56 protein-coding genes (2 of these 56 cut by a window edge) are annotated in these 57,671 nt (G+C 44.3%); 33 read left to right on the top strand and 23 right to left on the bottom strand.

Going from position 1 to position 57,671, the window contains the following annotated elements; genetic code table 11:
* A protein-coding gene (locus tag EBO34_RS01395) for an ABC transporter ATP-binding protein (RefSeq protein WP_122896175.1) crosses the window boundary here: on the bottom strand, positions 1 to 807 show its 5' portion. 69 nt of this gene lie to the left of the window's left edge; the window shows 807 of its 876 coding nt (coding positions 1-807); the start codon lies at positions 805 to 807; the stop codon falls past the left edge of the window.
* Entirely contained in the window at positions 797 to 1,192 is a 396-nt protein-coding gene (locus EBO34_RS01400) for a GntR family transcriptional regulator (protein WP_122896176.1), read from the bottom strand. Before EBO34_RS01400 ends, EBO34_RS01395 begins: the two co-directional genes overlap by 11 nt.
* Positions 1,193 to 1,414: 222 nt before the next feature.
* Here EBO34_RS01400 and EBO34_RS01405 point away from each other — a divergent pair, with 222 nt between their 5' ends.
* Positions 1,415 to 2,302 (top strand): NAD-dependent epimerase/dehydratase family protein, encoded by an 888-nt coding sequence (locus EBO34_RS01405; RefSeq protein ID WP_122896177.1) that lies wholly within the window; start codon positions 1,415 to 1,417, stop codon positions 2,300 to 2,302.
* Positions 2,303 to 2,342: 40 nt separating this feature from the next.
* On the opposite strand, the gene EBO34_RS01410 is transcribed toward EBO34_RS01405, so the two are convergent.
* Positions 2,343 to 2,792: a GNAT family N-acetyltransferase gene (locus EBO34_RS01410; RefSeq protein ID WP_122896178.1), complete on the bottom strand. Its 450-nt coding sequence runs from the start codon at positions 2,790 to 2,792 to the stop codon at positions 2,343 to 2,345.
* A 401-nt stretch (positions 2,793 to 3,193) separates the two neighbouring features.
* Here EBO34_RS01410 and EBO34_RS01415 point away from each other — a divergent pair, with 401 nt between their 5' ends.
* Complete coding sequence (locus tag EBO34_RS01415; protein ID WP_122896179.1) at positions 3,194 to 4,246, top strand: N-acetylmuramoyl-L-alanine amidase; 1,053 nt, start codon at positions 3,194 to 3,196, stop codon at positions 4,244 to 4,246.
* Positions 4,247 to 4,308: 62 nt separating this feature from the next.
* On the opposite strand, the gene EBO34_RS21180 is transcribed toward EBO34_RS01415, so the two are convergent.
* The 4 genes from EBO34_RS21180 to EBO34_RS01430 all read right to left on the bottom strand — a co-directional run bounded on the left by EBO34_RS21180 (position 4,309) and on the right by EBO34_RS01430 (position 7,799).
* Entirely contained in the window at positions 4,309 to 4,506 is a 198-nt protein-coding gene (locus tag EBO34_RS21180; RefSeq protein ID WP_429699410.1) for a transposase, read from the bottom strand.
* Between the two features lie 767 nt (positions 4,507 to 5,273).
* Positions 5,274 to 5,396, bottom strand: coding sequence for a cytochrome bd oxidase small subunit CydS family protein (cydS, locus tag EBO34_RS21020; RefSeq protein WP_272873317.1), 123 nt, complete (start codon positions 5,394 to 5,396; stop codon positions 5,274 to 5,276).
* A gap of 13 nt (positions 5,397 to 5,409) precedes the next feature.
* Positions 5,410 to 6,423: a cytochrome d ubiquinol oxidase subunit II gene (locus EBO34_RS01425; protein ID WP_122896181.1), complete on the bottom strand. Its 1,014-nt coding sequence runs from the start codon at positions 6,421 to 6,423 to the stop codon at positions 5,410 to 5,412.
* 14 nt (positions 6,424 to 6,437) lie between these two features.
* Positions 6,438 to 7,799 (bottom strand): cytochrome ubiquinol oxidase subunit I, encoded by a 1,362-nt coding sequence (locus EBO34_RS01430; protein WP_122896182.1) that lies wholly within the window; start codon positions 7,797 to 7,799, stop codon positions 6,438 to 6,440.
* 322 nt (positions 7,800 to 8,121) lie between these two features.
* Between EBO34_RS01430 and EBO34_RS01435 the strand changes: the two genes are divergently transcribed.
* Together EBO34_RS01435 and EBO34_RS01440 are read left to right on the top strand one after the other, a co-directional pair.
* On the top strand, positions 8,122 to 8,616 hold the full coding sequence (locus EBO34_RS01435; RefSeq protein WP_122896183.1) for a carboxymuconolactone decarboxylase family protein: 495 nt from the start codon (positions 8,122 to 8,124) through the stop codon (positions 8,614 to 8,616).
* Positions 8,617 to 8,660: 44 nt separating this feature from the next.
* Positions 8,661 to 9,290 (top strand): response regulator transcription factor, encoded by a 630-nt coding sequence (locus tag EBO34_RS01440; RefSeq protein ID WP_122896184.1) that lies wholly within the window; start codon positions 8,661 to 8,663, stop codon positions 9,288 to 9,290.
* A 372-nt stretch (positions 9,291 to 9,662) separates the two neighbouring features.
* Here the strand turns inward: EBO34_RS01440 and EBO34_RS01445 are convergent, their stop codons facing one another.
* Positions 9,663 to 10,463 carry a hypothetical protein gene (locus EBO34_RS01445; protein ID WP_122896185.1) on the bottom strand — a complete coding sequence of 267 codons (801 nt, stop codon included), beginning with the start codon at positions 10,461 to 10,463 and terminating at the stop codon, positions 9,663 to 9,665.
* Positions 10,456 to 10,995: an RNA polymerase sigma factor gene (locus EBO34_RS01450; protein WP_122896186.1), complete on the bottom strand. Its 540-nt coding sequence runs from the start codon at positions 10,993 to 10,995 to the stop codon at positions 10,456 to 10,458. Before EBO34_RS01450 ends, EBO34_RS01445 begins: the two co-directional genes overlap by 8 nt.
* A 742-nt stretch (positions 10,996 to 11,737) precedes the next feature.
* Between EBO34_RS01450 and EBO34_RS01455 the strand changes: the two genes are divergently transcribed.
* Both EBO34_RS01455 and EBO34_RS01460 read left to right on the top strand, forming a co-directional pair.
* The gene (locus EBO34_RS01455; protein WP_122896187.1) at positions 11,738 to 13,504 is read left to right on the top strand and encodes an ABC transporter ATP-binding protein; all 1,767 of its coding nucleotides are present in this window, start codon (positions 11,738 to 11,740) and stop codon (positions 13,502 to 13,504) included.
* Positions 13,501 to 15,513 (top strand): ABC transporter ATP-binding protein, encoded by a 2,013-nt coding sequence (locus tag EBO34_RS01460; RefSeq protein WP_122896188.1) that lies wholly within the window; start codon positions 13,501 to 13,503, stop codon positions 15,511 to 15,513. The genes EBO34_RS01455 and EBO34_RS01460 overlap by 4 nt, the downstream gene beginning before the upstream one ends.
* A gap of 139 nt (positions 15,514 to 15,652) precedes the next feature.
* Here EBO34_RS01460 and EBO34_RS01465 read toward each other — a convergent pair whose 3' ends face one another.
* Positions 15,653 to 16,276, bottom strand: a complete 624-nt coding sequence (locus EBO34_RS01465) for an NAD(P)-dependent oxidoreductase (RefSeq protein WP_122896189.1) — start codon at positions 16,274 to 16,276, stop codon at positions 15,653 to 15,655.
* Between the two features lie 156 nt (positions 16,277 to 16,432).
* On the opposite strand from EBO34_RS01465, the gene EBO34_RS01470 reads away from it, so the two are divergent.
* On the top strand, positions 16,433 to 17,167 hold the full coding sequence (locus tag EBO34_RS01470; protein ID WP_122896190.1) for an urease accessory protein UreH domain-containing protein: 735 nt from the start codon (positions 16,433 to 16,435) through the stop codon (positions 17,165 to 17,167).
* Positions 17,168 to 17,429: 262 nt separating this feature from the next.
* Here EBO34_RS01470 and EBO34_RS01475 read toward each other — a convergent pair whose 3' ends face one another.
* Positions 17,430 to 17,960, bottom strand: coding sequence for a transcription repressor NadR (locus EBO34_RS01475; RefSeq protein ID WP_183163662.1), 531 nt, complete (start codon positions 17,958 to 17,960; stop codon positions 17,430 to 17,432).
* Positions 17,905 to 19,098 carry a cysteine desulfurase family protein gene (locus EBO34_RS01480; protein WP_122896192.1) on the bottom strand — a complete coding sequence of 398 codons (1,194 nt, stop codon included), beginning with the start codon at positions 19,096 to 19,098 and terminating at the stop codon, positions 17,905 to 17,907. The genes EBO34_RS01475 and EBO34_RS01480 overlap by 56 nt, the downstream gene beginning before the upstream one ends.
* A gap of 97 nt (positions 19,099 to 19,195) precedes the next feature.
* Here EBO34_RS01480 and nadB point away from each other — a divergent pair, with 97 nt between their 5' ends.
* From nadB to EBO34_RS01545, 13 genes are all read left to right on the top strand, one after another.
* On the top strand, positions 19,196 to 20,779 hold the full coding sequence (gene nadB, locus EBO34_RS01485) for an L-aspartate oxidase (protein ID WP_183163663.1): 1,584 nt from the start codon (positions 19,196 to 19,198) through the stop codon (positions 20,777 to 20,779).
* Positions 20,748 to 21,599, top strand: a complete 852-nt coding sequence (gene nadC, locus EBO34_RS01490; RefSeq protein WP_122896194.1) for a carboxylating nicotinate-nucleotide diphosphorylase — start codon at positions 20,748 to 20,750, stop codon at positions 21,597 to 21,599. The genes nadB and nadC overlap by 32 nt, the downstream gene beginning before the upstream one ends.
* Complete coding sequence (nadA, locus tag EBO34_RS01495) at positions 21,596 to 22,705, top strand: quinolinate synthase NadA (protein ID WP_122896195.1); 1,110 nt, start codon at positions 21,596 to 21,598, stop codon at positions 22,703 to 22,705. Before nadC ends, nadA begins: the two co-directional genes overlap by 4 nt.
* A gap of 445 nt (positions 22,706 to 23,150) precedes the next feature.
* On the top strand, positions 23,151 to 24,302 hold the full coding sequence (locus EBO34_RS01500) for an acyl-CoA dehydrogenase family protein (RefSeq protein ID WP_122896196.1): 1,152 nt from the start codon (positions 23,151 to 23,153) through the stop codon (positions 24,300 to 24,302).
* Positions 24,303 to 24,329: 27 nt separating this feature from the next.
* Positions 24,330 to 25,688: an acetyl-CoA carboxylase biotin carboxylase subunit gene (locus EBO34_RS01505; protein ID WP_122896197.1), complete on the top strand. Its 1,359-nt coding sequence runs from the start codon at positions 24,330 to 24,332 to the stop codon at positions 25,686 to 25,688.
* A gap of 19 nt (positions 25,689 to 25,707) precedes the next feature.
* Positions 25,708 to 25,920 (top strand): acetyl-CoA carboxylase biotin carboxyl carrier protein subunit, encoded by a 213-nt coding sequence (locus EBO34_RS01510; RefSeq protein ID WP_122896198.1) that lies wholly within the window; start codon positions 25,708 to 25,710, stop codon positions 25,918 to 25,920.
* A gap of 260 nt (positions 25,921 to 26,180) precedes the next feature.
* Positions 26,181 to 27,098: a hydroxymethylglutaryl-CoA lyase gene (locus EBO34_RS01515; protein ID WP_122896199.1), complete on the top strand. Its 918-nt coding sequence runs from the start codon at positions 26,181 to 26,183 to the stop codon at positions 27,096 to 27,098.
* 18 nt (positions 27,099 to 27,116) lie between these two features.
* The gene (locus EBO34_RS01520) at positions 27,117 to 27,896 is read left to right on the top strand and encodes an enoyl-CoA hydratase-related protein (RefSeq protein ID WP_122896200.1); all 780 of its coding nucleotides are present in this window, start codon (positions 27,117 to 27,119) and stop codon (positions 27,894 to 27,896) included.
* Between the two features lie 22 nt (positions 27,897 to 27,918).
* Complete coding sequence (locus EBO34_RS01525) at positions 27,919 to 29,448, top strand: acyl-CoA carboxylase subunit beta (RefSeq protein ID WP_122896201.1); 1,530 nt, start codon at positions 27,919 to 27,921, stop codon at positions 29,446 to 29,448.
* Positions 29,449 to 29,585: 137 nt separating this feature from the next.
* Positions 29,586 to 30,278 (top strand): CoA transferase subunit A, encoded by a 693-nt coding sequence (locus tag EBO34_RS01530; RefSeq protein ID WP_122896202.1) that lies wholly within the window; start codon positions 29,586 to 29,588, stop codon positions 30,276 to 30,278.
* Positions 30,279 to 30,296: 18 nt separating this feature from the next.
* Positions 30,297 to 30,968, top strand: a complete 672-nt coding sequence (locus EBO34_RS01535; RefSeq protein ID WP_122896203.1) for a CoA transferase subunit B — start codon at positions 30,297 to 30,299, stop codon at positions 30,966 to 30,968.
* Between the two features lie 469 nt (positions 30,969 to 31,437).
* Complete coding sequence (locus EBO34_RS01540; protein WP_122896204.1) at positions 31,438 to 31,626, top strand: alpha/beta-type small acid-soluble spore protein; 189 nt, start codon at positions 31,438 to 31,440, stop codon at positions 31,624 to 31,626.
* A gap of 69 nt (positions 31,627 to 31,695) precedes the next feature.
* On the top strand, positions 31,696 to 31,974 hold the full coding sequence (locus tag EBO34_RS01545; protein WP_122896205.1) for a hypothetical protein: 279 nt from the start codon (positions 31,696 to 31,698) through the stop codon (positions 31,972 to 31,974).
* A 35-nt stretch (positions 31,975 to 32,009) separates the two neighbouring features.
* On the opposite strand, the gene EBO34_RS01550 is transcribed toward EBO34_RS01545, so the two are convergent.
* The 8 genes from EBO34_RS01550 to EBO34_RS01585 all read right to left on the bottom strand — a co-directional run bounded on the left by EBO34_RS01550 (position 32,010) and on the right by EBO34_RS01585 (position 40,455).
* A complete protein-coding gene (locus tag EBO34_RS01550) occupies positions 32,010 to 33,101 on the bottom strand; it encodes an ABC transporter ATP-binding protein (RefSeq protein WP_122896206.1) in 1,092 nt (363 codons plus the stop codon).
* 300 nt (positions 33,102 to 33,401) lie between these two features.
* Complete coding sequence (locus tag EBO34_RS01555; protein ID WP_122896207.1) at positions 33,402 to 34,304, bottom strand: PucR family transcriptional regulator; 903 nt, start codon at positions 34,302 to 34,304, stop codon at positions 33,402 to 33,404.
* Between the two features lie 104 nt (positions 34,305 to 34,408).
* Positions 34,409 to 34,594, bottom strand: coding sequence for a hypothetical protein (locus EBO34_RS01560; protein WP_122896208.1), 186 nt, complete (start codon positions 34,592 to 34,594; stop codon positions 34,409 to 34,411).
* A 248-nt stretch (positions 34,595 to 34,842) separates the two neighbouring features.
* Positions 34,843 to 35,067, bottom strand: coding sequence for a DUF5342 family protein (locus EBO34_RS01565; RefSeq protein ID WP_122896209.1), 225 nt, complete (start codon positions 35,065 to 35,067; stop codon positions 34,843 to 34,845).
* A gap of 374 nt (positions 35,068 to 35,441) precedes the next feature.
* Positions 35,442 to 36,506 (bottom strand): YheC/YheD family protein, encoded by a 1,065-nt coding sequence (locus tag EBO34_RS01570; protein WP_183163664.1) that lies wholly within the window; start codon positions 36,504 to 36,506, stop codon positions 35,442 to 35,444.
* 107 nt (positions 36,507 to 36,613) lie between these two features.
* Positions 36,614 to 37,981, bottom strand: coding sequence for a YheC/YheD family endospore coat-associated protein (locus tag EBO34_RS01575; RefSeq protein WP_122896211.1), 1,368 nt, complete (start codon positions 37,979 to 37,981; stop codon positions 36,614 to 36,616).
* Complete coding sequence (locus EBO34_RS01580; protein ID WP_122896212.1) at positions 37,974 to 39,065, bottom strand: YheC/YheD family endospore coat-associated protein; 1,092 nt, start codon at positions 39,063 to 39,065, stop codon at positions 37,974 to 37,976. The genes EBO34_RS01575 and EBO34_RS01580 overlap by 8 nt, the downstream gene beginning before the upstream one ends.
* A 19-nt stretch (positions 39,066 to 39,084) precedes the next feature.
* Positions 39,085 to 40,455, bottom strand: a complete 1,371-nt coding sequence (locus tag EBO34_RS01585; protein WP_183163665.1) for a YheC/YheD family endospore coat-associated protein — start codon at positions 40,453 to 40,455, stop codon at positions 39,085 to 39,087.
* Positions 40,456 to 40,723: 268 nt separating this feature from the next.
* Between EBO34_RS01585 and EBO34_RS01590 the strand changes: the two genes are divergently transcribed.
* From EBO34_RS01590 to EBO34_RS01600, 3 genes are all read left to right on the top strand, one after another.
* Positions 40,724 to 41,863, top strand: a complete 1,140-nt coding sequence (locus EBO34_RS01590) for a DUF445 domain-containing protein (RefSeq protein WP_183163666.1) — start codon at positions 40,724 to 40,726, stop codon at positions 41,861 to 41,863.
* Positions 41,864 to 41,997: 134 nt separating this feature from the next.
* Complete coding sequence (locus tag EBO34_RS01595) at positions 41,998 to 42,360, top strand: YlbF/YmcA family competence regulator (RefSeq protein ID WP_122896215.1); 363 nt, start codon at positions 41,998 to 42,000, stop codon at positions 42,358 to 42,360.
* Positions 42,361 to 42,842: 482 nt separating this feature from the next.
* A complete protein-coding gene (locus tag EBO34_RS01600; RefSeq protein WP_122896216.1) occupies positions 42,843 to 43,688 on the top strand; it encodes a Cof-type HAD-IIB family hydrolase in 846 nt (281 codons plus the stop codon).
* A 103-nt stretch (positions 43,689 to 43,791) separates the two neighbouring features.
* Here EBO34_RS01600 and EBO34_RS01605 read toward each other — a convergent pair whose 3' ends face one another.
* Positions 43,792 to 43,977 (bottom strand): YhzD family protein, encoded by a 186-nt coding sequence (locus EBO34_RS01605; protein WP_122896217.1) that lies wholly within the window; start codon positions 43,975 to 43,977, stop codon positions 43,792 to 43,794.
* A gap of 329 nt (positions 43,978 to 44,306) precedes the next feature.
* Between EBO34_RS01605 and EBO34_RS01610 the strand changes: the two genes are divergently transcribed.
* From EBO34_RS01610 to yhaM, 9 genes are all read left to right on the top strand, one after another.
* The gene (locus tag EBO34_RS01610) at positions 44,307 to 45,206 is read left to right on the top strand and encodes an ABC transporter ATP-binding protein (protein ID WP_122898436.1); all 900 of its coding nucleotides are present in this window, start codon (positions 44,307 to 44,309) and stop codon (positions 45,204 to 45,206) included.
* Positions 45,199 to 46,449, top strand: a complete 1,251-nt coding sequence (locus EBO34_RS01615; protein ID WP_122896218.1) for an ABC transporter permease — start codon at positions 45,199 to 45,201, stop codon at positions 46,447 to 46,449. The genes EBO34_RS01610 and EBO34_RS01615 overlap by 8 nt, the downstream gene beginning before the upstream one ends.
* A 63-nt stretch (positions 46,450 to 46,512) precedes the next feature.
* Positions 46,513 to 46,818 (top strand): hypothetical protein, encoded by a 306-nt coding sequence (locus EBO34_RS01620; RefSeq protein WP_346725788.1) that lies wholly within the window; start codon positions 46,513 to 46,515, stop codon positions 46,816 to 46,818.
* A 182-nt stretch (positions 46,819 to 47,000) separates the two neighbouring features.
* Positions 47,001 to 48,236, top strand: a complete 1,236-nt coding sequence (locus EBO34_RS01625) for a metallophosphoesterase family protein (protein WP_122896219.1) — start codon at positions 47,001 to 47,003, stop codon at positions 48,234 to 48,236.
* Entirely contained in the window at positions 48,237 to 51,245 is a 3,009-nt protein-coding gene (locus EBO34_RS01630; protein WP_122896220.1) for an ATP-binding protein, read from the top strand. It begins immediately after the preceding gene.
* Positions 51,246 to 51,656: 411 nt separating this feature from the next.
* A complete protein-coding gene (locus EBO34_RS01635) occupies positions 51,657 to 52,328 on the top strand; it encodes a response regulator transcription factor (RefSeq protein ID WP_122896221.1) in 672 nt (223 codons plus the stop codon).
* Positions 52,325 to 53,674: a sensor histidine kinase gene (locus EBO34_RS01640; RefSeq protein ID WP_122896222.1), complete on the top strand. Its 1,350-nt coding sequence runs from the start codon at positions 52,325 to 52,327 to the stop codon at positions 53,672 to 53,674. The genes EBO34_RS01635 and EBO34_RS01640 overlap by 4 nt, the downstream gene beginning before the upstream one ends.
* 37 nt (positions 53,675 to 53,711) lie before the next feature.
* Positions 53,712 to 54,932 (top strand): MFS transporter, encoded by a 1,221-nt coding sequence (locus EBO34_RS01645; RefSeq protein ID WP_122896223.1) that lies wholly within the window; start codon positions 53,712 to 53,714, stop codon positions 54,930 to 54,932.
* Positions 54,933 to 55,052: 120 nt separating this feature from the next.
* Entirely contained in the window at positions 55,053 to 56,012 is a 960-nt protein-coding gene (yhaM, locus tag EBO34_RS01650) for a 3'-5' exoribonuclease YhaM (RefSeq protein ID WP_122898440.1), read from the top strand.
* Positions 56,013 to 56,432: 420 nt separating this feature from the next.
* Here the strand turns inward: yhaM and EBO34_RS01655 are convergent, their stop codons facing one another.
* A complete protein-coding gene (locus tag EBO34_RS01655) occupies positions 56,433 to 56,780 on the bottom strand; it encodes a hypothetical protein (RefSeq protein WP_142996761.1) in 348 nt (115 codons plus the stop codon).
* Between the two features lie 135 nt (positions 56,781 to 56,915).
* Between EBO34_RS01655 and EBO34_RS01660 the strand changes: the two genes are divergently transcribed.
* Entirely contained in the window at positions 56,916 to 57,188 is a 273-nt protein-coding gene (locus EBO34_RS01660; protein WP_122896225.1) for a sporulation YhaL family protein, read from the top strand.
* A gap of 318 nt (positions 57,189 to 57,506) precedes the next feature.
* On the opposite strand, the gene EBO34_RS01670 is transcribed toward EBO34_RS01660, so the two are convergent.
* On the bottom strand, positions 57,507 to 57,671 hold the 3' portion of the coding sequence (locus EBO34_RS01670; protein ID WP_122898442.1) for a GntR family transcriptional regulator. The gene runs 555 nt beyond the window's last position; only the last 165 of its 720 coding nucleotides appear in the window; the start codon falls outside the window, past its right edge — the gene reads right to left on this strand; its stop codon occupies positions 57,507 to 57,509.

The following is a 57,671-nucleotide window of genomic DNA, read 5'->3' on the forward strand; positions in this document are numbered from 1 at the left end:
ATAGAGAAGAGGTTTCTCATCTAAAATCACCGCTTCAGCATCGGATCCGTTCTTTTCAATGATAATGGTATATACTCGGCCGGTTTGATTTAGGATACTCACTTTACTTTTAATCTTTTCAGGCATGTAATCGGAGAAAACAACCTGAACTTTTTTGTACATGCTTTTCATTTCATCCAGCTCGTAGTGACTGTCTACTTTTCCATCTTTAATCATAATGATGTCATTTGCCATGAATTCCAGTTCATCAAGCCTGTGAGACGAGATAATAACTGACACGTCGCTGAGGGCAACTTCTTCCACAAGGATTTTAAGTACTTTCCGTTTTACGATGACGTCAAGACCATCTGTTGGTTCATCCAAAATGATGTAACGGGCCCGTGTTGAAAAAGCGACCACAAGGGAGAAGAGAGCTTTCATTCCTTTTGAATAATTGCCGATCTTTTTCGTTTCAGGAAGGGAAAAGCGTTCCATCAATTCGTTAAAATAGTCATTGTCAAACCGGGGATAGACAGCTTTATATAACCTTACGAGCTCCTTCGTGGAATAGTTCTTCAAAGCTTCGGACGAATCAGGAACAAAAATAACGTCCTGCTTTGTTTCGGGGTTTTTAAAAATACTCTTGTCGCCGATTTTCACATCACCCCGGGTTGGATCGAGAATGCCTGTCATCGTCCGTAAAAGGGTGGTCTTACCTGCTCCATTACGCCCTACAATGCCGACAATACTGCCTGGTTCAATATTGAATGTAATGTCTTTAAGTATCTCATTCTGATGAATTCGTTTAGAAAGATTTTCAACTCTCACGGTTTTCTCCCCCAATTTCCTGATAAAACTCTTCAATCCACGATTCAACTTGTTCTTTTTCTATGCCAACGTAGTGGCTGTCGATAACGGCTTGTTTTAATGCCTGTTTGATTGCTTCTGACTTCCGTGGGTCGTGGGTGAAATGAAAATCCTCTGAAATGAACGTTCCCCTGCCGCGAATGGTCATAATCACCCCTTGTCTTTCCAGCTCTTTGTAAGCTTTACTTACGGTATTCGGGTTGATCACAATCTGAGAGCTCAGTTCTCTTACAGAGGGAAGCTTTTCTTCCGGCTTCAAAAGGCCCTTCGCACACATCTCTTTAACCTGATGGATGATTTGTTCGTATAAAGGGACGTTCTTTTTAGGATCAATATTAAAATACATTAATTCACCACCTTGATTGTTTCATTCTGTGTGATGTGTGTATTACATTTGTTAGTACACTTGTAGTTTATCGGGATTGCCAGCGGTTGTCAAACTTTACCTTGAACATTTTTACAAGGAGTGTTGGGAATTGTCCTCAAAAGCTAAGATTACGGGCATTAGAAGGAAAAGGCCGTGTGAGTATAGAAACAGCATTAGGGGAAGAAAAAGGAGGAAATGGCGATGTCGAGAAAAATACTTGTTTTAGGCGGCACACGATTTTTTGGGAAAAGACTTGTGGAGAAACTTGCGGCAAATGGCGATGACGTTACCATAGCAACCCGCGGACAGCAGGAGGATTCATTTGGCGATCAGGTAACCAGAGTCAAAGTGGACCGCAGTGAACGAGAGTCGATGGAGATTGTCTTTAATCGAACGAAATGGGACCTGATTTATGATCAGATTTGCTTTTCACCGGATGATGCAAAAATTGCGTGTGATGTGTTTAAGGAAAAAACCAGGCACTATGTTATGACATCGACTTTGTCCGTGTATGGCTTTGATGAAAAAGAATTAAAAATTGAAAAGGACTTCGATCCATATACATACGAAATTACCATGGGTGGGAGAGCGGATTTCAGCTACGGAGAAGGAAAACGGCTGGCGGAATCCGTGTTTTTCCAGGAGGCAAGCTTCCCTGTAACAGCCGTTCGCCCTCCGATCGTTTTAGGAGAGGATGATTACACGGAGCGGCTGCATTTTCATTTGGAAAAAGTGCTGAAGGAAGTGCCGGTCCTTATTTCAAACGTGCACACCAAGCTTTCTTTTGTAGAAGCGGGAGACCTTGCTGACTTTCTGTTCTGGACAGGGAAGAGTGAGTTGCACGGACCTGTTAATGCCTCATCACCGGATCAGGTATCGCTGGGGAAGTTGATCGCCATGATTGAACAGGAAACCGGCCGGGAAGCGAAGATTGCAGCGCCGGAGTCACCTCAGAACCAGTCCCCCTTTAATTTTCCCGCATCAACGTATCAGGATGTGTCACTGGCTGAAGCTTCGGGGTATACTTTTAAACCCCTTACAAGTTGGCTGCCTCAGCTGATCAACCATATTCATTCTCTTTATAAGTAAGTCTCACAAACCACCAGAACAGTTCTGGTGGTTTGTTTTTTTACAGGGTATCAATTTTTAAGATCATTGTAACGTGAGGGATACCGTCTTCCAAATATTCATCTGAAACTTCTTTAAACCCATGCGACTGGTAGAAGTGTTTAATATAAGTCTGGGCGGAAAGGGTTATTTCGGTCTCAGGATTCTTTTGGAGGATAAAGCGAATGGCACGCTCCATGAGGTCATTCCCGTATCCTTCTCTTCGGAATTCCTTGTTTACAATGACACGGCCGATTGTATATGGAGCATTCCTGTCTTCTGGAGGGAGTATTCTGGCATAGGCAATTATCCGGCCGTTTTCTTGTTTGAAAAGGTGGCAGGCTGTTAAGTCTTTATTATCAATTTCAGGATATGGGCACTTCTGTTCAACGACAAAGATATCGACTCTCTCTTTTAAAATGCGATAAAGTTCTGGAGTGGTAAGTTCTTCAAATTGTTTTAAATGCCACATTGTATCACCTCCGGTTATTTTTAGTTTAATCGAGGCGGACAGACCATTCAATCATCGGCATTCGTACATTTTTCCTTTATTATAGGTCTTTGGTTATGCGTAATTTCACACGCAGCATTTACTGTAGTAAGGAGTAGACAACCTATTTATTAATAATCCTGTGTGCTCATATATCATTTATGAAATACTGTCTGCTCTATTTTAGTCCAAAAGGAGAATGACATTTTGCGGGAACATACTGAATGTGTTTACTGTGGAAGAACGATAGAGAGACTGAATATTGAAACCTTTAAAAGGGGTGAACATGGAGAACCTGAATGTGATAATGCTGCGTGCTCAGAATTTCGTGAAGCTGGTGTTATCTCTGATGATGACATCTATGTTGAAGGAGGCGAGGTGTAATGGTTTTGCCGATTAGTTTAGGAAGACCAGTCAGGATTTTCATAGATCCAGGTCATGGCGGAAGTGACCCTGGGGCAGTAGGGAACGCTTTACGGGAAAAAGACTTATGTCTGAGTACAGCTTTAAGGCTGAGAGATATTCTTCAATCCCAGTTTCAAAATGTTGAAGTGCGTCTGAGTCGCACAACCGATGTTTTTGTAAGTCTTGCAGCCCGGGCTCAGGCTGCAAACAGCTGGAATGCCGATTTATTTGTTTCGATTCATTATAACGCCGCAGTTGCAGCAGCACGCGGTTTTGAGACTTTCCGTTTTACGAATGCACCGAACCGGACCCGTCAGATTCACCAGGAAATGCACCGTGTCATGTACAATCAGGCGTGGCGGGGACGCACACTTGATCGTGGTACAAAATCGGCAGGCTTTTATGTACTCCGCTACACAAACATGGCTGCCATTTTAACAGAAGGAGGCTTCGTTACGAATGCACAGGATGCTAACTTCCTTCGTTCTTCAGCCTTCATTCAAGAAGCAGCAGCAGCCCATGCTGAAGCGATTGCTGCCTTGTTTTCGAATGTCCGCAGAAGAAGCAGTGGAGGTTCAACGGGAACGGGTGAATGGACCGGACAGGTGTTAAGAAATGGTGACCGTGGAGCGCTGGTTCGCAGTTTGCAGGAAAAACTGCTTAATCTTGGGTACGATCTTGGCTCGTTTGGTGGCGATGGTATTTTTGGCAACGCCACTGAAAATGCTGTCCGTGCCATTCAGCGCAGTGCAGGAATAACAGTTGATGGAATAGCGGGACCGCAGACGTATCAGGCAATCCAGAATGCACGGCCGTCAGGGCTTCTCGTTATTGTAGATGCAGATACACTCAATGTCAGAAGCCGGCCTTCCTGGGACGCCAGTGCTGTAGCGGGAACGGTCCGCCGCGGAGAAGCTTTTACGGTGATAGAACGAGTTAGTGTTCCAGGAAGCAGTACCGACATGTACCGGTTAAAAAGCGGGCTGTATATTACGACGAGCGAAAGCTTTGTCCGGACCCGGTTAGTCTAGAGAATAACAGAGGCTGAGTTGAAGGTTATCTTCATACAGTCTTTTTTTATGAAAGAAAACGTTTACTTCACCCGTGAAGACAGCTGTGATAATCTAAAAACATCTAAAGAATGATAGCCTAAATCTCGAATTGCAAGTTCGTTGTACTTAATACTTTCAACGGTATTTTGTGCAAAGGCTACATCACACTCTCTGCCTTTCTGCACGTGGATAAAAAGAACTTCTCCAGTAAGAAAGTCGTATTCCATTTGTATTTTCACACCCGATTTTTGTGGATCCGCGATAGGAAGAGTAATGGCATGGGACAGAGAAAGAGGAGGAGTCCAGGATGCGAATACGTGACAAAAAGACTTGACACATAAGGGATGATTCTGACTTGCCGCTACGAACGAGGAGTAAAAAGGTCTGCCGAAGGAAGCTTACTGCTTGTTTATTAAACCGCTCATTTAGACCATAAGATGATTTACGAACACCTAACTTCTTTCGATAACTTTCTACATAAGTCATGAAGCTTATCGTTCCCCACAGAAACTTGGGTGCTTACACAGAGCGGTAGAAAAGATAATCCCTACAGGTTCCTCTTCCTTACAATGAACTTGTTCTCTTTGGCAATACTGTTAAGAGAATACTCAGGAAAGGTGCGTTGGAGTGCTTTTTTCGTTTCTTGGGGTTTCGTTATACCCATAAAAATTCCTCCTTTTACTTTGTAAAAGGAGGATACCCGCATATAGGGACCTAAAAGCTGCTTCATGTTTAAAAGCACTCAAATAAGAATGTAAAAGAGGATGCAGCCGGAATGTTCGAGACTCCTGCGGGAGCAACGAGCGGTTACACCTCGAATAAGCTGCGAGTTGCTTCGACGCACATCTCTACGTAGCGTTTCTGGTAGAGGAAGAAGCAGGCATAAACCTCCCGGAGGCTCACCGGCGCCCCCGCGGAAAGCGAAGGGCATTCCGGCTACATCCTGACTTCTTCTGCTTTAAAATTTGTAAATCCCTTAACTTGATGGCTATGGGGATAGACCCCGTCAGTCTTTGTCCTCCAAATAGTGAGGGGGCTTTGCTTTTGCTCCCCAGATAAACATGAAGGCAACCGCGCCAACGAGAACAAGGGGAGGAGCAATCATGATAAGAAAGAATGTCAAATCCATTGTTATTCCTCCTTTATTTTTTCCCTTCTACGTATTCTGCGTCAAACAGGAACAGACGCATAAGCAGAATAAGGGAAGGAATCAGAAGCAACAAACCGCCGATAAACGCAACAATCAGGGCGATAGCCATCGCTTCATTTGTAAATCCATCATAAATGGTCAGGTACGGATACAGAAGATACGGCAAATGTGCCGCTCCGTATGCAAAAAAAGCTGTAAAGAACTGAATCATCACAAGTACAAATGCCGTACCGTAATTACGGCGCTTCCAGATCAACACTGTGGCACCCACAAATGTCACAAAAGAAATACCGAACATCCACCAGAGATCCATCATGTTTGAAAAGTGCTCCGGATTTCTTTTTCCAAGCAGAAAGAACACCACAATCCCGGTAATAATCGTCGGCAGAGACCATGACAGGGCGTACTTACGGACAACTTCAAGTGCAGGCTTATCCTTTGCCCTGCTTGCGTAATAGGTCAAAAATGCTGCAGAAATAAACAGGACACTTACAATTGCAAGAAACACAACACCCCAGGAGTAGGCACTCGTAAAGAGCTCCCCGTAAAGCAGCTGAACGTTTCCGTTCTCCACAAACAAGTAGCCGCCTTCAGAGATGGTAAGGACTGTTGTTAATGAAGCGGGAATTAAAAGCCCGGTTGCTCCGTACAAAAACGAATAAAGGTGACTGTCTTTCGCACCGTACGTAGCAAAGGCATAATAAGAACCCCGGAGTGCAAGGAGAATGATGGCAATGCTTCCTGGAATTAGAAGTGCTGTCCCGTAGTAATAAGCCGTGTCCGGAAAGAAGCCGACGATTCCCACGAAGAAGAAGACCAGAAAGACATTTGTTACTTCCCATACAGGAGAAAGGTAACGCTGAATAATATTATGAACCACATGTTTTTTATTTGTAATACGGCTGTAGTAGCTGAAGAAACCGGCGCCGAAATCAATCGACGCCACAATTAAATAGCCGTAAAGGAAAATCCAAAGTACCGTTATACCAACGACTTCATAACTCAAGGTCGGTACCTCCTTTATTCATTGCTGACACGTTTTGGCTGTTCCATGCCGCGTTTTTCAAGCTCGTGTTCAACAGGGTTTTTCTTGAACATTCTGCGAAGAACAACTGCACATGTAACACCAAGAATGATATAGAGTGTAACGAAAAGGACGAACATAATATCCACGTGTGCGGAAGTAGTTGCACCTTCTTCTGTTCTCATGATGCCGTTAATAATCCATGGCTGGCGTCCGACTTCTGCGAAAACCCATCCGGATTCAATAGCTATCATGGATAGCGGCCCGCCTGCTGCAACAGCCCAAAGCAACGGTTTGTTAAGCGGGTTCCATTTCTTCCTCCAGCTCATGACAACAAACAGAACGGAAACAGCAGCCAGGTACATTCCGATACCGACCATCAGGTCAAAAGCGTAGTGAACCCATAGCGGGGGAAGTTCGTCTTCCGGGAAATCGTTAAGGCCCACAACTTCAGAACCAGGTGTACCTCCCGCTAAAATACTAAGAGCATATGGAATTTCCAATGCATATTTCACTTCATTGTCTTCCGTAAGAATCCCTCCCAGTATCAGAGGCGCTTCCGTTTCTGTTTCAAAATGCCACTCGGCTGCGGCAAGTTTTTCAGGCTGATATTCGTGAAGGTATTTACCGGATAAGTCACCAATCACAGCCGTTGCAATAGCGAACACAGCACCTGAAACCATCGTTAGGTGCAATGCTTTTTTGTGATACACATGATTGTTTCCTTTAATCAGATGGATTGCTGCAATCGTACCCAGGATGAACGCTGATGTCAGGTAACAAGTGATGATCACGTGAGCAACTTTAGTCGGTGTTGCAGGGTTGAACATGGCAACCAGCGGGTTAACATTTGTAAGTACACCATCCACAAGTTCAAAACCTTGAGGGATATTCATAAATCCGTTTACTGTTGTAATGAAAAATGCCGAAGCAGAAGCTCCGATAACAATAGGGATAACAAGAAGGAAGTGCTTCATCTTACTCTTAAAGCGGTCCCATGTGTACAAATAGATACCGAGGAAAATCGCTTCGAAAAAGAAAGCGAATATTTCCAGGAACAACGGCAGACCGATTGTATGTCCGGCTGCCTGCATGAAATTCGGCCACAGGAGACTTAACTGAAGTCCAATCGCTGTACCGGTTACGACCCCTACGGCAACGGTAACAACAAAGCCCCGTGCCCAGCGTCTGGCAAGTAATGTATAGTGAGGGTCATTACGCTTGATCCCCATCCACTCTGCAATGGCAATCATAAGTGGGACACCAACACCGATTGTGGCAAAGATAATATGGAAGCCAAGTGTCAGTGCAGTAAGAATTCGGCTGTATATGACCGGATCGTATTCAAATCCAAACATACAAGATCCCCTTTCATTCTAATAGGCATAAAAATAGCGGTCAGGGCAGACACATCTATCACTGTACCTATCATATTAAATGTGAAATAATAAACATATAAGTGATAACACCTAATTTAACGTGAATTTGTGAGCAAACTTTGAACAGCTTGTGACGATAAATGAACAATGTAAAATGAAGCGTTTTGATATTGGTTGATGGCTGAATGTTTTCCATTGCATGTTGTGAAACCGGGTAATCAATAATATAGATACCTGAATTTGTTTAAATGATGAGCAACTGCGTTTAAGACAAAAAAGAATATGGATGGAGCGAAACAGTATGCCGTGGATTAAACCCGTAAAACAGACAGAAATAAAGAAGATGAAGGTATATGATCAACTCGAACCGCCGGTCTCCGTTTTTCACAGACTGATGGCTCACACCCCGGATCTTTTAACCAACTTTACCCCATTACAGCAGGCCGTCAAACAAGTCGGAGTAGGTGAAGTGTTAAGAGAGATGATCATTACGTATGTTTCAGCGAGAAACTGGTGTGATTACTGTACAAAAAGCCATAAAGAACTTTTAGTAAAACTGACTGATGAGGATACCGCCGATAATCTTGTAGCAGATAATCTTGAACAATTTGATACAAAGGTTAAAGCCGTTCTCACCTATGCCAGGAAGCTGACAGTTAACCGGAACGAGCTTAGACTAAAGGATATTGAAAACCTGATGAAAGAAGGATTCTCAGAACAGGATATCGTGGAAATTAACCATTTAATTGCCTACACAAGCTATACAAATCAACTATCTATTGGTTTGGGGCTATAATACTTTATGAACAAATTGTTTCATAAAAGGGGAGGGGAGAAAACGTGCGCTGCATTATATCAGAGGAACATGACTTAATCCGCTTTGGATTGACGCAACTCTTAAAAGACTTATTTCCCGTGGAATACATTTTGGAAGCAAATGAAAAAGCTGAAGTGTTTGCTTTATTGGAAAAGTATCCTTTTGACTGGCTGTTCGTGAATCCGGAAACCTTAAAGTATGGAACACCGGGGGAGGTTATTGAAAAAGCTCATAAAAAAGACTCTGAAATTAATGTAGTAATTCTCCTGGGAAAACACGGGTATGTAGATCCTTCCTTTCTTGATCGGTACAGTATTCTGGGAGTGATCCGGCACGATGAACCTCTTGTAGATTTAATGGCTGCCCTTGAGTCCATGAAGGAAGGGAGAACACATTATTCCTTTTTTTCTTCTTCCAAGAAGGGAAGTCGAAGGGTTACTCCGTCGATTTACCTGACCCAGAGAGAAGAAGAGGTGTTTTCACATTTGATAAAAGGCTTCTCTGTTGCCGAGACTGCTGAATCACTTGGAGTCAGTCACAAAACCGTTGAAAACCACCGTCATAACCTTCGCAAAAAACTTAACGCATCATCCCATCATGAACTCATGAACGAAGCGGTAAAGCTGGGATATCTTGAGTATAAGGATAGGTAATAGTGCTGTCAGTGAATGGGCCAAAAGTGTTTTAGTCAACAAGAATCCGAACGAGTAAAATACGGTGCAAATAAATCGGTCCTGAAATATACTTCGCTTTCCGCAGGATGGCAGGTACCTCCTCGTGCTGTGCGAAACCACTGAAAAAGTCAAAGCGCGGTAATATTGTCACTAAATCAGGGCTCGAATGCCAACATAAATCAATTTTGATTCTTTAATGAGGTCATTATCGTTTTATAAAATTGGAGCGAATGCGCGCTACTCCTGCGGGAGGAGCGGGTTCCGGGGAGACCCCGGAAGCGCAAAGCGCTGAGAATCAAGCCGCCCGCGGAAAGTGCAATGAGCGGAAATCAACATAGCTTTTCTGACAGGTTATCTGAACATAAGCTCATCAACAAACAGCTTCGCAGACTGAGTGAATCTGCCTTCGGATAAGGAGGCAGGTTTTTTTACTCGGATCTCAAACCAACCCTCTTTATGGTCTAATAAAATCTGATACTGAACTTCAGAAGGAGCACTGTCTCCTTTTACCCAGTATGACTTCATCTCCCCTTGAGACAGAGTAATGTCTGCTTCACGGTTTTCTGTATATCCTTCAGATGCCATTTTATTTCTGAATACCGACTCAATGACTTCGGGATCTTTTTCAGGATGATGAATGATCTGAATGAAAGCATCCTCTCTTTCAACAGCTCCGTACATGCTGTAAAAAGTTACACGGTCACTTTCAGTTGAACTCACTTCAAACTGTTCCTCAATATATGTTGAAAAGCCTATCTGTTCATTTATATAAAGGAGATATTCGAACGTTTCAGGCATACCCTCCAATTCATACTCATGAATAAAGGTATCATCCCTGGATGCATATTCTTGATTCTCCTCCACATGAACACGATCATCTGGTTCCTCATTTTCAAGGTCATCAGCAGGTACAGCAGGGGGCTCCTGGCTCACATTGTTTTCGTTCATGAGGTAAGAACCACCGAGGATGCCTCCCCCGATCACGAGCAAAAGGGTGGCTGCCACATTCAGAAAAGCCATTCTGTATTTCTTTGGTTTATTCATGGGAGCTTTTTTCACATTTTCATAAATCGTTTCAGGAGGCTTGGAAAGAGGCTGATTTTCATAACCTTTACTGAGCTCCTTCATTCCTTTTTCAAAACGGTCACTCATCTGTAAAACCTCCTTTTTTCATAGCTGCTTTCAATTTCTCTTTTCCTCGCTTCAGCCTGGTTTTAACAGAGTTTTCTTTCATCTCCATGATCAGCGAAATCTCTGATAACGGCCGGTCATGAAAGTAATAGAGGACAAGGGGTACCCGGTATTTCTCTTCTAACCGGGAAAGACATTCGTTCAGGGCCGCAGCATAATCACTCATTCCCTGCGGATAAAAAGATGTTATTTCCTTTTCATACTTTTTAAGCTTCATACGATCACGTTTATTTTTGCGAAAGACATCTCTGCATACATTCAAGGTGATACTGTACAGCCATGTAGAAAACTTCCCGCGGGAATAAGTATCGAGAAAGCGATACACTTTAATAAACACTTCCTGGGTTATATCGGGAAGGTCACTTTCACTCACACCAATCTGGCGGGCAAATTTTTCTACCACAGGCTGATAATGAACAATTAATTCGTAGAAAGCTTCATCGTCTCCATTCAGAGATTGATGAATCCATCTTTTTTCTTCGTGATTTTCCATCTCTCTTTTGCCCCCCTCTCACCTGCAAATATAAAACGCTTCTTTTCACAAAAAAGTTTCAAGCGCATGTATGTTGCTTTTTGGTTCTGAAATTCTGGATGTTGCAATCCGGCAGAGCAAGGGGATATAACGACAACTTCAAACATGAACACCTATTTCACGCTTTGCAGATTATTTGAAAAAAATGGTTGACGAAAAGTTCGAAATAGTGCTACGATTATTACCGGATAAAGACCACATAACATGAAAGGAGGAGTACAAGATGACATTCACTAAAATGAACATCCAGGTAAAATTGAATAACTCTTGTTGTAACTCCACCTTTAGTTTATATGAGGCCGTCCTGCGTTAAAAAGGGACCTTACTTTTTACATATAACCGCGCAGTTGCAACGTTTGACTTGTGACTGCGCTTTTTTATTTTTTCCGGCTTTAAAAGTACGGATAGGAGCACACGAGCGAGAGGCTTGTGTGCTTTTTTGGATCTGTTTAAATTATGGTGTTGACTTCCCCTGGCCACCGATGAACCTCCAGCAGGTTTATGCCAGTGTTTTACAAAGATTATGAGCACACTTATTTCAAATAAAACGGCTGCTGCCGTTCATATAGATACTAATTTTAATGGAGGGATTTCAATGATTAAGATGGTAAAACTCAGAAGGCTTCACACAAAAGAGCAGGAGACAGGTGGAGGTTAGCGATACAGTTGTATGCTCAGACAACAGAATAGGATGTGACGCGTAATGTTTTCAGTATTAAAGAAGTTATTATGGTTTTTTAAAGCAGAGTGGAAGAGGTATACTCTTGCTCTGTCCATATTGATATTTGTAAGTTTTCTTGAGGTCATCCCGCCGCGCCTGATTGGTATCGTCATTGATGATATTCATCAGGGAGTGATGACCAGAGATCGATTGATGCTTTTTATCGGTATTATGGCCGGGTTGATGATTGTGATCTACGGGTTCACTTATACGTGGATGAGACAGCTGTTCGGGGGCGCTTTCGTTATTGAACGGCTGTTAAGGTCCCGCCTCATGGGACACCTGATGAAAATGACACCGACATTCTATGAAAAAAATAAATCAGGTGACTTAATGGCAAGAGCCACAAACGACCTTAAAGCTATCTCCATGACAGCAGGGTTTGGTGTTCTGACACTGGTTGATGCCACCGTGTTTCTCGTCATTATCCTGTTTATGATGGGGTTTCTCGTCAGCTGGAAATTGACAATAGCAGCATTTCTCCCACTTCCGATTATGGCCTGGCTTATGAAACGGTACGGAAAAGTCATCCACGAACGTTTTACGAAGGCACAGAACTCTTTTGGGGAGCTGAATGATCAGGTTCTTGAGTCCATTGCTGGAGTAAGAGTAGTGAGGGCATTTGTAAAAGAGAACGATGATGAGGCACGGTTTAAGACCTCTACAGATGATGTTTTGAAAAAGAACATAGCTGTAGCACGAATTGACGCTCTTTTTGAGCCTACGATTAAAATTCTTGTCGGACTGAGTTACATGATCGGGCTTGGTTACGGCGCGTTCCTCGTTTTCAATAATGAAATCACCCTCGGGCAGCTTGTTTCTTTCAATATTTATTTAGGTATGCTTATCTGGCCGATGTTTGCTTTTGGAGAGTTAATGAACATTATGCAGCGGGGAAATGCCTCTCTTGACCGGTTGAACGAGACGTTTGCGTATGAAGCAGACGTTAAGGATCTGCCTCACACCATTTCGGTAGACGCTCCTGAAACAATTGCCATGGATAACGTAAAGTTTTCCTATCCCAGCTCCAAGTCAGCCGTCCTTGACGGTATTTCATTGCAGGTTGAACGGGGCGAGACGATAGGAGTTGTAGGGAAAACAGGCTCTGGAAAAACGACGTTATTAAAGCAGCTTCTCCGTGAGTACCCGTCAGGAACAGGGAGCTTTACAATATCTGGTGTGGAAGTTGAGCGTATTGCACTTGATCAGACTAAAAGCTGGATCGGCTATGTACCCCAGGACCACTTTCTATTCTCTAAGACCATCAGAGAAAACGTCCGTTTTGGAAGGCCGGACGCCTCGGATTATGATTTTTACCGGGTGCTGGATCTGGCCTCTATCACGAAAGATATCGAGACGTTTCCAAAAGGGATTGAAACCATGGTGGGGGAAAAAGGTGTTTCCTTGTCGGGAGGCCAGAAGCAGAGGGTCTCTATTGCCAGAGCCCTGTTAAAAAATCCGGAAATTCTGATCCTTGATGACGCCTTATCGGCTGTAGATGCCAAAACTGAAGCCGCGATTATTACGAACATAAGAAATGAACGAAAAGGAAAAACCACTTTTATTACAGCTCACCGGATGTCAGCTGTGAGTCATGCAGACCAGATTCTGGTTATGGATTCCGCAAGAATTACCGAGCGGGGGACTCACGAGGAGCTTATGGCTTCAGGCGGCTGGTATAAAGAGCAGTATACTGCCCAGCAGATCAAAGAAAACATTGAAGAAGGAAGGGAGGTGCATAGCCAATGACACCAACAAAACGACTAATACGCTATGCCCTCGCATTTAAAAGGCCGATCTTATTCGCACTGTTTCTGCTTACGATAGCTGCAGCAGCAGAGCTTACTGGTCCGTTTATAGCAAAGCATATGATTGACAATCACATTATGGGGATTGAGCGACCGTGGTACGAAGTAAATGAAGGCGGGGAAGTGAGCTACGATAACCGTGAGTATATAAGAAGCGACCGGCACGGGGACGGGACCGACCCGGGATCCGTCCTTCAGGTTCTCCAGGTTGGGTTAACCTATGTGGCAGCTGATGAACCTCTTGCTTTTGAAGGAGAGAGGAACCTTGAAGGAAACGTACTTACCGTTACCAGGGGAGACGAATCTGCTCAGTATACCGTTGCCAGGTTAACAGCAGAGGAGGTTTATTCGTTTTTCCGTCCGGAAGTCAAGTATCTCCTTATGCTCATGGGAGGCTATTTCCTCCTTGTTTTAATAGCAGCATTTCTTCACTATCACCAGAGTTTTCTGCTGCAGCGGTCAGCGAACCAGATCATTCAGAAAATGAGAACAGATGTATTTAATAAAGTACAGCAGCTCCCTATCAAGTATTTCGACCGGCACCCTGCAGGGAAGATCGTTTCCCGTGTGACAAATGATACAGAAGCGATCAGGGAGCTTTATGTCAGGGTACTTGCGACATTCTTTACAAGTATTATTTATCTGACGGGGATTTACATTGCTCTGTTCCTCCTTGAGCCCCGACTTGCAACGGTTGCCCTTGTCCTGCTCCCAATCCTTGTTATATGGGCTATGCTGTACAGGAAGGTGGCCTCGAAGTATAACCATGTGATCCGGGAGCGGGTAAGTGATATTAACGGGAAAATAAATGAAAATATTCAGGGGATGCCCGTGATCCAGGCATTTGGAAGGGAAAAAGAAGTAAGTGATGAGTTTGAAAAATTAAATCACGAACACTTCAGCTACAACAATAAACTCCTATCCTTAAATGCCCTTACTTCGTTCAATCTTGTAAACTTATTTCGAAACATAGCCTTTGTGGGCCTAATCTGGTACTTCGGAGGCGCTTCGGTAGGTGTTGGGGCCGTCTTTTCTCTTGGTGTACTCTATGCTTTTGTCGATTACTTGAACCGCCTGTTTGAACCGGTTAACAATCTCGTCAATCAGCTGGCTCAGCTTGAAGAAGCCAGAGTTGCCGGAGAGCGGGTGTTTGAGCTTATGGACGAAGAAGGTACAGCGCTGTCCAAAGGGAGTGTTCCCCGTTTTAAAGGAGACATCAAATTTAACCATGTGTTTTTTGCCTACGAAGAAGATGAGTACGTATTAAAGGATATATCATTTTCGGCAAGACAGGGCGAAACAGTGGCGTTTGTCGGCCACACCGGCTCAGGAAAGAGCTCTATTATGAATGTCCTTTTCAGGTTTTATGATCATCAAAAAGGAAGCGTGACGGTTGATGGAACCGATATACACACCATCTCAAAGCAGGCACTCCGCGAGCACATGGCCATTGTACTTCAGGATCCGTTTTTATTTACCGGTACTATTGCCTCTAATGTGGGGCTGAACGACCCGGGTATTTCCCGCGGAGCGATACTGGATGCCCTTCATAAGGTAGGCGCAAAAGAGATGATCGATGATCTACCGAACGGGATTGATGAAGAAGTGAAAGAAAAAGGGAGTACACTTTCTTCCGGGCAGCGCCAGCTCATTTCATTTGCACGGGCGCTTGTCTTTAACCCGCCGATACTCATTCTTGATGAAGCAACTGCAAACATCGACACGGAAACAGAGGCTGTGATCCAACAAGCCCTTGATGTGGTAAAAGAAGGACGGACAACATTTGTAATCGCACACAGATTGTCAACAATTCGTAAAGCTGATCAGATCCTTGTTCTGAACAAAGGAGAAATTTCAGAACAAGGCAGCCACGATGAACTTATGACAATGGGTGGTATTTACCACCACATGTATCAGCTTCAGCAGGGGATTGAGAAAACAGCCGGATAGAGGGAGACCCGCGAAAGCGGGTCTTTTTTGCGATTGCAGGAGAACAAGGGAGAATGGTAGATAAATAATGAAAAATGGTTTATATGTTCACGTGAGGACAATCCTCCCTACATGGATGCGCAGCAGTCCGATCTTTTATTTATTCCGCCAAACCAACCCTGGTTCTGACAAATGCCTGGTTAAAAAATTCATGATACGTAAAAGCAGCTGTATCCCCGGTGGTGACCCGGCTGCCATCGATTGGCAGCATGTCTTTCTCATACCGGGCCAGGCCGGTTATCTCTCCCTCTGGGAGGTAAGTAGGACAGATGATAGTCCAATCGAGGTTTGTTTTACGGAAAGTATTGTATACACTCAGGTGATCCTGTGCAGCAATGGTTGTCTTTCTCTTCGATTCTTTTGATAGAAATCGGAATGTACCTGGTTCAGACCTGGATTGAAGGATCCCTGCTGTACCCACCGTAATGACCCTCTTTATTCCTTGTTCGGCCATTCCCTCACAAAGAATAGGGGTGAAGGCAGACAAAACGTTATTTTTATCTGTTGAAAGACAGGAAATAACCCCGTCCTGTCCCTGAAGTGCTTTATGAACGTCCCTTTTTTCAACGGCATTACCTTGAAACAGCCTCATGTTAGGAGGAAGTGGGGACGCAAGTTTTTCAGGTGAGCGTACGAAAAGGGTATAAAGGTGACTGCTCTCAGCAGCCAGTTTAATAATGTGATTTCCAACTCTTCCGGTAGCTCCAAAGAGTAAAATATTCATAATGGTAACGTCCTCCTGATTTTTGCTCTATTATATCTTTCTCACAGTTGCAGTGCCAAGTAAACCGTCCATAGCGGCTGTGATGCTAACGAATTTTCAACATTGTTTTTTCACGTTATAATATGGATACAGACTGTTTGACTGGGAGAGTATATTATGTTTGAAATGATAGAAGGAATCAGTGCCATTTTGAGGGAACCGTTTATGAATGCAGCCAACCGTGCAGAGTCGATTCCCCTTTTATTTGCGTTACTTCTTGGTCTGGTGGGGGCTCTTGCTCCATGCCAGTTCTCAGGGAACCTGAGTGCGATCACTCTTTACGGATCAAAATCTGTAAATCACGGTGTTTCTTGGGCAGACTCTTTATTTTATACATTGGGAAAAGTCGTTGCATTTACCTTGATTGGAAGCATTGTCTGGATAGTGGGTCAGGAATTCCAAAGGGAGTTGACTCAGTATTTTCCATGGATCCGGCGTATTCTAGGCCCGATGCTTATTGTAATCGGTATTTATATGCTTGGGTTGTTCACAATGAGGTGGACGGTGAGGCTGTGGAAAAAGCCAGGTCATCGATCCAGTGGGAAAAAGGGGAAATGGGGTGCGTTTATGCTCGGTTTCAGCTTTTCTCTCGGTTTCTGTCCGACAATGTTTTTGTTGTTTTTCATGCTGCTTATGCCTGTAACGTTTACGAGTGCCACAGGATTTGTTCTTCCTGCCATATTTGCAGTAGGGACAGCCATCCCATTTCTTATTGTAATCGGGGTCATCTCCTACCTGGGAGCAGGTGGTGTTGTGATGAAAAAAGGAAGACGCCTCGGCCTTATTGTGCAGCGCACAGCAGGTGTAGTGATGATTGCCATCGGAATTCTGGACATCTCGATGTTTTGGTAAAAAACAAGTTGTTGATTCCTGCTCATTGCAATCCGCCGCCAGGGCAAAGCCCTGAGGAGGCTCGGCGCGAGTCCGCGGAAAAGGAGTGTATTCCGTTCAACAAAGCCTGGAACATCGATGAGAGATTGAGAAATCCCCAACAATTACATTTTCACAGTAGCTTTTAATTAGTTTCAGTAAAGAGGACGGCACATAACACCACCTTATGAGCCGCCCGTTTTTAATGCCATATGATGATTTCACAGATCCCGCAGTTCAAAGCCTACTCATTAAGGAGAAACCCTTCTTTAGCCAGGGCCTCAATCGCTTCTTCCAAAAGCTCAGGGCTCGGTGCTTCAAGAGTATGAAGGTGGACACCGTCGGTCAGTTCTGACAAATAGGAGGCATTATTCGCTTCAATCTTTGCAACGAATTTCTCTGCCTCTACGCGGTTGCTTACCATTATGGAGGCAGTCAGATCACCGTAGACGGGGTGCTCGACTGTGACATCCTTAACTGTTATTCCGTGGTCGACGAGAAGAAAAAGCTCGTCCTTCGTCTGGTCAGGTTTATGACAGCAGGCAACAACCCGGTGGTTTGGAGAACCGGGTTCCCGGTCTACCAGGACGTACCCCTGGGAAGTTGCCATGACGGGAATTTCCCTTGCTTTAAGTAAGGAGATATCCTGGACAATAACCTGGCGGCTTACATTCATCCTGTCAGCAAGCTGTGTACCTGTTAAAGGACTGCCGGCCGCTTTAAGCATGGTGTGAATTTTGTTTCTGCGTTCTTCCCCGAGCCATTTTTTTGGCATCCGAATCTTCCTCCGTTCTTTTTGTAATGGTTGAGATTACCTCAACCGCACGGATAAGGTCTTCCTTGCTCGTTGACAGTCCAACAGACAGGCGGACGAATTCACGAGATTCTTGTTCTGATTTCCCTATAGATGATAATACATGGGAAGCTTCTTGTTTGGCAACCTGACAGGCACTTCCCGTAGACACACAAATTCCGTAACGGTCCAGCGTGAGCATTATGTACTGCCCCTCTATTCCGGGAAGGCGGAAACCGGCTATGTGAGGACAGACCGACGTATTGTGACCTTCAATGACTGCATTTGGAACACGTGCTTTTAAGCATTTTATAAAAAATTCCCGGAGTCTGTGGAGTTCATCTTCTGCTTTTACCGGGTCACAATCCAGAACGGCTTTGGCAAATGCCGCAATCCCTGGTGTATTTGCCGTTCCGGGACGAAACCCTCTTTCGTGTGAGGGGCTTGTAAAGTAATCGAGTTCCTGCCAGTTCACACCTTCTTTTATGTATACTGCACCTACACCTTTTGGACCGTACAATTTATGTGCGGAAACACTGAGAGCATCCACGTTTAACTCCTTTACATCTATGGGCACTTTTCCAAAAGTCTGTACGGCATCCGTGTGAAATAAAACCCCTTTTGCATGACAAATGTGACTAATCTCCTTTATGTCCTGAATTGTCCCGATTTCAGAGTTTCCGTGCTGAATAGAAGCGAGAACCGTATCTTCCTGGATTGCTTCAATAACAACAGAAAGGGGGACCCTGCCATCTTTGTCCACATCAAGAAAAGTAACAGAAAACCCGTTTTCCTTAAGCAATTCAACAGAAGATAAGACGGAGGGGTGTTCAATCTTTGTCGTGATCACATGCTTGTCTTTTCCCTTATAAGGGGCCGTGAGAGAACGAATCGCTCTGTCGTTGGCTTCTGTACCGCCCCCTGTAAAATAAACCTCTGATGGGTCTGCTCCCAGTGCTCCTGCAACTGCCTTTTTGGAAGCTTCATAGATTTGCGAGGCCCCGTAACCACCCTCATGAAGGCTTGCTGTATTCCCATAAAATCGGGAGGCTGTTTCGTGATAGACAGCCAGTGCGGTCTGGCTCATCGGTGTTGTTGAAGCATGATCTAAAAAAATCACAAAATCCTCTCCTTTAAAAAAAACAGTTGTATTAAGTGTAAAGTTATGTAAAGATATGTGTCAAGACACCTGTAAATTTTTAAAAAGGGGTGTACATATGCGGAAATTGAATGTGATTATACTGGGCAGTGGTCTGGCTGCTCTGACTGCTGCCAGGGAATTGTCTGTGAACTGTAATGTGATTATTTTCACAAAGACTGGGAGAGCAAGCTCCTGGAAAGCACAGGGAGGAATTGCGGCGGCGGTGAATGAGGATGATGTAAAACACCATGCAGCTGATACATTATATGCAGGCGCGGGTCATGGGAATGAAAGAGCTGTGAAGACCCTTGTCCAGGACGGTGTCAGGGCTGTTCACGAATGGATTAAAGAAGGGATGTCGTTTGATAAAGAATTAAACGGAGACTTTGCCCGGTGCCTTGAAGGTGCTCATTCGGTGCGCCGTATTCTTCATGCCGGTGGAGACCAGACGGGTAAGCGGATGATGGAGCATATCCTGTCAACCTGCCTTACAATTGACCTTTTCACGGACAAGAAGGTCGTTGATCTGATCATAAATGAAGGGTCTTGCAGAGGGGTTACGGTCAAAGGGCGTAATGGAGGGATTGAGCATGTCTTTGCCGACGCCGTTGTAATTGCAACCGGGGGGTATGGAGGGCTGTTTGACTCTTCCTCTGCAGACAAATCCCTTGCAGGTGAAGGTTCAGCCCTTGCCTACAGGGGAGGAGCTGAACTGGAAGATATGGAGTTTACGCAGTTTCATCCAACACTGCTCTGGTCAGAAAATAAAAGTCACGGGCTTATTTCAGAAGCTGTAAGAGGAGAAGGGGCTGTGCTGGTAAATGGGAAAAACGAGCGCTTAATGGCTTGGCATCCGTTAAAAGACCTGGCTCCCAGAGATGTAGTTGCCCGTACACTCTATGAAAATGTGAAAAAAGGCATTCCTGTTTTTCTCGATATTCAATGCGTAACTGATATGGAAAAACGGTTTCCAACCGTAAGTGCAATTTGTAAAAGAGCTGGTGTGGATTTATATAAAGGTAAAATACCAGTCAGGCCAGGGGCCCATTTCTCAATAGGCGGAGTCCGAACAGATATAAACGGCTGTACGTCTGTAGAAGGGCTATACGCGGCAGGAGAAGCAGCTTGTACCGGGGTTCACGGGGCAAACCGGCTTGCGAGCAATTCTCTGCTGGAAACGATTGTGTTTGGAAAAAGAACTGCATCGCATATTGCTGCTACGGTCCGTCCCCGGAATATTAACACTTCAGCTACCCGTAGAGCAGACATAAAACCCTTGAAATTTCCCGAAAAGGAAGCTGTTATCAAAGCAGTATCACACGGGGCAGGGATTGAAAAAAATCCAGATGACCTTAAGGAACTCATAGGTTTTTGTGAGACGTTTCAAGTGAAACAGCATGTACATAGCCTGAGGGAAAATTGGAAGTTAAAAGAGGTTGAAGTGAGTAATATGCTCATTACAGCCTGGCTCATCGCCACATCATCTCTGATCCGGACTGAATCCAGAGGCAGTCATTATCGAAGCGACTGCCCCGTGCAGAATCCGGAGCAGTGGGAAGGAAAGAAAGTCATACGTCACATCAGTGAAAAGCTGATCAGACCTTGTTTTACAGAAGGGAGTACCGAATATGAACCAATGGATACTGAAACCAATGCTTGAAAGATGGCTGCAGGAAGATATAGGGTTTGCTGATATTACAAGCGATGCCATCTTTTCATCAGAGGAAAAAGCGTCAGCAGACTACATTGCAAAAGATGATGGGATTTTCTGCGGGAGAATGATTCTTGAAACTGGCTACGGACAGCTTGGTCTTCAAACGGACGTTACTGTATATAAACAAGACGGCGAACGTGTGGTAAAAGGAGACATTATCGCTTCGGTTAAGGGATCGGTCAAGGACATTCTCATGTCAGAACGGGTGCTGTTAAACCTTATTCAGCGTCTTTCCGGTATTGCAACGGCAACCAATCAAGCGGTTCTGGAACTGGAAGGATACAACACAGCTGTTTGTGATACACGAAAGACGACGCCGGGCCTCCGTATGCTTGAAAAGGCAGCAGTAAAAGCAGGGGGCGGAAAGAATCACCGTTTCCGCCTCGATGATGCAGTGATGATTAAAGACAATCACATTGCAGCATGCGGTTCTGTTAAAGAAGCGATCGGACGGGCAAAAAAGGCGGCAGGTCACATGGTGAAAATTGAAGTGGAGGTCGAATCCTTTGATGCACTCACTGAGGCTTTGGAAGCTGGAGCCGATGTAATCATGTTTGATAATGTCATTCCCGAAACGGCGAAGGAATGGATGACTTTTATTCCTGATCATGTAGTTGCAGAAGTGTCAGGGAGCATTACCCTGGAAGTGCTTAAAGATTACGCCGAATCCGGCGTACACATGATCTCTATGGGTGCGTTAACCCACTCGGTTAATGCCTTTGATATCAGTCTTACTTTTCATGAAAAGAGTGGTGATTTCAAGTGAGTGTACTCGAAAGTTTTTTACAGCAGCACCCGGTCATACCTGAATTTTACAAACAGCAGTCTGACGAGGAACTAATTGAATTAATTGAACGTGTAAAAAAAGAAATGGAATCCCGCCTTTATTTACCCGGTCATCATTATCAAAAAGATGAAGTCATTCAATTTGCAGATGATACGGGAGATTCTCTGAAGCTCGCGCAGCTGAGCGCAGATAATGGAAAGGCTGATTATATTGTTTTTTGCGGGGTGCATTTCATGGCTGAAACCGCAGACATCCTGACAAGCAGTCACCAGCTGGTCATTCTGCCGGATATGAGGGCAGGGTGTTCAATGGCAGACATGGCCGACTATTCTCAGACGGAAGAGGCATGGCGTGTCCTCACATCCCAATACGGCGATACGATCATTCCCCTTACCTATGTAAATTCAACAGCGGAGATTAAAGCATTTGTCGGGAGGCATGGGGGAGCGTGTGTCACATCCTCAAATGCGAAACAGATCGTAAAGTGGGCACTTGAACAGAAGAAAAGAATCTTATTTTTACCCGACCAGCATCTGGGGAGGAATACGGCATTTGACTTGGGAATTCCTCTCAAACAGATGCGCGTTTATAATCCTGGTACAAAGATGCTTGAGGGGGATCAGAAGGGACTGGATGAGGTACGGGTTCTTTTATGGAAAGGTCATTGTTCCGTTCATGAAAATTTCAGAATGGACCATGTAAGGAAATTTCGTGAGGAAGAGCCGGACAGAAACATCCTCGTGCATCCTGAGTGTACCTGGGATGTGGTACAGGCAAGCGATTATGCCGGATCTACAAGCTACATCATTGAAAAAATCCGGACAGCTCCCAATGGCAGCAAATGGGCAATCGGTACAGAGATGAACCTTGTAAAACGATTAATCAACGCCAACCCTCACCTGGATATTGTATCTGTGAATCCACTTATGTGTCCGTGTCTCACAATGAACCGTATCGATCTTCCCCACCTGGCCTGGGCACTTGAATGTGTGGCGGAAAACAAGCCCGTTAACACGATCAATGTCCCGGCGGACGTCGCCGGAGACGGGAAGCTGGCCTTGGAACGGATGCTGGCGTTAGTTTGAAAAATTGTTCAGTTTGCATTTCCTGATTTCAGTAAAAGAAATTAAAACAGCACCCGGAGGCCGTGAGTTCTTCGGGTGTTTTTCACGCTCAATGATTCACATAATTTTAAATAGTATAAATTTATTTACAATTCAAAAACAGTTCCCTATAATGAAACTGAACGATTGCTCAGTCAGGGCGGCCTTATTGTCATTAAAGGCTGATTGTGTAACCATTGCTGCAGAAAAGCGGTGCTTTGAGCTGTACCGAGTAACTCACTGAAGAGGCGGCGGACCTTCGCATGATGATTGCCGGCACCACCATGGAAAGCAAAGGAATTCGGAAACATCAAGAGTTCTTCAACAAGATAGAAATCCCTAAACCAGCAACTTTCCTGAAAAAGCTAACAGAAAAATGAAAGCCTTTACATTTGAGTAATTAGAAGCCATACAGGGAGAGGATCATATGGATTTTTCACTAACAAAAGAACAACAGATGATTAAAGAAATGGTAAGAGATTTTGCTAAAAAGGAAATTGAACCAAAAGCAGATGAAGTCGACCGCACTGCCCGTTTCCCGGAAGAAACATTCAAACGTATCGGAGAACTGGGCCTTCTTGGGATCCCATTCCCGGAAGAATACGGCGGATCTGGCGGAGATACGATCTCTTATGCCCTCGCTGTTGAAGAGATCGGAAAAGCATGCGGAGGAACGGGACTGAGCTATGCTGCAGCCGTATCACTGGGTGCGTCTCCTCTTTATTATTTCGGTACAGAAGAACAAAAACAGGAGTACCTCGTTCCTATTGCAAGCGGTGAAACACTCGGGGCATTCGGTCTGACGGAACCTAATGCAGGCTCAGATGCAGGAGGCACCCAGACACGGGCTGAGTTGCAGGGAGACCATTACATTATAAACGGTGAAAAATGCTGGATTACAAACACCGAATATTCACGTATTGTCATCGTCACTGCCGTAAACGGAACGGATGAAAAAGGGAAAAAGAAAATTTCTGCTTTTATTGTGCCGACTGATGCACCAGGTGTCACAATCCGGAGTGATTATGAAAAATTCGGTGTCAAGGGATCAAACACAACCGAAATTCACCTAGAAGACGTGAAAGTGCCAAAGGAAAACATTCTGGGTGATCCTGATAAAGGATTCAATCAATTTTTATACACCCTTGACGGGGGACGGATTTCCATTGCTGCCTTAGCTGTCGGTATCGGGCAGGCCGCTTATGAAGCAGCACTTGCATACTCAAAAGAACGTAAACAGTTCGGCAGACCAATCGGAAGCTTCCAGGCGATTCAATTTAAGCTGAGCGACATGGCAATGGAACTGGATCTTGCCAGAAACATGGTTCATAAAGCGGCATGGCTTAAGGACAATAACAAGTCGTTTAAAAAAGAATCTGCATATGCAAAGCTGTTTGCCTCTGAAGCAGCAACAAGAGCGTGTAACCAGGCGATCCAGATTCACGGTGGATACGGGTACATGAGAGAGTATAAAGTGGAACGCCACCTGAGAGACGCCAAGCTGATGGAAATCGGTGAAGGCACTTCAGAAATCCAGCGTCTCGTCATTGCGCGTGAGATCGGCTGCCCAAGAGGATAAAAACGAGAATGGGGAAGGAGACAAGGCATGATTAAAAAACTATTAGTAGCAAACCGAGGCGAAATTGCCGTTCGTATATTTAAAACATGTGAGAAACTTGGGATTAAGACAGTTGCTGTCTTTTCAGATGCAGATGAAGCGAGTGTTCATACAAGAGCAGCCGATGAAGCCCGCTGGGTTGGCGGTTCCCGTGTGAAGGAAAGCTATTTGAACATGGATAAAATCCTTGAAGTGGCCAAGGAGACTGGTGCTGACGCCATCCATCCGGGATACGGATTTTTATCCGAAAACCCTGAATTCAGTAAGCGTGTAAAAGAAGCCGGGATTACATTCATCGGTCCAAACGAAGAGATTATGGAAACAATGGGCAATAAAATCGCAGCCCGGGAAGCCATGATCAAGGCTGACGTTCCGGTCGTACCGGGTAAAAACCTTGTGTCTGCTGACGAGAAAGAAGCAGCCGCTGTTTGTGAGGAAATCGGTTATCCGGTCATGATCAAAGCCGCTTCCGGCGGGGGCGGCATCGGAATGCAGCGGGTTGACCATAAGGATGAACTTATTAAGGTCCTTCCTTCTGTAATCAAAAAAGCAGAAACGTTCTTCGGTTCTGCAGAACTTTATGTAGAGAAATTTATTGAAAATCCACGTCATATTGAAGCACAGGTTGTGGGAGATACATTTGGAAACGTTCAATGCCTAGGGGAGCGCGATTGCTCAATTCAACGGAGAAATCAAAAAATCATCGAGGAAGCACCAGCAGCAAACCTGAGTGAAGAAACAAGAAAATCGCTGTTTGCCTATGCTGAAAAAGCTGCAAAAGATATCGGCTACACTAATGTTGGAACAATCGAGTTCCTTGTGGATGAGCAGGAGAATATTTATTTCCTTGAGATGAATACCCGCCTGCAAGTAGAGCATCCGGTCACAGAAGAAGTCACTGGTATCGATCTTGTCGAATGGCAGATAAGAATTGCTGAAAAAAAGAGGATTTCAGAACTTAAAGAGCGAAATGTGTCATATGAACACGCGATTGAAGTTCGGATTTATGCTGAAGATCCAGTAACCTTCTTCCCTTCACCGGGTAAACTGAAGCGCTGGTCTTTCCCGGATATGGACCAGATCCGCTATGACTCCGGTGTAGAAGAAGGCATTCAGGTGACTCCGTTCTATGATCCAATGCTCGCGAAGGTAATTGCAAAAGGTCATTCAAGAAGCGATGCTGTTGAGCAGCTGGCCGTCTGTCTTGAAAAAGCTGAGGTAGAAGGCATTAAAACGAACATTCCAATGCTTTTGGAAACACTGCAGCACGATGTGTTCAAAAAAGGAAACGCCACCACTCAATTCGTACAAAAATACGTGATTGAGAAGAACCGTACACAAGTATAAGCATAGGAGTGAGTTACGAATGAAAGAAGTAAAGACAAATATGGCAGGTAACGTATGGAAAGTTCAAGTAGCAGCAGGAGACGAAGTAACAGCCGGACAGGAAGTTGTCATTCTTGAATCAATGAAAATGGAAATTCCGATTACTGCTGAAGAAGACGGTACTGTTGAAGAAGTGAAAGTAGAAGAAGGCAGCTTCGTTAACGAAGATGACGTTTTACTTACATTAAAATAAAATCAAATCAAATCACATGTTAAGGAGTCGCAACGTTGCTGCTCCTTAACTGTTGAAGGCACTGAAAAAATTTGGTCTTTACCTTTTCCAGTGCCTTCTGAGCAATGTGCGGAGCGGTTGCATTTTTTAAAAGCCTGTTACGAGTGGGTTACTCGTAACAGGCGCGCAACCGGATGGAGCCATTGTCACTTAAATAAAAGGCAATGAAAAAGTTGGTTTGTACTTTTTCAGTGGCCTCAACTGTTTTAGAGGAGGTTCCAATGAACTATCCTGAACGAGTACTCATAAAAGAAGTAGGACCCCGGGACGGCCTGCAGAACGAAAAGGTGTTCCTCCCGACTCAAACTAAGATCGACTGGATCAATCAGTTATCAAAGACAGGGTTATCCTATATCGAAATCACATCATTTGTTAACCCAAAGTGGATTCCTGCTCTTTCTGACTGCTATGAAGTAGCAAAGGGAATAACGCGGGAGCCCGGTGTAACCTATGCTGCCCTGGTCCCGAATATGAAGGGGCTCGAGAAAGCTCTTCTGGCAGACGTAGACGAAGTCGCTGTTTTTATGTCAGCAAGCGACACACATAACAAGAAAAACATTAACAAATCCATAGAAGAAACGTTTCCTGTACTGGAAGAAACGATCCGGGAAGCGAAAGCATCAGGCAAAAAAGTAAGAGGCTACCTTTCCACTGTCTTCGGCTGCCCTTATGAAGGACACGTCTCTCCCGAGCAGGCAGAAAAAGTCACAACAAAGCTTCTTGAGATGGGTGTATACGAAGTCTCGCTGGGAGATACGATTGGTGTTGGAAACCCCCGTCAGGTTGAGAGCAATCTGAATCAATGGACTGCTTCGATACCTAAAGAGAACCTGGCCCTTCATTTTCATAATACAAGAGGGATGGCTCTTGCCAATACCCTTGTAGGAATGAGTGCGGGGATTACAACGATTGACGGATCCCTGGGCGGCCTGGGAGGTTGTCCGTACGCTAAAGGTGCTTCGGGAAATTTGGCTACCGATGACCTGATTCACATGCTCAGTGAGATGGGCATTGATTCAGGGATTGACCTTGGCTCTCTGGTGAATGCCGGCCATTTTATTGAAACGTCTCTTGAAAAGCCGCTGATCAGTCATCAAATGGAAATAGCACGAGCACAAAAAGCGGAACAAACAAGCTAACAGAACGGAGTGGATACCATGAGTTTAGTGAACCTGGAACTTCGGGACGATCATATTGCATGGCTTAAAATCAACCGTCCGGAGGCTGCAAACTCTCTTAATAAACATGTCCTTGATCAAATTGCGGGACATGTTAAGGAGCTTTCGTTAAATCCAAAAGTCAGAGCTCTTGTATTAACCTCTGCCGGTGAAAAAGTATTCAGTGCCGGCGCAGATTTAAAAGAGCGGAGAGAACTGAGGGTGGAAGAAGTTCCCTTTGCAGTTAAACGGATCAGAGAGACGATTGATCTTGTGGATGATTTCCCCGCGCCTACAATTTGTGCATTAAATGGACCGGCCTTTGGTGGCGGGTTTGAGCTGGCCCTTGCATGTGATATCCGAATTTGCACTCCTCATACAACGTTTGCTCTTACTGAGACGTCCCTGGCCATTATCCCCGGTGCAGGCGGAACACAGCGCCTTCCAAGAGCCATTGGCATGTCCAGGGCAAAAGAGATGATTTTCACCAGTAAAAAAATCGATGCACAAACTGCAGAACAATGGGGTCTCGTAAGCAGTGTAAGTACTTCTGATTCATTATACAAAGAAGTTAAAGCGCTTACAGATCAAATGGTGAGATGTGGTCCTGTGGCACTGAGGCAGGCGAAGTTTGCCATGAATCAAGGTGCCGGAACGGATTTGAAAACGGGGATTGCCATCGAAGCAAAAGCATATGAAATCACGATTCCGACAGAAGACCGTATAGAGGGACTTGAAGCATTTAAAGAAAAAAGAAAACCGCAATATACAGGCAGATAAGCAGGGAGAGAGGAGTAAGTTTATGAGCAATGAAGTGCAGTGGCAGGAAAAAGTAGAACAGATAGAGCGTGGCGGTGGTGAAAGATACCATCAAAAGAACGCAGAAAAAGGAAAAATGTTTGTCCGTGACAGACTCAAAATGCTTTTTGATGAAGGATCCTGGGCGGAGGACGGACTGTTTGCAAACTCAGAACAAGAAGGGCTTCCGGCAGACGGGGTTGTTACAGCAACAGGTAAGATTAACGGTCAGACAGTTTGTGTAATGGCAAATGACTCAACCGTTAAAGCCGGTTCCTGGGGTGCCAGAACAGTAGAAAAAATCATCCGTATCCAGGAAACTGCGGAAAAGCTTGAAGTGCCGATTCTTTACCTTGTAGACTCTGCAGGTGCAAGAATCACAGATCAACTGGAGATGTTCCCAAACCGCAGGGGAGCAGGAAAAATCTTTTACAATCAGGTGAAGCTGTCAGGAAAAGTGCCTCAAATCTGTCTATTGTTCGGACCTTCTGCTGCGGGCGGAGCCTACATTCCGGCGTTTTGTGACGTCGTAATGATGGTGGATGGAAATGCGTCCATGTATCTTGGCTCCCCGCGAATGGCTGAAATGGTTATCGGCGAAAAAGTTTCACTTGAGGAAATGGGAGGGGCAAAAATGCACTGCTCGGTTTCCGGTTGCGGTGACATTCTCGTTGCATCTGAAGAAGAAGCCATTGAGAAAGCCAAACAGTACTTATCCTACTTCCCAGGCAACTATAAAAATAAGACGAAGACTGTGAAGGCAAAGCCTGTTCCTGAATTTGAGAAAAGCCTGGAAGAGCTGATTCCCAAAAATCAGAACGCACCGTTTGAAATGAAGGATTTAATCGCACGCATTACGGACGAAGGTAGCTTCTTTGAGATGAAGGCGTTATTCGCCAAAGAGCTGATCACGGGGTTTGCCCGCATTAACGGTGAGGCTGTTGGTATCATTGCCAATCAGCCTCGTCAGAAAGGCGGAGTGCTGTTCCACGATTCTGCTGATAAAGCAGCACGTTTTATCACGCTTTGTGATGCCTATCATATTCCGCTTTTATTCCTTGCCGATGTGCCGGGATTCATGATAGGAACCAAGGTTGAAAAAGCAGGCATAATCCGCCACGGTGCAAAAATGATTTCTGCTATGTCTGAAGCGACTGTCCCAAAAATCAGTGTCATCGTAAGAAAAGCATATGGAGCAGGCCTTTATGCCATGGCAGGCCCTGCCTTTGAACCTGACTGCTGTATTGCCTTACCATCTGCACAAATTGCCGTGATGGGGCCGGAAGCTGCCGTAAATGCCGTATACGCAAATAAAATTGCTGAACTGGCGCCTGAAGACCGCCCGGCATTCATCCAGGAAAAGCGCAAAGAATATCAGGAAAACATTGATATTTACCGATTGGCTTCAGAGTTAATTGTGGACGAAATTGTCCCTGCCAATAAATTAAGAGAAGAACTCGAGCAGCGTCTCGACCTTTACCGCACAAAAAACCAGGTATTTACCGACCGAAAGCACCCGGTTTATCCAGTGTAGACTTCGATTTAATTCTTGCTCATGAATTTCAAGTCAGATAGAAGAGGCTCACCGGCGCCCCCGCGGAAAGGGAACGCAATGGAGCGGAAATCAGTACCAGAGTTTACCAGATCATATTTTTAAGGAGGGGAAAGAACATGAAACAGATTCATTCTTCTTTTGAGGAAGCCGTAAGTGAAATTAAAGATGGAGCCACACTTCTTGTTGGCGGATTCGGTTTATGCGGTATTCCGGAAAATTTAATCAAAGCATTACGGGAACACGGAGCAAAACATCTAACAGTTATTTCAAACAACTGCGGTGTCGATGACTGGGGTCTCGGCCTGCTCCTCGAAAACAAGCAGATTGATAAAATTTACGCTTCCTACGTTGGGGAAAATAAGGAGTTTGAACGTCAAGTGCTGGCCGGAGAGCTGGAAGTGGAACTGGTTCCACAAGGCTCCCTTGCCGAGCGGATCCGTGCCGGTGGTGCAGGAATACCTGCATTCTATACTCCCGCAGGGGTAGGAACGAAAGTAGCAGAGGGTAAAGAAGTGCGCACGTTTAATGGCAAGGAGTATTTACTTGAAGAGGCCTTCACAGCTGATTTCAGCCTGGTAAGGGCGTACAAAGGTGATACACATGGAAACCTGGTATACAGAAAAACTGCTCAAAACTTTAATCCTCTTGTTGCGGCTGCAGGAAAAGTGACAATTGCTGAAGTGGAAGAGCTGGTGGAGGTTGGAGAGCTCGATCCTGAGAAAATTCACACTCCAAGCATATATGTGAACCAATTGATCGTTGGAGAACAGGAAAAACGGATTGAAAGACGGACATTGGCTCAAGTATAAAGAGAGGAGGCAACAAATATGAGTGTAGTCGACCGCCACAAAGTAAGAGAGCTTATAGCAAGACGTGCAGAAAAAGAAATTCATGATGGTGACTATGTAAATTTAGGAATTGGAATGCCGACGATGGTAGCCAATTATATTACGGAAAACAAACAGGTGGTTCTTCAATCTGAGAACGGGCTTCTGGGAATAGGGCCCTATCCAACAGAGGAAGAACTTGATGCCGATCTGATTAATGCAGGTAAGGAAACCGTGACTGCTATCAAAGGAGCATCATACTTCAGCAGCGCAGAATCCTTTGCCATGATCCGCGGCGGGCATATTGATGTTGCGATTCTGGGAGCAATGGAAGTTGCTGAAAACGGTGATCTGGCAAATTGGATGATCCCGGGTAAAATGATCAAAGGGATGGGCGGAGCGATGGATCTTGTTCACGGAGCGAAGAAAGTAGTCGTGATCATGGAACACGTCAATCGTGCCGGAGAGCCTAAGATTCTAAAGGAGTGCGCCCTTCCTCTGACAGGAAAACAGGTTGTCAACCGAATTATTACAGACCGTGCAGTACTTGATGTGACGGAAGAAGGCCTTGTGTTAAAAGAGATTATTGGTGATTACTCAGTCGAGGATATTCAAAAAGCAACTGAACCTACTTTGATTATTGATGATGAGCTAAAGAAACAGCATTCTTAAAATGACAGGAAACCGGCTGAGGAGCCGGTTTTTCTTTTGGCTGGGAAGTAAAAGTGACAGGACTGACAGGACTTCCAAGCGTAAAAAGGTGCCGGCTAAGTGTAAAAAAAGTGAGTCAAAGTGTGAAAAGGGGGGTCTAAAGTAAAAACCGAGCTAAACGTAAAAGATGCTGTCAAAGTGTAAAAACGGAGCCTTAAAGTGCAAAAAGGCAGTCGCTAAGTGTAAGAAACGCGAGTCTAAACGTAAAAACCCTCGGGCCATGCGAAAAATTCTCAGGCAATACGCGAAAAAATATCCAGCATGGGTAAAACAAACCCACGGACCAATGAGACCATTTATATCTCACCTATTTTGCAACATCATTTCTCCCCCTTTAAAACTCCGAAATTTATTCCTTAAATTGCTATCTTCCTTTACACATAGACATTGTTTTTTAAACCAAACTATGTGTACAGAGGAGGTGAGAAACATGGCAAACCAAAACCAACTTGTTGTACCTGGTGTACAACAAGCCCTTGACCAAATGAAGTACGAAATCGCTCAGGAATTCGGTGTAGAACTTGGCCCGGATTCTACTGCACGCTCTAACGGATCTGTAGGTGGAGAGATCACTAAGCGTCTGGTACAACAAGCTGAACAGCAATTCGGACAGCGCTAATCAATAACTGAATAACATGGCTGTAAAGGGGAAGGGAAACCTTTCCCTTTTTAATGTCAGGAGGCTGCTATGAGAGGATCATGCCCTGTCTGTAATGGTTTCAGAGTAATCGGGAAAAACTGTACACAGTGTGGTAAAAAAGCAAAGGATTTCGGTAAATATACCGATTACTTTGATAACTACAGTGCTTATGAAGAAATCGATACAGTAAAACTCACAGACAATATTAAAAACGATCAATCAGAAGGGTTATGCCCTCATTTGTATTACTGCGAAAACTGTCACAAAGAAAGTATTGTATTAATTGAGGAAGTGGCAGAAAAAGAGACGCCACTCTTTTTTGATTAAAAGAGTGGCGTCTTATAAAAGGGGGGGTTACACAATTATCGCAGGCGCAGTTCTGTTTCAGGATCGAAGAAATGCGCTTTGTTCATATCTAAAGCAAGTTTAATGTCCTGTCCGCTTGCTACATCCGTACGGCTGTCAACACGGGCAATGAATTCCTGTTCGCCGATTTTAGAGTAAAGGAAAGTCTCGGCACCCATCAGTTCTGCTACATCAATTTTAGCCTCAAGCTGCGTTTCCTTTGACGACTCAAGGAATACAGGCTCATCATGGATATCTTCAGGACGGATCCCAAGAGTGATTTCTTTATTGTTGTAGCTCTCAACAAGTTTTAATTTACCTGCCGGAACTTTAACTTTCATATTATCGATGTGTACATATCCGTCAACAAGCTTACCAGAAAGGAAGTTCATTGAAGGGGACCCGATAAAGCCGCCGACAAAGACGTTCTCAGGATAGTCATAAATGTCTTTCGGCCGGCCGACCTGCTGAATTAATCCGTCTTTCATTACGACGATACGAGTAGCCATTGTCATGGCTTCTGTCTGATCGTGCGTTACATAAATCGTAGTCGTCTGAAGACGCTGGTGAAGTTTTGTAATTTCAGCACGCATCTGAACACGGAGTTTCGCATCAAGGTTGGATAAAGGCTCATCCATTAAGAATACTTTAGGGTCACGTACGATAGCACGTCCAAGTGCTACACGCTGACGCTGACCACCGGACATGGCTTTCGGCTTACGGTCAAGCATTTCTGTTAGACCAAGAATTTTTGCAGCGTCACGCACGCGGCGGTCAATTTCATCTTTCTTAAACTTGCGCAGTTTAAGTCCGAATGCCATGTTTTCATATACGTTCATGTGCGGGTAAAGTGCGTAGTTTTGGAATACCATCGCAATATCACGATCTTTAGGCGCCACATCGTTTACAAGCTCTTCTCCAATGTGAAGCTCGCCTTTTGAGATATCCTCAAGACCAGCTACCATTCTTAAGGTTGTAGACTTACCACAACCAGAAGGACCAACGAAAACAATAAATTCTTTATCCTTGATTTCAAGATTGAAATCCGTAACGGCTTGTACATCGCCATCATAAATTTTGTATAAACTCTTAAAACTAATATCTGCCATAGGTAACACCCTCCACTAAGTAGTATGTAAAAGCGCTTTCTTCTGTAAGTACAGTGTACCTTTTTTGCATGAGAAGTAGCTATTGTAAACGTGCACAAAACTTTTCGGCAATTTTGTGCAAGGTGCAAACGTTTTCATGTTGTTGTACCTGGCTTATACAGGCAGCCTGAAAAACAACCTTCCCGGAAAAAGGGGAAGGCTGTTTTGGTTAATTGAGAAGTGGTTTTAACAGGTTAAAAATGGCTTTAAACAGGTTAGATATTAGTTTAAACAACTTAGTTCTGCCTTTACTTAGATGCATCACCGGTCATGGTTAGCCTTTTTGGAGTTCTGGACAAGAAGCATTAGATACACAGCAACAGCATTAGGAAACTGCTTAATATCCAATGAGGTTTTTTCTATGAATTTTTCAACTCTGTATTGCAGCGTATTCCGGTGAACAAACATTTTTTTTGCGGCCATTGATGTATTCAGGTTGCATTCCAGATATGTTTTTACCGATTGCTGTAATTCACGGTCATTTTGAACAGGCTTTAAAAGCTCCCGAAACGTCGAGACCACATCGTGCTCAAGGTTGCTCAGAAGCCAGTGTGAAAGTGCCTCCTGCTCATGAAAGATCGTCTGAGAAGGAGAGTAGTTTCTGGCTGCCTTAAACATTTCCATTTCCAGTTTAAACCGATCTCTTACAGAGGCCGCAGATGTGTGTGGAGAACCGACTAAAAATGAAAGCTGGACATAAAAATCACTTGTTAATGCTGATACTGCGCTGTCATCAAGCTGTTCGTCATCAAATTCTTCGTCCAGGCGCTGGATCACCACACCTTCTCCCGGACTTGGCCAAAGGAGGGTTTCGATCGAAGAAAACAGACTGTTTACAGCTTCAGTAAATCCTTCGATATCCGTCAATGAGCCTTTAACGTGAAAATGGATAAAACGCACGGGGGTAAAGATATCTTTATCTGGTAATTGATTATGTAATAACAGCTGTGTCCACATCCTGTAAGATGCTGAGACGGGCTGATTTAATTCCGGTTCAACCTGATCAAAAAGGGTACTCAGTAATGACTTTTCCTCTTTGGTAAGCCGGGTATTGTTAAAGTAAAGTTTTTCTCCTTGGTCATTTTGGATAATAAACAGGGATTCCTCTGTATTTCCTGGAGAAGTGAGAGCATGGGCGTATTTTTCTCGGAGTTTTTCAAACATAACAGATTCCTTTCCGGGGGGATGCCGGGGCCGCTACATAAAGAAGGTTTTTCAATAAGGGTTGTGAAACCTGAATTGAAAAACCTCTACTTTGGTGTCGGACCTTATCTTTTTTCCGGCTTACCTGCTTCGTGCGGCCGCTCTTCGTCATGAAGATCGAGAGATTCATCAATTTGCCTTTTTCCGTATGCCAAATGATCTCTCCCGCCGGCCAAGCCTTCGCTGGTCATGCGGTCCACGTCCAGATATGTTTCAGCCCGTCCTTGATTTTCAAGATCTTTTCGTTCCATATATGTCCCTCCTTTTTACCTGTGAAGGCACTGAAAAAGTTCGGTCTTTAACTTTTTACAGTGCCTTCTAAGCAATGAGCGGAACGGTTGCATGTTTTAAAAGCCTGTTATGATTGGGTTTCTCGTAACAGGCGAGCAACCGAATGGAGCCATTGCAACTTAAATAAAAGGCACTGAAAAAGTTGGTTTTTACTTTTTTAGTGGCTTAACCCGTAGTATGAGGGTAAATGAAGAGAAACATGCAGTCATTAATGCTCTTCATATACATGGTAAAGCATCAGGTCGTGAACACAGTCTTCAAGGAATTTCTGTTCCTTTTCCTCCATGTCCCCGGCTCCCTGATGATACCAGGTAATACTGCCATCTTTAAAATACTTGCCTTTGTATTTATTTTGTTTGTAGTAAAAATCAAAATCCCATTCCTGGTTAATCATATTGTTTTTGATTTCACGGTAGTGAAAATGAGAAAGCATGAGATTCCCGTCCTTTTCATATTGGCTGTGTTAAAGATCATTGTTGATTTATTAAAGCTGTTTTCGTAAGGATTGTTGCTATTTTAGTCACTCAAAGAAACATTGCAAATACGGTTGAAGCTTACGTGCCCTTCGCTTTCCCTGGTGGTGCCGGCAAGCCTGTCGAACCTGCTTTTTCCTCTTCTGGTAAAGCTTTGCAGTGTATGCGCCGAAGCATAACTGGCAGGGGAAGAAGCAGGGATACTTCATATGCAAGGAAGCACTTCCGCGGAAAGGGAGTGCAGTAAGCGTAAATCAACATCTGAGTTTAACAGAGCTTTTAAGGTAAAAATTCTGAGTTTTCTTTCCCATTTTAACATACAGTTGCACAGTCATCACAGTGGTTGGGAAAAACGGGTCAGCTCGTGGAAAATTCGGACCAGATTTTCTGCACCTGCCTTCTGAATAGAGGGCTCGTCAAAAACCATCGGCTTGCTGTTAATATCAAAAACGTAAAGCTGCCCCGCTGTGCTGCACCCAATATCCATCGAAACCTCAAAAAAGGAATCGGGGAGGAGAGAAGCGGTATGTTTTGCAAGGTTTTGAACAGGCTGCGTGTCAATCTCCATTTCAACGGGATCGAGAAGACTGCCCCCGTACAAAGAATGGGTCGTATAACGGTTGTCCCCTGCTGCCCGGATTCCTGCACCTGAACACTCCCAGATGTTCTTTATTTTATGGAGTAGAACCCTGAAATCATAAGGGCGGCCATTCCAGTGTGTCAGATCAATTTGCTCCTGAAGAAGAAGGGTCCGTTTTATTAATAATGGCCGGAGTAATTTCCAGACAGACTCGATAGAGAGGGGAGGCGTGATTTTTGTCTGTGCAGATAAAAGATATGAATGTTCGTTTTCAGCCGCTAAACGGTATATTCCTTCTCCTTTAGACCCGCTGCTGTCTTTAATCAAAGATTGCGGGTGGCGGTTAACCCAGTTGATCAATTGTTTAAACGACGAGAGTTCTTCGGTATCGGGAAGTGAATGAGCAAGCTCTTTATCTGCTGAAAGAAGACGCCAGATTCTTTTTTTAGAGAGAAATCCCGGATTGAGGAATGGAATATTGTCCCTGGCTGCTGCTTCTTTTACACGTAAAAAGGATTCCAGCTTTTCTTGTTTCCGGTAGGGGATTCGGTTATAAATGACATCGGGTTTACCTACTGGTGCTTGAACCCATTGCCGGTTATGGGGATCGAAAATAAACCCTGTCATCTGAAAATCGTTTCCAATACAGGACATCGGCACAATAGCAAGGACCCCGCCGGCTTTTTGAAGAGATGCGTGAATGGAAAAATAAAGCCTTTCATCTCCTGTGAAAGGCTTTACTCGATGTGATTGAGTGAGTACGGCAACGAGAGGACCGGCTTTGACACCATCAGAACTCACCTTCACAGAAAAGGACAACAAGTTCCCCAGACTGCCCACAGAGGACAGAGGCATGTCGCCAAAGTGTAATCCTTTTAAGAGGGGATCCCCTGACCATTTTTTTCTCTCGGTATCAAAAAAGATCATCATCTGATATATACCGGTGAGCTGCGCATCAATTGATCGAACAGGTAAATCCCGAACTGAAAGGGGAGATGCCTTGTGAGTGCTTCTTCTTTTTTCAGTCGGGGGTGACTGAAGATGGACCGTCCCGGTTTAGAGTTGGCTTCAAACATCCAGATTTTCTCGTTTTTGTCTACACCGAAGTCAAAGCCGATTTCACCGATACACCCTTCAATCTGCTCATCGATTGATTCACTTAAAACAATGGCTGCTTTCTTAAGGTCAAGATACACCTTTTCTGACAAGACAAAGTCTTCTTTTAACTCACTTAACGATTTGATCTGGCCGCCGCTGTTCACATGGGTGGTCACGCTTCCGATTCCAGCTACCTTTGCAGCGAATGCACTTACCTGCCAGATTCCCTGGGCATTCTTGTTCGTATGAATTCTAAAGTCAATCGGTTTGTGCTGATAACTGAGCAAATCGATTCCTTTTTGAACGACCATCTGGGAGAGGCCGGCGGGAAACTGCTTTTTCACGAGACGCTGGAGAGAGCTGTATCTTCTCAGCCGGTTTCTTTCCCGGTCTCTGAACCGGCAGTAAAACATGTTCTCTTCCGGTACATAGATAATTTGATGGATGCCTATACCGAGGCTTCCGTTTGCCGGCTTTATATAAATTTGTTTGTGTTCTTTTAAATATTCGAGCAGGGTCTGAACATCAGGTGATAATGTGCTCTCAGGAAGGTAATGATCTACTCTGGAATCGGTAAGTGCCTTATGAATCAGCCATTTGTCAAAGAAGCCCGGATTAAACCAGGGAATAGCATATTCATTCTGCAGCCGCTCCCGCACCTGGGCATAACCGGGGTGTGACTCTGTTTTCCGATTTGGAATCCGGTCATAAACCACGTTTGGAAGAGGTGTGATGATTTTCTCCCATCCTTTTTCATTCCAGAAGAACCCTTCTACAAGCCCCTCCTCCCATTTAATGTGTGATGCTCCAAACAAAAAGCAGCTCACACCGAGTTTCTTGGCGGCGGTGATGTATTTTGCAAATAAAAAGGAGCGTTCCCCGACAGGGCGGAGCAGGGACTGGGTAAATCCTGCTGTATAAATGCCAATATGAGGTCCGATTGCAATCGTGTGTTCATCGAAGTGAACACCGTAAGGGCCTGTATGGGGAAGGTAAAGCTCATCCTTCAAATCCTGACTGATAACCCAGTCTTCTGCTGCACTTTCCCTGATCTTTACATGGCGTTCTTTTGTTCCGAACAAAAACGTTACAAAAGCCCCGTCGTAAAAAGAGGTTTGCTTAAGAAATGAATGAGGAACGTACACAGTTTCCGTCTGGTGCGGTGATATGATCCACTCGGAAATGATGTTAGTCATTTGTCACGGCAGCCCCTTTATTACGTTTTTTCTTCTGATTAAGAACTTGCTTTTTGATTCTCAGATAACTTTCAACCGGACCTTGGTAAACAGCCCTTCTTCCATTTTGATCGCTCGTAAATAAAACAGTCTGAAATCCGGGTTTTGAATTCACTTCCAATATCCAGACATTTCCTTTTTTATCCAGTCCGATATCAATTCCAAGCTCGAATAACCTTGGGTGCGACTCTTCCAGGTGGAAACCTATTTTAGAAATCACCATTTCCAATACTTCTTTTTGCTTTTCAGTCACGATGCAACCCTCGTAAGGAGTGATCGAACCACCCGATGCAAGGTTTGAAACGAACGTGCCTGGGGCGCCGGTTCTGATTCCCCGTCCCAGTTCTGTCCACTTCCCTTTGGCGTTTTTCCGTAGAACAATCCGAAGGTCAAAGGGGCTGTTATTTTTATCAGTCAGGGAAAGGAAGGGCTGTATCAAATAAGGAAGGCCGCCGGTCCTCCGCTTTAATTCTTCATACAGCCGGACAGGTGTGACTTCATGAACAACCTTCTTTGATGTAGCAGCATTCGTCCAGACGAACATTCCTTTTTTCCTTGTAATGAGATGAATGCCCTTCCCTCCGGAGCCTGCAACAGGCTTTAAAATAACGTCCCTATGTTCTTTTAACATGCTGATGAGAGTCGATGGCCGAAGAAGTTTCGTTTCGGGAAGCAGTGAACATAATGAGCTGTCCAGCTTCAGTATTTCATTCACTTTCCATTTGTCAGGAAGACCGTACCCGAGGAAACAGGACTTATCTTTGATTTCACGGACAAGTGGAGCGGCTTTTCTGGCAAGTTCACTTCTCCCGTAAAAACAGCGATCATAGATTACTTTTGGGAGCAGAAAGGTTGAAGGCATAAAGCTGAGGCTCTTTTTGTCAAATTTCATCCCGTTAACAACATTGGATTCTTCATCCCAGTCAAAGGGAGTAAACAAATGCAAGGTCACATTCTTTAAAGAAGCTTCAAGGGCAATCTGGGTAACATATTCTTTTTCCTGGTCATACTCAAGCTGCAATATGCCGAATGTTACTGATGACAAAGCAATCACCTTCTCTTTTTTAATCAAATGGACTGAGGTAATGACAATAAGATAGAAGTCTTTTCACCGAAGGACGGACTTTATCCTGGTCCGGGCTATCATAGGATTTTGACGGTTTCGAATTCACTTCAAGAATCCAGGGGTGGCCGTTACAATCGATACCGATATCGACTCCGAATTCACCGTAACACCCTGTTTCACCGAGTGCCTCTTCAATAGTGAAGGCTGTTTCAACCGCCAGCTCGTTTAAAAAACGTATGAGATGAAACGTATGAAGTTCCGGAAACAAGCCTTCGAGTGTTTCAATCACTTTTTTCTGTTCGCCGCCTTTGGCTACATTTGAAACAATCTGGTCTTTGACACCGCACCGGGCGATCTTTGACGCCACCCCCCATAAGCCACTCTCGCTTTTTACAGTAAGAACCCGGATATCAATAAGGCAGTCGTTTATGGTCAGAAGAGGAATGGCTTCCTGAACAAGATATCCTTTTTCTTTAAAACGGGGCAGCAACATTGAATAAAAATGGTCAAAAGAACGGAAGTGGACGCTTTTTTCAGCTGTATCGGAAGGGTACTCTGCCTCTATGGAATGGTCGTGGCACGTTATTCGCAAAATGCCGTTCCCCTCACGGCCCCAAACAGGTTTTAAATAAAGCTGACTGTACCGTTTTGTAAACTGAAAAAAACCTTCACGGTCATTTGCAAGTACAGTATCGGGGAGGTAGGGACGTAAAGTCTCCTGGTCAGATAAAATCTGGTGCATCTCCCATTTATGAATAAACCGGTCATTAAAGAAGGGGATGTTTTTTTCCCGCGCTTTCCCGAGAATAAGCTTTCCTTTTTTTGAGCTCTCTTTTTTTGGTGTTGATATGCGGTTGTAAATAACATCCGGATACGGAATTTCTCCAAAAGTCCACGTTTCACCTTTTAAATAAAAGCCTTGAAGGTCTGAGTCTTCCAGACGCTGCTTTAATGGAATAACGACAAATGCAGCACAGACAGAAGAAGCGTATTCAGCCAGTTCTCTTGCAAAAGTACTGATCGCTCCGAATGGGGCACTTAAATCCTCTGTTCCTTCGTTGACCAGCATGGCAAAGAGAGGACCGATCTGCCACGTATCACGCTTTGGAAACTTCAAATAATATGGGGTATCGGCTTTTAATAACCCCTTAAAAGGGAATAGAGAGAAAGACACCCCGATAGTATCAGGTGCGCTCTCTGAATCTGTTTTGATGCCAGCTTTTTTTTGCCACGATCCAAACCGAACAGTTACGTCATCTCCAGGTATAAGGCCATATTCCCGGGCGAACCGGTCCGGGACCGTAATGGTATTTGTTAATTCATTTATAAAACGCAACCGGATCAGTGTCTGATCAGCCATGAATGACATGGACATCCCTCATTTGTTACTCTATATGATAAAAAGAATCAAACGATTCCTCTGATAGTCCGACCTGTTTTGTTTCAGGCTTTTTATGAAAATGTAATGAAGCCTGAGTGCCGTCCATTAAAGGGCTATACCAGATCCCGCCGCGCTTCGGAGGATTGCCGGCACAAGGCTTCATTGAAGATGGTACACTGGTCTTATTGGGCGGGCAGATACCCTATACTATGAAATCCGGAATTTATTGGTGCAAATACAGACGAAGGTGATGCAAATGCAAACATTCACACTTGTAATACTTATGATGTTTATCGGGGCTCTCATTGGGGGACTGACCAACCTGATCGCAATCAGAATGCTGTTCAGACCTTTTCACCCGGTAAAAATAGGAGAGTGGCAGCTTCCGTTCACTCCCGGCCTGATCCCGAAACGAAGAAATGAACTTGCAGAACAGCTGGGTAATCTGGTAGTCAGTCATCTGATTACGGTAGAAGGTGTAAAAAGCAAGCTCTTCGATCAGCATCTTCTACAGGAAATCCGCACCTGGTTTAAAAAGAAAGTACACGATCTTTCATCAAGCGACTCCACCCTGGAGGAATGGTGGCGTAATGAATCTGGTGGAGACTGGTCATCTGAAAAAACCAAAGGGCGTTTCACCCGCTCGGTTGCCAATACGCTTGTAAAAACAGCCGATGAATACAGAAGTGAACCACTTGGTGACTGGCTGCCGGAGAGTCTTCTTGAAAAAAGTGACACTCTTATTCCTGAAACAGCAGATCTGCTGCTCGATAAAGCCAAGGTCTATGTGCGTTCAGCAGAAGGAAAACAAAAAATAGGGGAAATGGTCTCCCGTTACTTCTCAACGAAAGGCAGTTTCGGGGGAATGGTCGGAAGAGTCGTAACAAATATTCCGATCACCGGCCGTATCCAATATGAATTGTTAAGGCTCCTGGATGACTATAAATCCAAAGAGTTCATTGAAAACCAGTTGAGAAAGGAATTTGCTGAGATTAAGGAGAAAAGTCTGGATCAGTTGTTCCCTGCTGCAGACTGGGAGGGCCGTGCAGAAAAAATGGCTGTAGAGATTGCCCGAAAAGTACCGGTGCTCGGTGAATGGGACCGTCCCATGTCTGAATGGGCCTACCGTTATGAGACTCAGCTTGTAGATACACTCATGCCGGCTGTTCTTGAAACATTAACGGCAATCATTGAACGAAACCTTCAGCGTATGCTTATGAACCTGAAACTTGATGAGATCGTCAAAGATCAGGTAAACAGTTTTCCGCTCCCAAAACTGGAAAAAGTGATATTGTCCATAGCGAAAAATGAGCTGAAGATGATTACACTACTCGGTGCCCTGATTGGGGCCAGCGTAGGTCTGGTCCAAGGCCTGATTGCAGTTATGATCCTATAGCAGAGTGGAAAAAGAGAAAGTTTAGCCTTAGCGGATGAACTCACCCAACCATGTATGTTATAGTCATAAAGAAGCATTAGTGCGTCTGTTCAAATCGTCATTGGCGCACAATACACTTAGGAGGATTTTTATTTATGGCTAACCCTTACGACAAAGCGCATGAACTTGCACGCGTTCTAAAAGAAAGCGAAGAATTCAGCACACTTAAAGAGCTTCACGACACTGTAAACAGTGACGACGTAGCAAAGCGTATGCTTGATAACTTCCGTAAAGTTCAAATCGAACTTCAACAAAAACAAATGCAAGGTGAGCAGATTTCTGAAGAAGAAATTCAAAATGCTCAAAAGCAATTTGAACTTGTTCAGCAGCACGAAACAATCTCGAAGCTCATGGAAGCAGAACAGCGCATGAGCCAGGTGATCGGTGACATCAACAAAATCATCACTGAGCCACTTGAAGAGCTTTACGGTGCTGAAGGCGAAGGCGAGCAGCAGTAATAAATATCAGCGTGGTCAAGGCGTTCTCTTAATGAGGACGCCTTTTTTGTGCGGTATTGGTGGAGGTAGGAAGGGAAGGGAAGGGAGCAAAAAATGGTAGATAAATTAAGAAAAAAGGTAGATATGTGTGCAGTGGGAGGACAGTCCGTGAGAGGCGGACACATTGAGGAGAAACCTGAATCAGGCCGTGGGAAAAGGGTCGGTAAACCGCCAAAAAATCATATGTCCATATTATGAAGGTTATAGAAAATGCCTTGTAAAGAATCGTCTCAAGTAAATGAATAACCCCCCCACCCGATCAGCAAACTGTTAAAGATGATGAAGAACAGGAAAACGAGTCACCCCCTCTGCCATCCCAACCCTAAAATCAACATACACTTCACCTCCTACCCCGTCTCAAAAGAAGGACATTTCCTGTTCTAAAGCCTTTTTCCTATTCATAAGAATGAAGCAACGACCGGAAGACGAAGGGGGAGGCAAGCATGACATATCGCTTATTGGCGCTGGACATCGATGGAACCCTGTTAAAAACGAATCATAAACTTACAAAGGAAACGAAAGAAGCAATTGAATACGTTCGGAATAAAGGGGTCTATGTAACACTGGCCACTGGGAGAACGTATCCTTCGGCAAGAAAAGTAGCGAAAGCGTTGAAAATTGAGGATCATGAGCTTATCACTCATGATGGTGCATTTATAGGTTCATCCGTTGAAGAGCCAATGTTTGTCAGACGGCTGGACTCAGACCGTACGTATCAGGTAGTCGATATCCTTGAAAACTATCATTGTCATATAAGGCTGCTGCATGAAAAGTACGCTCTCGCAAACAAAATTAAGCAGAAGAACCATCTTGTTGCAAGGATGAATATGGGGGTGGGAGATCCGCTCTTTTATGGAGTAAACTTCGTGGACTCCCTCAGCCATCACATTATTGATCAACCGATTACAGTACCTAAAATCAAGGCTCATTTCTGGAACGACATAGAACGAGAGGATGCCCTCGAAGAACTGGAAGAAGCAGTGCCGGGGATCAGACTCACATCATCCGATGAATCAAGCATTGATATTACCGACGAGACAGTTTCGAAAGCCCGGGGTCTTCAGATCATTGGACAGAAGCTCGGCATCGGACTTCATGAAATGGTTGCAGTTGGAAGTTTTGATAATGACAGGGATATGATCGCACAGGTAGGACTCGGAGTGGCCATGGGGCAGGCCCCGGCACCCTTACGGGAGGCAGCAGACTGGGTAACACGCTCCAATGACCAGAATGGCGTCGGTTATATGGTCAGGGAAGTCTTCCGTAAGCAGTTAAAGGTAACCATTTAACGGTTGCAGAAGCTTCAGTTACATGAAAAAAGACAGATATTAAAAGGCTGCCAGGGGGAAATTCAGCCCCAGGCAGCCTTTTATGAATGTAAGAACGATTTTTTTACACGTGAAACAGGACGAGGCCGCCGCTGTCACGGACAAGACGGCTGGTGTTGTCAGAGAGGTTTTTCTCGGTCAGCTTCTGTTCTCCGATTTTCTTTGCTTCTGCATCGTCTTTTGCTTCAAAGTTTTCGTTTAACAGGTGTTCACCTGTTTTACTGTAGGCAGTTAAAAAGTATTTTCCCATTCCTGGTCACCCCGCGGTTATCTGAATTTTCGAGCAATCACTAACTTTATTCTATCTGTAAGGGTTTACAAAAGCAAGAAAACCATCTGCCATATTTTTTGAAGGTGGTCATATTTCACTCAGGTATTGAATTCATTACATTTTCCGCGGGTAGCTTGATCCCCAGCACTTTGCGCTTCCAGGCTCTCCCCCGGAACTCGTTTTTCCGGCATTTGCTCCAACCCACACTTTTAATTTATCAGCAATGACCTTTCAAATAGCCTGACAGGTAGAGAAAAATAACACATATTCTGGTAAAGTAAGGAGAGATGATGGAAGGGAGCACAGCTATGACACTCGAGCTTAGGAATGTAACAAAGAAATTCGGGGCGTTTACTGCAGTTAATGACATAAGCCTGACGATTCCAAAAGGAGAAATGTTCGGTATGCTGGGGGCAAACGGAGCGGGTAAAACGACGACATTCCGGATGATTCTCGGACTCATTGACCAGACTGATGGGAAAATCAGCTGGAAGGGAAATAAAATCGGCTATCAGTCCAGTCATCTGGTAGGCTACCTTCCAGAGGAGCGAGGGCTTTATCCGAAGATGAAAGTATCCGACCAGCTCGTCTATCTGGGGCGTCTGAGAGGGATGAAGAAAGGTCAGGTACTAATAGAACTGAAAAAATGGCTCGACCGGTTTAATATACCTGATTACATAGACAAAAAGATTGATGAACTGTCTAAAGGGAATCAGCAGAAAATCCAGTTTATCGCATCTGTCATTCATCAGCCGGAGTTGCTTATTTTAGATGAACCATTCAGTGGTCTTGATCCTGTTAATGTTGAACAGCTTAAAAAGGCTGTTCTTGACTTGAAGAATGAAGGAACAACGATTGTTTTTTCCTCACACCGCATGGAGCATGTGGAGGAATTGTGCGAATACCTCTGTATTCTGCAGAAAGGGGAGCCGGTCGTTAACGGGCCTTTAAAAGAAGTAAAACGCTCTTATGGAAAAAAGAAAGTAACAGTGGAAGCGGAATTTGAATTATCCTACCTGCAGGATATCGAAGGTGTAACTTCCTGTACTCTGTATTCCGGGGGCGCACGGCTTGTGATTACCCGTGAAGAAGTGGCAGATGATGTGTTCAAAGCCCTTTCCGGCCGAGGGTCTGTGCGCAAATTTGTTCTTGAAGAACCTTCACTGAATGATATTTTCATTGAAAAGGTCGGTGCTTCCTATGAATAAGTTTTTTATTATTTTGTTTCATACGTTTTTTTCCAAGCTGAAATCAAAGTCCTTTATTATCTCTACGATCATTACAGCAGTTATTGTAGCCGGGATTGCAAACATAGACCGGATTTTTGAAGCTTTTGAAGACAGAGGAGGAGAGACTGAAGTCGTTGGTGTTTACGATGAAGAGGATGAATACATCAGTCTTTTACAAGAGCATCTTGAGCCTTTTTCAGATCAGGTCATGCTCACCCCTCTCACCGGTTCAGAGCAAGATGGGATGGAAAGGCTCGATAATGGGGAAATTGACGGGCTCCTTTCCTTAACTACAGGGTCTGATGAAATGCCTGACGCTGTTTATCGGGCAAAAACGGTCGTAAACGAGCGTGCCCCCCAGATTATAGAGCAGGCTCTTCAGCAGGTAAAAGTTGAAGTGGCTACTGCACGCTTGGGGCTTGATGAAAGTACTGTTGAAGGAATATATGCTCCGGTGTCCTTCCAGACTGAGGCAACGAGTGATACAGCAAGGTCTGAAGAGGAACTTACCCAGACGCGCTTTCTCGTAAATGCCCTTGTAGTCGTGATCTATTTCTCTGTACTTGCTTACGGGAATATGATTGCCATGGAAGTGGCTACGGAAAAATCGTCACGGGTTATGGAAATCCTTGTTTCCAGTGTATCACCTGTTAAACAGATGTTCGCAAAAATATTCGGGATAGGTCTCTTAGGGATTGTTCAGTACATGCTCATTATTCTCATCGGTTATTTATCCATGAGAGGCAGTATGGAATCAGATGGCATGATCGGAGACATGTTTTCCGGGGTACCTGTTGTGTTAATGCTTTACGCTCTCGTTTTCTTTTTGCTGGGTTACCTGTTTTACGCTACGATTTCTGCTGTCCTGGGTTCTCTGGTCAGCCGGACAGAAGAGGTTAACATTGTCATTACACCACTTACCTTAATTGTGGTTGTTGCTTTTCTGATCTCCATGTTTGGTCTGAATGCACCTGAATCGGCGATTATTACGGTTACTTCTTATATTCCGTTTTTTACACCCATGGTCATGTTCCTCAGGGTGGGGATGCTTCAACTGCCATTCTGGGAGATTGCATTGGGGATTACGGTGATGGTTGCCTCTATTGTACTTTTTGCTATTATCGGTGCACGTATCTATAAAGGAGGAGTACTGATGTACGGCAAAGTCTCATCCTTAAAAGATATCAAGCAGGCACTTGCTCTTTCAAAGAAGGAATCATAACCCCGGACCGACTCACCTTTAGCCCGATTGTGCATAGAATGGGCATTGAAGGAGGGGACCGAATTGAATCACCAGGAAATGCATCATTTATGTAAAGACCACTTGTACCGCTACGTTTTGGTTACTACACAGGATCAGATGCAGTATGATGGCATAGTTGAAAACGTGGATGATGATTATTTGTATATGGCTGTTCCAGTCGGAGAGATGGGAGACAGCCAGCATTTGAGACAGGATGCCAGATTTTATGGAGGATACGGTTATACTCCCTATTACCCTCCGTATTATTACGGTCCGCGGAGAAGGTTTCAGCGATTAATTCTCCCGCTTGCAGCTTTAGCAGCAATTTCACTGCTCCCATACTATTAAAGAATGTTTAAAGGATATGTTGATTCATAACAGTTAATTGCAGCAAAACAATATAAACAAGAAGGGCATTTCAGGAGAGATGGGTTTATCCTTTCTGAAGTGCTCTTTTTGTACTTGTGTCCCGAACAGATGATCGCTTTTTATGATATAATGATGAAAAAATCGGGAAAGGGTGTTCGATAATGGATATGATCCGTTTTATTCATTGTGCGGACCTGCACTTGGACCGGCCCTATGAAACCTCTCAACTACCGGAGAAAATCGTAAACCGTTTAAAAAAGAGTGCCTATTATTCATTTGAAAAACTGATCAGCCAGGCAATTGAGAGAGAAGTGGATTTTGTTTTAATCAGTGGGGATTTATATGATCTTGAGCACCGGAGTCTGAAAGGACAGCTGTTTGTGAAGAAGCAGGCTGAACGGCTTTTAGCTGAAGGAATTTCTCTTTATATTGTTCATGGAAATCATGATCCTCTCACAGAAGGAACGAAGTCTGTTGCCCTGCCGGAAAATGTGACTGTTTTCGGGCCGAGGACAACCAGTGTTTTACATACCAATAAAGGGGTCCGGTTATACGGGTTCAGCTATGAGAATAGAAGTGTTACAGCTAACAGGATTGAAGAGTACATTAAGGAAAAAAGAGATGATGCAATGTTTCATATTGCCTTACTCCATGGCCAGGAACTTTCACAGCCTGAGCACGATCCTTACGCTCCTTTCAGATTAAAGGAACTGACAAACTCACCGTTTGACTACTGGGCTCTCGGACACATTCACAAGCGTCAGATTTTGAGCCGGGAGCCTTTGGTCGTTTACCCGGGGAATATTCAGGGGGGGCATCGGAATGAAGAGGGACCTAAAGGGGCGTTTTATGTAGAGCTGACAAAACAGGGGGGAGAGCTCACCTTTCTTGATACCTCCGAAGTGGACTGGCACAATGTGACCCTTTCCATTGCAGGGGTGGATTCTGTTGAAGCGTTACTCTCCCTTGCTGAAGAGGCGTTGGATAAAGCAGTGGCCGAAGGGAAGTGCGGACTCGTACATTTGAGTTTTACAGGTTGCGGACCGTTGCACAGTGAGCTGAACGATCCGGCGGTAATGGAGGATTTTCTGGAAGAACTAAGAGGCGATGAAGAAACCCTCTTCGCCCCTTTTATCTGGGTTCAAACCTTCAGTTTGAAAACGAGTCCCGACATTGACCGTCAAAAGGCGAAGGAGCAGTCGGATGTACTCGGTGATGTTCTGACTGTAATTGATGAGTATACTCTGGACGGTATTGAAGACGGGGTTCTCAGGGATCTCTACCGGCACAGAACCATCCGCAAGTATCTGACCAGCCTGTCGGAGAAAGAAAAGGCAGAGCTTCTAGGTGAAACGGAGCAATGGCTCGTCTCCCGTCTATTAAAGGAGGAAGCATAAGTGATAATCAAAGAGATTAATGTCTACGGATTTGGAAAATGGACGAATGAGTCGTTCACTCTTGACCCTCATTTTCAGCTCGTTTACGGAGAAAATGAAGCTGGCAAATCTACATTAATGTCATTTATCCAGGCTGTCTTTTTTGGCTTCCCAAAGAAAAGTGACCACCACAAATCATATGAGCCGCTTCATCACACAACTTACGGTGGATCTGTTGTGATCAGTACAAAAGAAGACGGCGATATTATGATTGAACGGGTTAGGAAAGGGAGAAAAAAAGGGGATGTGACTGTTAAATATTCGTCGGGAAAAACCGGGGGAGAAGATGACCTTCTGGAAATTCTGGACGGGTATACAGAACAGGTTTACCGTGGAATCTTTTCATTTGACCTCATGGGTCTGCAGGGGCTTGAAAAAATGAACGCCGAGGAAATCAACAGCTTTCTCTACGATACATCGATCAGTGGAGGACCTTCCCTTCTTTCAGGTGAAAAAGAGGCAGACGAGAAAATGCAGTCTCTATTTAAACCTAGAGGAAAAGTAACACCAGTCAATGTGACACTGAAAGACTTACAGAAGATCGAAAAGGAAGTCAACGAATGGAGAAGTAAGCTGGGCGGCTATGAAGAGATATCCGGAAAGGTTGAACTGGCGGAGAAAGAACTAAAAGAAACGGCAGGCATAAAAGAAAAGCTGGACTCGAAACAGGCAGAGCTTGATCGCCTGAAAAAGCTGCTTCCACTTTACGCTGACTATAAAATCATCCTGGCACAACGAAAAGGTAATGGGGAAATGACGTTTCCCGAATCCGGGGTGAACCGTCTCGAGAGGTCGCTGAAAGAGAAAAAAGAGCTTGAGCTCCAGTTGACAGAACTCCATGAAAAAAAGAGCAAACTTGATGAACAGCGGAAAAACTGTCAGGAGAACCAATCTTCATATAATGTAAAAGAGGTAGAAGGAAAGGTCCGGCAGATGAACAAACAGGAGGGGCGTTATTCTGAACAGTTGCGCAATAAGCAAACGCTTTCGGAGAAAATTCCTCCTCTTATTAAACAAAAGAAGAGAATTGAAACTGACTGGGGCATAGAAGAGGAACGAATTTTTCTACACAGAGATACTACCCGTCAGTCAGAGGAAGAACTGATCCGGCTGAACCGTTTATTCACAGAAGCAGATCAGGAACTCGAACGTATTGAAAAGGAGAAAATCCGGTTAGATGAAGACAGGAATCGCCTGGAGTATGAATTAACAGAATCAAACAAAAACCTTTTGAATGATCAGGATAAAAGGGAAATTGAGGGAAACTTGAAAACAGTTCAACATTACGAGGCCTTTAAGCCTCAGCTTTCCATGCTCCAGCACCGCCTTGAAGTCCTGAGAGGGCAGGGTTCCCCGAAGCAGCAAGATAATCATAACCTCTCAATGCTTCTCTCCGTTATTGGTGGGTTACTTCTTCTGTCCGGTATCTGGACGATTTGGACAGGAAGCCTGTTTCCAGGAATACTGACTTGTTTATTGGGAATCGTATCCATCGTTATTGGAGTAACGAGGTCAAAAAACAAAGCAGAGGGCACGCTGGAGATGGAGCTGGATCAGGTTCAAAAAGAAGTTTCCGGATGGATAGAAGTTGAAAATAAAGTAAACAACTGGCCTGTTTCTGACTGGAAAATAAAACTGACCTTACACGAACAGGCTCAGCATCAAAAAAATCAAATAGAGAGAGAACTCCGGAACCTTAACCGGGTATGTAATGGACTGACAAACGAGAAAGAAAATTATCAGCAAAGAAGTAATGAAGCACTCGATGAGCTCCATCGCTGGGCTGTAACCTCAGGCTTTGACCCGGGATATACTGGTGAGCAGTATGAGGAGATGTTCGCCGATACAGTTAAATGGAAGTCACTCATGATTGAAGAAGAGTCCGTTGAAAACGAACTGATGTCTGTAACGAAGCAGATTAACAGCTTTATAGAAGAAGTATCCAGCACAGCACGTCCTGTTGGTATTATTCAACGCGACGAGCCTGGTGCCATGCTCTACGAACTTGATCAATGGGTTCGAAATCAAACTAAAATCACAGCTGTGCTATCTGACCTGGATAAGGAATACAGCTCGCTGGCTGCAAGATCAGAAGCGATTCTAAGAAGGATTAAAAAAGAGGACGAAGAAATCACAAAGCTGTACGAGGAAGCAGGCGTCTCAACTGAGGAGAGCTTCAGGAAAAAAGAGGCCGAATGGAAGATGGAGAGACAGAAACAAGAGGAGGAACGGACCATACTGGCACAGATGAAAGCCATCTCTCATGCAGACAGGCTGGAGAGTGACTGGAAACGGTGCGATGAAATCTCAATAACAATTGATGAAGAAATAGAGCAGGTGCTGGAGGAAAAAAAGCTTAACGAAGAACGGGCAAGGCAGCTGGTAGAAGATATTACAACGTACCGGCATTTGTTGAAGGAGCTTGAAGACGGACAGTCTTATGAAGATTGTCTCCAGCATTATGAAATGACTCGTCAGAAGCTCTTATCCCTCAGCAAAGAATGGGCACGCTATGCACTGGCAAAAGATATTATTGATAAGACAAAACAGATCTATGAAGAAAAAAGGCAGCCTGCTGTGCTTAAAGGAGCGGAAAGCTACTTCAGACAGCTGACCGGGGGTAGGTATACAAAGCTTTTTGCACCTCTGGGAGAAGCGAAATTCATTGTTGAACGAGAGGATGGTGTCCGCTTCAGCCCTGGAGATTTAAGCCAGGGAACATGTGAGCTGTTATACTTGTCACTCCGTTTTTCTCTTGCAGAACAGTATCAGCAAACGGAACGGTTCCCGATTATCATTGATGAAGCATTTGTGAACTTCGATGCTCTACGAAGAAAGCGCGTAATGGAAGCCGTAAAAAAAATATCAACGAAGCATCAGGTTTTGTATTTTACATGTCACGATCATATGATCCAGGAGTCAGGGAGTATGAATAAGATTCTTCTTGGACAAACGGTCAGCCAAAGGTGATTTTTTCAAAAAGCTATTTCCGTATGCGCGGACACTTTCAGGTAAAATGTAGTGAGAACCTGAGTGGCCATGGTTTCCTGCGGTTGTGCCGGCAAGATTCCTCGCGTTTAAGTAAAGAGGAGTCCTGCCCGGCCCCAGGGGGTCTAGGGTACTACGGCTTCTATTACAGGCCAGGTTGCAATGAAGAGCAGTTAAGTTAAATCTCTTAATGAATTCACTTCAACTTAAGCCTGAAATCTTTAATTATGGCGACGACGGCCCCGTAATAAAACCTCTACATTTTTTCCTTAACCTCACATATTTGTACATATTCTCTGCCTTTCTTGTTCTTTCACCTGAAATTATTATAAAATAGCTACAACAGATGTGATTAGTTCAACTACAATACACCACTATTAAGGATGTGGACATATGGATAACTATAAAGTTTATTTAGTAGAAGATGAAAAGAATCTGGCAGAAGTCATTAAAGCGTATATGGAGAAAGAAGGCTGGGACGTTACAATTTTCCCGGACGGAAAGGAAGCCCATGACAACATTTCCAAAGCCCCGCACTTATGGGTTTTGGACATTATGCTGCCCGGGATGGACGGCTATCAGCTTCTTAAGGCAATTAAAGCGGATCAGGATACACCGGTAATCTTTATCTCTGCACGTGATAAAGATCTTGACCGTGTTCTTGGCCTTGAGCTTGGAAGCGATGATTACCTTGCAAAGCCGTTTATGCCTGAGGAACTTGTCATTCGTGCAAAAAAACTGTTAAAGCGCGTCTACCAGACTGAGGTACAGGAAGATAAAAAAATCGAACTCAACGGTTATACCATTGATACGAATTCAAGAACAGTGCATGACTACGAACAACAAATCGAATTGACGACGAAGGAAATGGATCTCATCATTCTTCTTACGAGCAATGTAGGAAATGCGTTGTCCCGGGAAGACATCATTGAATATGTATGGGGAAGCGACTATTTCGGTTCTGAGCGGGCGGTGGACGATGTAGTCCGGCGTGTACGTAAAAAGCTGCCGCGTATTCATGTTGAAACCCTTTATGGATACGGGTACAGGGTTCTGTCATCATGATCAAGCTCAATCTGACACAGCGGATTTGGTTCTCTTTTATAGCCATTATCCTGATGGTCGGGTTATTAATTGGAATTATTTATCCAATATCACTTAAAAGTACGCTCACCGAAGAGACATACCGGATCATTGAACAGGAACAGGCCAGAGTTATGCGGCCTAATGGAGATTACCCGGCACCGGCAACGTCCGAAGCAGAATTTCTTGAGAGACGTGAAGCTGCCCGGTCTGTCGGTCACCTTGTCATTGGAGGCAACCAGCTTGGAAGGCGCTTTGGCGATCCTGTACCGACCGAAGTCCTTGTTGAAATGGGCCAGCGTGCTCAGGATGTGGAGCGCCGCGGAAGGTACGAACTGACATATAATGACGCGACATTGTTTTATGTTGTCTTTAAATCGTACAGGCCTGAAGGAGAGGAATACCATATTACGTATATGTGGGATACGTATCGTGACGAGATGGTGAACAGATTGTGGTCGCGACTGTTTTACATTATGGTTATGGCAGGGCTTCTGAGCCTGATTCCTGCATTCTGGCTGAAGAATTATTTGAAGGTTCCACTTACCAGCCTGGGTAATCACTTTGAACAAATTGCCGAGCGGAACTGGAAAGAGCCTTTTCATTGGGAAAGTGACGACGACTTTGAAAAGCTGTCCAATCAGTTTGAGTCCATGAGGCAGAACCTCATGAAATATGACCGTGCCCAGCGCACGTTTATTCAGCACGCCTCTCATGAGTTGAAGACACCGATAATGGTAGTGAAAAGTTACGCTCAGTCTGTAAAGGACGGAATACTGCCACGGGAGAATATTCCTTCCACAATGGATGTGATTCTTGAAGAAAGCGAGCGTATGGAAAAAAGAGTCAAAGATATGCTGTATTACACAAAACTTGACTCATTAAAAGAAACGACGATGGAAAAAGTGACCTTCCCGTTCGGATCTCTTGCCTACCAGATCCGTGAACGCTTTTTTGTCCAGCGGGAAGATGTGGACATCGTTGTTATTGGAGAAAAGGTCAATGTATATGGAGATAAGGAGCAGATTCAGATTCTCCTTGAAAATCTTGTAGAAAATGCTCTTCGATATGCAGAAACAATGATTGAAATCAGCGCCGAAGAAACAGAAGATAAAATTATTCTCCGTGTAACAAATGACGGAGAAAAGATTCCTGAAAAAGAATTGGAGCATCTTTTTGCCCCCTTCAGAAAAGGGAATAAAGGTCAGTTCGGACTCGGTCTTGCTATAGTAAAAAGTATTGCTGAGCTTCATAAAGGTGAATCTTACGTAAGAAACACGGACAGCGGGGTTTGTTTTTCCATTCATCTGCCTATAAATAATAAATAGTTAACTAACGCCTGAGGCGCTGAAATGAGTGAATATCATGAGTGTTTCCGAAAAGAAGCGTAAAAAAGCGTTTCTGCTTCTTATGATAAATATGTTTGTTGTAATGATGGGGATCGGGCTAGTTATTCCGATCCTCCCTTATTATGTGGAGTCTTTTGGAGCCGGTTCAATAGAGTTGGGAATGCTTATAGCTCTGTTTGCATTTATGCAGTTTCTTCTTGCCCCGTTCTGGGGAAAACTATCAGATAAAATTGGCAGGAAACCTCTGATTGCCATAGGAATGTTTGGGTTTGCAGCAGCAGAATTTATCTTTGCATTTGCTACCCAAATGTGGATGCTCTATCTCTCCCGGATGATTGCAGGAACATTCGGAGCTGCTGTTATCCCAACAGCGATGGCGTACGTGGCTGATACAACAACTGAAGAACGAAGAAGTAAAGGTATGGGACTTCTCGGAATGGCGATGGCTCTGGGGATTGTATTTGGACCGGGTATCGGCGGATGGCTGGCTGAGATCAGCCTTGCAACACCGTTTTTATTTGCCGGAATTGCAGCATCAATTGCCGGACTTTTTTCAATCCTGTTTCTGCCGGAATCCCACCCCGCAGAAAAACGTAAAACAGAGGATACAGGTCTGAAAACAAACCAGTTTCAGGATATGTGGCAAGCTTTAAGAAGCCCGGCAGGCTTTCTGATTGCTTTGGTTTTCGCATTAAGTTTCGGCCTTGCTAATTTTCAGACCGTGTTTGGTATGTATGCGTTAGAGCGCTTCTCTTATAATCCTGCCGAGGTGGGAACGATCGTAATGATTGTAGGGCTGGTCGGAGCTGTTGCCCAGGGAGGCTTGATAGGAAGTCTTAGTAAGCGTTTTGGTGACGAACGTGTGGCACTCGGTTCACTCCTTTTAAGCGGGGCTGGATTTATTCTTATGGGACTTGCCTTTAACTATGCCACCCTGATTTTGACAACGTGCCTGTTTTTCCTGGGGAATTCTCTGCTCCGTCCATCTGTAAATGCGATGATTTCAAAACTTGCGGGAAGCAAGCAGGGACTGATTATGGGAGTAAATAATTCATTTGTAAGCCTTGGAAATGTTGCAGGTGCACTGATTGCCGGTAATTTTTTCGCGTGGAATATGTTTTTGCCGTTCGGGCTCGGTGCATTTGTCATGTTCTCTGCATTCGCGGCAACGCTTCTATGGCTTGGCAGCAGGCAGGAAAACACTGAGGTTATTAATCACGAGGCGAAATCTCATTAAACGATAGTCCGTTACATGTTCTGCACCTGAAACCAGCAGCTGCTGGACATAGAACACATGTTTGAAGAAATATGCTATACTTGTCAAAAAAAGAGACGATACATGGAGAGGGAGGAGAAGATGAAAAAAGGAATTAAGCACCATAAAATTGGGGAACCGGTAGAATCCTACCTGCTGATTAAAAGTTCAAAAAAAGGGGTGGCGAGTAACGGGAAGCCGTTTCTTACACTCATGCTTGCAGACCAAAGTGGAGAAATTGAAGCGAAGCTGTGGGGCTGTTCACCTGAAGATGAAGAACTTTTCATCGGTAAAGCAATTGTACATATCCATGGAGAAGTAAACGAATACCGGGGAAACCGCCAGCTGAAAATTAAAGCAATCCGGCCGACTTCCGATATGGATCAGGTTAATACGGCGGACTTTTTGCAATCAGCTCCTCTGCCACCGAATGAAATGCTGGAGAGGATTAACCAGTACCTGTTTGAGATGACGAACCCAAAAATCCAGCGAATTACCAGGCACCTTATGAAGAAGCATCAAAAATCATTTATGGAAGCCCCGGCAGCTACAAAAAATCATCACGAATATGTATCAGGGCTTGCTTATCATGTTGTATGTATGCTCGATCTGGCAAAATCCATTTCTGCCCTTTACCCTACACTTGATACGGATCTTCTGTATTCAGGTGTTATCCTCCACGACCTCGGGAAAGTTCATGAACTTTCCGGACCTGTCGCTACCGAGTATACAAAAGAAGGGAAGCTTCTCGGTCATATTTCAATTGTAGTAAATGAGATTGCAGAGGCTGCAAAAGAACTGGAGATTGAAGGCGAAGAAGTACTAACCCTTCAGCATGTGGTATTGAGTCATCATGGCAAAGGAGAATGGGGAAGCCCCAAACCGCCTCTGATCAGAGAAGCGGAAATTCTCCACCATATTGACAACCTGGATGCGAAGATGAATATGATGGACAGAGCTCTTGAAGGCGTTCAGCCCGGAGAGTTCAGTGATCGAATCTTTCCTATGGACAACCGCACGTTCTACAAGCCATTGTTTCATGACAAACCTCTGGACTTATAAAAAGAAGCCATCCCCTTACAGCAGTTGCTGTAAGGGGGTATTTTTATGTGGAAAGAGGATGTTGGGAGGAGTCCAAGATTAATGAAGGCAAGGTGATGAACAAACTTCGGGAGACGATGAACAATTTGTGCAAGGTGATGAAGAACGTCGGGGAGCCCAAGGTCAAGGATCCTAGTTGACGATCAAAGCTGCCAAACGTTCAATAAAGGGAGGAAGTCGATGAACAACGTGTCTAAACTGATCCCACACCAAACCTCATGTACTCTGCTCCATTAATTGAACCCCCTCGCACTCTATTTATCGCTTCTGGCACAGACCAAGGCGTCTGGCGAATGAGTTCCGAGAACCCGCTTCATTCCACACAAAAAACGAACGTGACAACAGTCCGTCCGTCTGGTTAATTATAGGATTTTCTCAGATTTAAAGCTGGTCAGGGCGTTTAGAATTCCTGATTGAAGATGAACGGACTTCCTGGAGAGGACGCGATTGATCAACAATAACAGCTTCTGCAAGAACTTCCTTAATTACTTCGTCTTCGAACCAGTTATAACAATCCGATTGATACCACTCATCCCATGTCATTTCCTTACAGTTACCCCACGCCTCCTGCCAGTAGGCGAGTAAGAATGTTTCTACCTTCTCATGAGCGATAGGGAAATAAACAAGAGGAGAGTTCTCCCTCTTTCCTTCAAGCTCTGCTAGGGTGATTCTAATCAATTCTTCCTGAAACTGGCCATATGTTAAATCTGATAGTCTCTGTTTAGTCATGAAATAACCCTCCGGTGATTTGTCAGTATATTTTTCTATTCCCGAATCAAGCTGGAAAAAAACACAAACTATCATATTTTTTCTCCCGGACCATATTAGTAGTAGAGAAAAGAAAAAGAAAGGGATGGTTGAATCGTGAAACGGATTAAAATTGTAGCAATCATTCTCGCTATCATATTCACTGCATTTGTTGTAAGAATTCTCTCAATGACAACTGTGGGAGCATTTTTGTTTCAAGTACCAGGCTGGGTTTACTTTCTGTACGCGGGAGTTATATTCTGCGGGTACAAAGCAGTACAAGCTATCGGAGATGACCGTAAAAAAGAACGTGTACTGATTGAACAGGAAGGCGAAATCATTATGAAAAAAGTACGGGATGAGAGGGAAAAAAGGAAGCTCGGTTCATAAAAGGAAAGTTAAGGAAATTATGAAAGCAGACTTGATAAAGAGTCCAAATGATCTGCTTTTACAGACGCATTGTGTGGAAATCCCGATCATATATACAAAATTCAGGTGGCCATATTCATGCTTTAAAAAGAAAAGATGGTGGTGTCTTAAAAGGGCCAAAACAAGTATGGATCCACCAACTCCCAGCCCACGACGAGAAACCACTCACAGCGGGGTTCATCAGAGGGGAGCAGCTCATTGCTACAGAGTAGAGAGAGCCTCATAAGGTGGCATTCCACCTTATGAGGCTCCCTCTTTTTATTATTGTAGTAATACTCGTCAGGAGTTTCTGTTTGCCACGATCGTAAACTTGTATTCATCACTCTTAAAGTACAATTCGCTATACTCAAATACCTGGTCATCGGTTAGATTGGAGAATAATTGAACTTTCAGGATCGGAATGGCTTCTGAAAGATGGAGCAACTTTTGGATCTTTTCTTCAGG

It is taken from the genome of Alteribacter keqinensis (genome assembly GCF_003710255.1).
Lineage (GTDB): Bacteria > Bacillota > Bacilli > Bacillales > Salisediminibacteriaceae > Alteribacter > Alteribacter keqinensis.

Excerpts from the sequence above, each read along its gene's own strand:
- EBO34_RS01400 (WP_122896176.1), bottom strand. The coding sequence starts at position 1,192 with ATGTATTTTAATATTGATCCTAAAAAGAACGTCCCTTTATACGAACAA.
- EBO34_RS01405 (WP_122896177.1), top strand. The coding sequence starts at position 1,415 with ATGTCGAGAAAAATACTTGTTTTAGGCGGCACACGATTTTTTGGGAAA.
- EBO34_RS01410 (WP_122896178.1), bottom strand. The coding sequence starts at position 2,792 with ATGTGGCATTTAAAACAATTTGAAGAACTTACCACTCCAGAACTTTAT.
- EBO34_RS01415 (WP_122896179.1), top strand. The coding sequence starts at position 3,194 with ATGGTTTTGCCGATTAGTTTAGGAAGACCAGTCAGGATTTTCATAGAT.
- cydS (WP_272873317.1), bottom strand. The coding sequence starts at position 5,396 with ATGGATTTGACATTCTTTCTTATCATGATTGCTCCTCCCCTTGTTCTC.
- EBO34_RS01430 (WP_122896182.1), bottom strand. The coding sequence starts at position 7,799 with ATGTTTGGATTTGAATACGATCCGGTCATATACAGCCGAATTCTTACT.
- EBO34_RS01435 (WP_122896183.1), top strand. The coding sequence starts at position 8,122 with ATGCCGTGGATTAAACCCGTAAAACAGACAGAAATAAAGAAGATGAAG.
- EBO34_RS01445 (WP_122896185.1), bottom strand. The coding sequence starts at position 10,463 with ATGAGTGACCGTTTTGAAAAAGGAATGAAGGAGCTCAGTAAAGGTTAT.
- EBO34_RS01450 (WP_122896186.1), bottom strand. The coding sequence starts at position 10,995 with ATGGAAAATCACGAAGAAAAAAGATGGATTCATCAATCTCTGAATGGA.
- EBO34_RS01455 (WP_122896187.1), top strand. The coding sequence starts at position 11,738 with ATGTTTTCAGTATTAAAGAAGTTATTATGGTTTTTTAAAGCAGAGTGG.
- EBO34_RS01460 (WP_122896188.1), top strand. The coding sequence starts at position 13,501 with ATGACACCAACAAAACGACTAATACGCTATGCCCTCGCATTTAAAAGG.
- EBO34_RS01465 (WP_122896189.1), bottom strand. The coding sequence starts at position 16,276 with ATGAATATTTTACTCTTTGGAGCTACCGGAAGAGTTGGAAATCACATT.
- EBO34_RS01470 (WP_122896190.1), top strand. The coding sequence starts at position 16,433 with ATGTTTGAAATGATAGAAGGAATCAGTGCCATTTTGAGGGAACCGTTT.
- EBO34_RS01475 (WP_183163662.1), bottom strand. The coding sequence starts at position 17,960 with ATGCCAAAAAAATGGCTCGGGGAAGAACGCAGAAACAAAATTCACACC.
- nadB (WP_183163663.1), top strand. The coding sequence starts at position 19,196 with ATGCGGAAATTGAATGTGATTATACTGGGCAGTGGTCTGGCTGCTCTG.
- nadC (WP_122896194.1), top strand. The coding sequence starts at position 20,748 with ATGAACCAATGGATACTGAAACCAATGCTTGAAAGATGGCTGCAGGAA.
- EBO34_RS01500 (WP_122896196.1), top strand. The coding sequence starts at position 23,151 with ATGGATTTTTCACTAACAAAAGAACAACAGATGATTAAAGAAATGGTA.
- EBO34_RS01505 (WP_122896197.1), top strand. The coding sequence starts at position 24,330 with ATGATTAAAAAACTATTAGTAGCAAACCGAGGCGAAATTGCCGTTCGT.
- EBO34_RS01510 (WP_122896198.1), top strand. The coding sequence starts at position 25,708 with ATGAAAGAAGTAAAGACAAATATGGCAGGTAACGTATGGAAAGTTCAA.
- EBO34_RS01515 (WP_122896199.1), top strand. The coding sequence starts at position 26,181 with ATGAACTATCCTGAACGAGTACTCATAAAAGAAGTAGGACCCCGGGAC.
- EBO34_RS01520 (WP_122896200.1), top strand. The coding sequence starts at position 27,117 with ATGAGTTTAGTGAACCTGGAACTTCGGGACGATCATATTGCATGGCTT.
- EBO34_RS01525 (WP_122896201.1), top strand. The coding sequence starts at position 27,919 with ATGAGCAATGAAGTGCAGTGGCAGGAAAAAGTAGAACAGATAGAGCGT.
- EBO34_RS01530 (WP_122896202.1), top strand. The coding sequence starts at position 29,586 with ATGAAACAGATTCATTCTTCTTTTGAGGAAGCCGTAAGTGAAATTAAA.
- EBO34_RS01535 (WP_122896203.1), top strand. The coding sequence starts at position 30,297 with ATGAGTGTAGTCGACCGCCACAAAGTAAGAGAGCTTATAGCAAGACGT.
- EBO34_RS01540 (WP_122896204.1), top strand. The coding sequence starts at position 31,438 with ATGGCAAACCAAAACCAACTTGTTGTACCTGGTGTACAACAAGCCCTT.
- EBO34_RS01545 (WP_122896205.1), top strand. The coding sequence starts at position 31,696 with ATGAGAGGATCATGCCCTGTCTGTAATGGTTTCAGAGTAATCGGGAAA.
- EBO34_RS01550 (WP_122896206.1), bottom strand. The coding sequence starts at position 33,101 with ATGGCAGATATTAGTTTTAAGAGTTTATACAAAATTTATGATGGCGAT.
- EBO34_RS01555 (WP_122896207.1), bottom strand. The coding sequence starts at position 34,304 with ATGTTTGAAAAACTCCGAGAAAAATACGCCCATGCTCTCACTTCTCCA.
- EBO34_RS01560 (WP_122896208.1), bottom strand. The coding sequence starts at position 34,594 with ATGGAACGAAAAGATCTTGAAAATCAAGGACGGGCTGAAACATATCTG.
- EBO34_RS01565 (WP_122896209.1), bottom strand. The coding sequence starts at position 35,067 with ATGCTTTCTCATTTTCACTACCGTGAAATCAAAAACAATATGATTAAC.
- EBO34_RS01575 (WP_122896211.1), bottom strand. The coding sequence starts at position 37,981 with ATGACTAACATCATTTCCGAGTGGATCATATCACCGCACCAGACGGAA.
- EBO34_RS01585 (WP_183163665.1), bottom strand. The coding sequence starts at position 40,455 with ATGTCATTCATGGCTGATCAGACACTGATCCGGTTGCGTTTTATAAAT.
- EBO34_RS01590 (WP_183163666.1), top strand. The coding sequence starts at position 40,724 with ATGCAAACATTCACACTTGTAATACTTATGATGTTTATCGGGGCTCTC.
- EBO34_RS01595 (WP_122896215.1), top strand. The coding sequence starts at position 41,998 with ATGGCTAACCCTTACGACAAAGCGCATGAACTTGCACGCGTTCTAAAA.
- EBO34_RS01600 (WP_122896216.1), top strand. The coding sequence starts at position 42,843 with ATGACATATCGCTTATTGGCGCTGGACATCGATGGAACCCTGTTAAAA.
- EBO34_RS01605 (WP_122896217.1), bottom strand. The coding sequence starts at position 43,977 with ATGGGAAAATACTTTTTAACTGCCTACAGTAAAACAGGTGAACACCTG.
- EBO34_RS01610 (WP_122898436.1), top strand. The coding sequence starts at position 44,307 with ATGACACTCGAGCTTAGGAATGTAACAAAGAAATTCGGGGCGTTTACT.
- EBO34_RS01615 (WP_122896218.1), top strand. The coding sequence starts at position 45,199 with ATGAATAAGTTTTTTATTATTTTGTTTCATACGTTTTTTTCCAAGCTG.
- EBO34_RS01625 (WP_122896219.1), top strand. The coding sequence starts at position 47,001 with ATGGATATGATCCGTTTTATTCATTGTGCGGACCTGCACTTGGACCGG.
- EBO34_RS01635 (WP_122896221.1), top strand. The coding sequence starts at position 51,657 with ATGGATAACTATAAAGTTTATTTAGTAGAAGATGAAAAGAATCTGGCA.
- EBO34_RS01640 (WP_122896222.1), top strand. The coding sequence starts at position 52,325 with ATGATCAAGCTCAATCTGACACAGCGGATTTGGTTCTCTTTTATAGCC.
- EBO34_RS01645 (WP_122896223.1), top strand. The coding sequence starts at position 53,712 with ATGAGTGTTTCCGAAAAGAAGCGTAAAAAAGCGTTTCTGCTTCTTATG.
- yhaM (WP_122898440.1), top strand. The coding sequence starts at position 55,053 with ATGAAAAAAGGAATTAAGCACCATAAAATTGGGGAACCGGTAGAATCC.
- EBO34_RS01655 (WP_142996761.1), bottom strand. The coding sequence starts at position 56,780 with ATGACTAAACAGAGACTATCAGATTTAACATATGGCCAGTTTCAGGAA.